The organism is Microbacterium sp. bgisy207, assembly GCF_965345035.1.
Lineage (GTDB): Bacteria > Actinomycetota > Actinomycetes > Actinomycetales > Microbacteriaceae > Microbacterium.
In genome coordinates this window covers 1-56,482 of the sequence record NZ_CBDRMG010000016.1, presented here as the reverse complement: position 1 = coordinate 56,482, position 56,482 = coordinate 1, and the positions used below count along the sequence as shown (strand labels likewise).

The window sequence follows — 56,482 nt, the reverse complement described above, 5'->3', positions numbered from 1 at the left end:
GGCACGTCCCTGTCGTGCACGAGCACAACGGCTGACTGTTCGGCGTCCGCAAGGTCGGCAACGAGATCGACAATGCGTTCGAATCCAATCGAGAAGCCAACCGCGGGCACCTCCTCACCCAGGAAGCGACCGATCATGCCGTCGTAGCGACCGCCGCCGCCCAGGGAGTAGGAGACCAGCGGGTGTGCGATCTCGAAGATCGTGCCGGTGTAATAGCCCATGCCGCGCACGAGGAAGGGATCGAACACGAGCGGCGCGGCGTCGCCGCGAGCACCGGCAACCGCCCCGCCGATCGCGGCCAGCGCATCAATCGCCTCGCTGTGCAGGCCCGCGGGAAGGGCGTCGCGGATCTGCTGCTCGCCGAACCCGCTGACCGACCCCTTCTCGCGCGAGAGGAACTCGGCGAACACGTCGACCGCGGCGGGCGTGGATGAGCGCTCGCGAAGCTCGGCTGTCACGCCGTCCGCCCCGATCTTGTCGAGCTTGTCGATCGTGATGAGGATGCCGGCTCGCTCGGCCTCGGGGAAGCCGAAGTGCTCGAGCATCGCATCCAGCAGGCGACGGTCGTTGATGCGCATCACGCCGCCCTCCAGCCCGAGCGCATCGAGAGTGTCCAGGGTCGCTGTGATCAACTCGGCCTCGGCGCGCGCCGACGCATCGCCGATGATGTCGATGTCGCACTGCACGAACTGCCGGTAGCGACCCTTCTGAGGGCGCTCGGCGCGCCAGACCGGCGCGATCTGCACGGCGCGAAACACCGCCGGCAGCTCAGATCGGTGGCTGGCGTAGAAGCGCGCGAGCGGCACGGTCAGGTCGTAGCGCAGGCCGAGGTCAGACAGCGCCGCGGGGTCATCCGCAGCGGCACGGATGCCGTCAGCGTCCAGCCCGCGGCGCAGAACGTTGTACGCGAGCTTCTCGTTGTCACCGCCGATCCCGGCATGCAGGCGTTCATAGTCCTCCACAACGGGCGTCTCGATCTCATCGAACCCGTGCGCGCGATAACGCTCGCGGATGATGGCGAGCACACGCTCGCGTCGGGCCTTGTCGGCGGGGAGGAAGTCGCGCATGCCGCGCGGCGGATTGACAGGAGGCACCGGCCTATTCTTCCAGGTCAGCAGGCGCCGTCTCGGCCTCTCGGATCTCGCGCTGGAGGGACCGCAGTCGCCCGCGCAGGGCACGTTCGGCATCCCACCCACGGGCCCTGGAGATCACGACCAGACGCAGCAGGGCCTCGCCGAGCTCTTCCTCGGAAGCCGGCGGAACGGTCCCGACTGTCTCCGCGTCGGTCGGCGTGCGCAACCCCACACTGTCGGCCTTGCCGAGCAGCTTCTGAGCGAGCGCGAGAGTCGGCATTCGTTCGCTCACGCCATCGAGGACGCTGGTGCGCGAGCGCTTCTCGGCGGCCTTCGCCGCATTCCAGAGCACAAGGACGTCCTCCGGCGTACGAGCAGTCTCCTCCCCGAACACGTGCGGATGCCGCCGCACCATCTTGTCGGTGAGGGTACGCGCGACGTCATCGATGTCGAACGGATCATCGGTGTCGCGAGAAGCGATCTCGGCGTGGAACAGCACCTGCCAGAGCAGGTCGCCGAGCTCCTCGCGCAGATCCGCTCGCGTCCCGACCTCGACGGCGTCGATGAGCTCGGCGCTCTCCTCGACGAGGTACGGCACAAGCGCCCGGTGGTCGATCTGCTGACTCCACACGCAGGTGTCGCGCACGGCCTTCATGGTGTCGGCGGCACGCCGAAGCGGGTCCGCAGCGACGGGTTCGGCGTGGTCGGTCATGACGCCGTAGCCTCGCCGGTCGCGCTGACGGCGCTTGCCCGGCCCCGATAGCGGCGCGCCCGCATCGACACCAGGACGCCCGCGATGACGACGGAGATGAGAGAGCCCGAGAGCACACCGAGGACGGCCTCGTCGGTGAGCAGATCGTTGCCCTCGAACGCGAGCTCGGACAGCAACAGCGAGACCGTGAAGCCGATGCCGCCGAGCGCACCGGCGGCGAGCAGATCGGCAAGGGGCAGTCGCGGCATCGCAGGATCGTGCGCGATGCGCTGCGAAATCCATCCGAACAGGGCGATGCCCACGATCTTGCCGACGGGAAGCGCGACGAGGATGCCGAAGAACGCGGGCGTGAGTTCGTCGAAGGACACCGCCGGGATGACCACGAGAGCGGAGGAGAACGCGAACAGGGGCAGCACGATGACATTGACCCACGGCTCCATCGCATGCCGTGCATGCAGCGCCGGCTGCTGGGCCATCGCGAGCCCCAGAGCAACGCCCGCGATCGTCGCGTGCACGCCCGACAGGTAGACAAGAACCCACGTCGTCAGTGCCAGCACGACGAGGATCGCGAGAATCGCGCCGCGCGCACGGCTGTCGAGCTTTCGACTCAGGTACCCGAACAACACGACGGCGACCGCGGCGGCCGCGAGCAGACCGATGTTGACACCGTCGGTGAACAGCACCGCGATGAAGATGATGCCGACGATGTCGTCGAGGATCGCGAGCGCGAGCAGGAAGATCCGCACCCCCGACGGCAGGCCGCGACCGAATACCGCGAGCACGCCCAGAGCGAAGGCGATGTCGGTCGCGGTCGGAATCGGCCATCCGTCAGCGGACGCGGTCCCCCACGCGAAGCCGAGATACACCGCGATCGGGACGATCACCCCGCCTGCCGCGGCGATGGCCGGCTGGAGGGCCTTGCGGGCAGAGTTGAGCTGCCCGTTCGTCAGCTCGAACTGCAGCTCGACGGCGACGACGAAGAAGAACAGCGCGAGGAGGCCGTCGGCGATCCAGTGCCCGACAGAGAGCTCGAAGACGCCGGGGATGCCGACGTAGGCGTGCTGGAGATCCTGCACACTGTGGCCGATCGGGGAGTTCGCGACGATGAGTCCCGCGGCCGCGGCCGCGAGGAGCATGATGGCGGGAAAACGCGCAGAACGAAGCAGCGACATGGAGTCCTTTCGGGGGATGCGGCAGCCGATGCCGACCAGACTTCCCGGCTCTCCAGACCCCCATCCTACCGGCCCGCCGCGACGACGCCCGGCGGGAAGGCGACCGCGCATGTCCTACCCCGCTGCGCGTGACCTCGACGAAACACCCTGGCGATACGGTGGAGTCCATGCACGAACTGACCCGGACCGAAGCCATCGATCTCGTCGGCCGATACGAGGCGGGTCAGGAAATCCCCGAGCAGATGCGTGGGGACGTGCGTCTGCTCGGCTCGCTTCTTGGCGAGGTCTTGCGCGAAAGCGGGTCCCCGGGCCTGTTCGAGGACGTCGAACGCCTGCGCCTTGCGACGATCCAGGCCTACACGGATGAGACGCCGGAGGCCTTCGCCCACGCGACCGAGGTGGCAGAGTCGTTCTCGATCGACCGCGCGCACGAAGTCGCGCGGGCATTCACCGCCTACTTCCACCTGGTGAACCTCGTGGAAGAGCACCAGCGGGTGCGGATCGTGAGGGAACGGGACGGACGCCCGGACAGCGAGGGCGCTGCCGACTCGATTGAAGCCGCGTATTCGAGGCTCGCCGACGAGATCGGTGAGGACGCGGCACTCAACCGCCTCCAGGCGCTGCGATTCCACCCGGTCTTCACGGCGCATCCGACCGAGGCCCGCCGCCGCGCGGTCTCCTCGAGCATCCGCCGACTCGCGGGCTTGCTCCAGGAGCACGACGACCGCTTGCGCGACGGCAACGACCCGACGAGCGTCGAACGGCGCATGGTGGAGGAGATCGACACCCTATGGCGAACGGCGCCCCTGCGTCCCGAGAAGCCCTCCCCGGTCGACGAGGTCCGCTCGGTCATGGCGATCTTCGACGAGACGCTCTACACGGTCGTCCCAGCCGTCTATCGCCGCGTGGATGACCTGCTCCAGGGCGAGCACGCGGGCGGCCGCGCGCCCCTGGTCACGCCGTTTGTGCGCGTCGGATCCTGGGTGGGCGGCGACCGCGACGGGAACCCGTTCGTGACGGCATCCGTGACCCGAAAGGCTGCCGGCATCGCGGCGGAGCACATTCTGCTCGGCCTGGAGCGCACGACCCAGCGCATCGGACGGACACTGACCCTGGATGCCGAGACCACTCCGCCGTCGGAGGCGCTGCTGACGCTGTGGAAGCGCCTCAAGGCCGCAGACGAGGACGCCGCCACCGAGATCGCGAAGCGGTCCCCGAACGAGCCGCACCGCCGCATCCTGCTGATGCTCGCCCGGAAGATCGACGCGACGCGGCTGCGCGACGCGGACCTGGCGTACCGGGAACCGAGCGAGTTCCTCGCGGACCTCCGCACGGTGCAGGACTCCCTCGTGGCGGCCGGCGCCGCACGCCAGGCCTACGGGCATCTGCAGCAACTGATCTGGCAGGTCGAGACGTACGGTTTCCATCTGGCCGAGCTCGAGGTGCGCCAGCACTCAGCCGTGCATGCGAAGGTCCTCGCCGAGCTGGACGCGGCAGCCGGCGCCGGATCACCCGGCGAACTGTCGGAACAGGCCGACGAAGTCCTCGAGGTCTTCCGCACGATCGCCTTCCTCCAGGAGCGCTACGGACCCAACGCTGCCGGGCGGTACATCGTCTCCTTCACGCAATCCGCCGATGATCTTGCCAACGTCCACCGCCTGGCTCGCTACGCGGTGGGCGACGGCGGGCGACTGCCGGTCCTCGACGTCATCCCGCTGTTCGAGACGTTCGCCGACCTGCAGGCGGCGCCGCGCATCCTCGCCGAGATCGTGCAGCATCCGGAGTTCGCCGAACGCCTGTCCCGCACCGGTCGCCGCCTCGAGGTCATGCTCGGGTACTCGGACTCCTCGAAGGACGTCGGTCCGGTGGCTGCGACCCTGGCGCTGTACGAAGCGCAGGCGGAGATCGCCGCGTGGGCGAAAGCGGAAGGGATCGAACTGACGCTCTTCCATGGCCGAGGCGGCGCTCTCGGGCGAGGAGGCGGCCCCGCGAACTCCGCCATCCTCGCTCAGCCGCCGCATTCGGTCGATGGCCGCTTCAAGCTCACGGAACAGGGCGAAGTGATCTTCGCGCGCTACGGCGACCCCGAGATCGCCATGCGCCACATCGATCAGGTGGCCGCCGCCGTGCTGCTGGCGTCCGCCCCCTCGATCGAACGGCGCAACAGCGGAGCGGCCCGCCGATTCGCCGAGGTCGCGGCAACTCTCGACACCGGCTCGCGCGAACGGTTCTTCGAACTGGTGAAAGCGCCCGGGTTCGCGCCGTGGTTCGCGCAGGTCACGCCCATGGAAGAGATCGGTCTTCTGGCGCTCGGCTCCCGGCCGGCCCGGCGCGGGCTCTCCGTCGAGTCGCTGGCGGATCTCCGGGCGATCCCCTGGGTGTTCGCCTGGGCCCAGGCGCGCATCAACCTCGCCGGATGGTTCGGGCTCGGCACCGCGCTGGACGCCGTGGGCGACGAGGATCTGCTGCGGGAGGCGTACGAGCAGTGGCCGCTGTTTCGCACGATGATCGACAACGTCGGCATGAGCCTTGCCAAGACGGATCCGCGGATCGCGCGACGCTACCTCGCCCTCGGCGACCGTGATGACCTCGCGGCACTCGTGCTCGACGAGATGGCGCTGACGCGTTCCTGGGTCATCCGTCTCACCGGCGGCGACGAGGTGCTCGCCAACAAGCCCGTGCTCCAGCGCGCCGTCAAGCTGCGCAGCCCCTACGTCGACGCGCTGTCGCTGCTGCAGCTGCGAGCGCTGCGGGCGCTCCGCGATGCCGCCGCGTCCGATACCCCCGCTGACCCCGATCAACAACGGCTTCTGCTGTTGTCGGTGAGCGGGGTCGCCGCCGGGCTGCAGAACACCGGCTGATCGACAGCGATCGCGCGTCGCTGCGCACCATGTCGGCAGCCCGGGCTAGCGTCGGGGCATGGCGATCACGACGAGCACCACATCCGTCTCGGTCAGCCGCGCCAAGGCGGTCGCCGGCACCGAGACCTGCCCGTTGTGCGGCACCGACGAGGTGCGTGTCGACGACGTGGCGTGGTTCGCGGTTGAGTTCGAGCGCCGCGCCGAGGTCGATGTGCAGGATGCCGTTGTCTTTCTCTGCCGCGAGTGCGGAGTGAACTGGGACTGAGCCAGCCACGAAGTCGCGCTGGCCAGACCCGGCGGTTGGCGTGCGGCACTACCGTGGAGGGGATGGCACTCTCCTCCCGAACGACCTCCCGCGCTCCCCGGCCGACGATCGAGCTCACCGTCCTCGATGCGACGTGGCTGAATAGCCAGCTCGTTCGGGTGCGCCTGGGCGGAGCAGGTTTCTCCCAGTTCCAGGACCGGCCCGAGACCGACAAGTACGTCAAGCTCAGGTTCCCTGCCCCCGAACCCGGCGCTGCGCCGGTCACGCGCACCTACACCGTTCGCCGTGTCGACCACGACGCACAGGCGATCGACATCGACTTCGTCATCCACGGCGACGAGGGCCTCGCCGGCCCGTGGGCGGCAAGCGTCCGACCGGGGGCGACGATAAGCCTCATGGGTCCCGGCGGCGGTTACTCCCCCGATCCGGGTGCTGAGTGGCATCTCTTTGCGGGCGACCTGTCAGCGGTGCCTGCCATCGGCGCGGCACTCGAGGCGCTCGCGCCCGACGCTCAGGGAACCGCCGTCATCGAGGTGGACGCCGAGGACGCGATCGTCGACCTCGCGCGCCCCGCCGGTGTCGAGCTCGCGTGGGTCACCAACCCGGATCACGCCACGTCGGTCCTGGCCGACGCCGTCCGGGGAATCGAGTGGCGCGAGGGGCGTGTGCATGTCTTCGCTCACGGGGAGCGCGAAGCCATGAAAGAGCTGCGGCGCGTGTTCTTCGAGGAGAAGGGCCTCGAGCGGGGGCAGGTGTCGCTGTCGGGGTATTGGGCTCGAGGGCGCACGGAGGACCGGTTCCAGGCCGAGAAGCGCGAGCCGATCGGCCAGATTCTGCCGCCGACGTCGTAGTCGCCGTCTCGCACACGCGGCGGGATCCGCACAGCGACGGGTCGATCGGCCCGAGCCATGCGTGGTTGTGCGGATTTCCGCGATTGTGGGCCGTTCAGGCCTCTGTCGCGTCAGGCACGGAGGCCTCGGTCGCGACCGGCTCGGGCCAGAGTTGGCCGAGCAGCGTGTCCACCCACGCGATGAGGTCGGCATCCGCCACCGGTTCCCCGTCAGCCTTCGGCAGGGGCACGACGACGGCCTCGCCGCCGGCCAGCAGCTTGGCCGCGGGATACAGGCGCTGCAGGCGCACGCGCATCGAGTCCTCGAGGCGTGCCGGCGCGATCCGCAGGTTCGGCCCCATCGCCACCACATCCGTGAGACCGGCGCGCGCCGCCCGGCGGCGCAGTCGCGCCATCGAGAGCAGTCCCGCGACATCTGCCGGCGGCTCACCGTAGCGGTCGGTGAGCTCCTCGATGACCGCGTCGATCGCATCATCCTTCGCCGTGGCCGTCGCAGCCGCCGACAGCTTCTGGTAGGCCTCCAGACGCAGTCGCTCGCTGTCGATGTAGTCCTCGGGGATCCGGGCCTGCACCGGCAGCTCGAGCCGCAGCTCGGCGGGACCTTCGACATCCTCGCCGCGGAAGGTCGCGACGGCCTCGCCGATCATCCGCAGGTACAGGTCGAAGCCGACGCCGGCGATGTGGCCGGCCTGCTCGGCACCGAGGAGGTTGCCGGCCCCGCGCAGTTCGAGGTCCTTCAGCGCGACGCGCATGCCGCTGCCCAGGTCGTTGTTGACGGCGATCGTCTCGAGCCGGTCGGCAGCCGTCTCGGACAGTGGCTTCGTGTCGTCGTAGAGGAAGTACGCGTACGCCCGCTCGCGGCCTCGACCCACGCGCCCTCGCAGCTGGTGCAGCTGAGAGAGGCCGTACTTGTCGGCACGGTCGATGATGATCGTGTTGGCGTTGGGGATGTCCAGGCCCGTCTCGACGATCGTCGTCGAGACCAGGACGTCGGCGCGCCGCTCCCAGAAGTCGTCGACGACCCGCTCGAGCTGGTGCTCGCCCATCTGGCCGTGCGCCACCGCGATCCGCGCTTCCGGCACGAGCTCGGCCAGCTCGCTCGCGACCCGCTGAATCGACTGCACGCGGTTGTGCACGTAGAACACCTGCCCCTCGCGCAGCAGCTCCCGGCGGATCGCCGCCGCGATCTGCTTGGGGTTGCGCGCACCGACGTAGGTGAGGATCGGATGCCGATCCTCCGGCGGGGTCTGCAGGGTCGACATCTCCCGGATGCCGGTCACCGCCATCTCGAGCGTGCGCGGGATCGGCGTGGCGCTCATCGCCAGGATGTCGACGCCGGTCTTGAGCTTCTTGAGCGCATCCTTGTGCTCGACACCGAATCGCTGCTCCTCGTCCACGATGAGAAGTCCCAGATCCTTGAAGACCACCTTCTCGGTGAGGATACGGTGGGTGCCGATCACCATGTCGACCGACCCGTCCGTGAGCCCGTCGAGGGTCTCCCGGGCCTCCTTGTCGGTCTGGAAACGCGACAGTGGCTTCACCGTGACCGGGAACCCGGCGAACCGTTCCGTGAACGTCTCAAGGTGCTGCTTGACCAGCAACGTCGTCGGCACGAGCATCGCGACCTGCTTGCCGTCCTGGATCGCCTTGAAGGCCGCGCGCACGGCGACCTCGGTCTTGCCGAAGCCGACATCGCCCGACAGCAGCCGGTCCATCGGGATCGGCCGCTCCATGTCGGCTTTGATCTCGTCGATCGTCTGCAGCTGGTCCGGCGTCTCCGCGAACGGGAACGCCTCCTCGAGTTCGCGCTGCCAGGGCGTGTCGGGACCGAACGCGTGACCCTTGGCCGCCATCCGCGCCGAATACAGCTTCACGAGCTCGACGGCGATGTCGCGCACCGCCTTGCGCGCACGCCCCTTGGCCTGCGCCCAGTCGCTGCCGCCCATTTTCGACAGCGTCGGGGTCTCTCCCCCGACATACCGCGAGAGCAGATCGAGCTGATCTGTGGGCACCATGAGCTTGTCGCCCGGGTACCCGCGCTTGGCCGGCGCGTACTCGAGCACGACGTACTCGCGGACGCTCTTGACCGGAGTGCGTCCGCCCGACGAGACCTCGCGCTTGGCGAGCTCGACGAACCTGCCGATGCCGTGCGTGGCGTGCACGACGTGGTCACCGGGCGTGAGCTGCAGCGGATCGACGACGTTGCGTCGCTTCGAGGCGAGTTTCTTGACGACGCGGGTGTCGCCACCGATGGTGCGCCCATAGAACTCCGACTCGGTGAGCACCGCCAGCCGGATGTCATCGAGCTCGAACCCTCGCTCGAGCTGCGCAAGCACGAGCGAGGCCCGGCCCGGCTCGGGAATGGCATCCGGATCGTCGAGGATCGCGGCGGGGATCTCGCGGTCGGCGAGCACATCGCGGGCACGCTCGACCAGGCCCACCCCGGATGCGGTGATCACGACCGTCCACCCGGAGGTGACTCGGTCGGCGACATACCCGGTCGCGCCCTCGACGTTGCCCTGGAACGAGGGGACGGGACGGGCCGGCACGCGCACCGGGGCCTCGTCGCCGCTCTCGGCATCCGACGGCGTCAGCAGGCCTTCCGCGGCGGCATCCCCGGCGCCGGAGTCGAAGGGGCTGAGGCTCCACCACACGCCGGAGCGCTCGTGGACTGCCTCGCGCAGGCGCGCGAGAGTGAGGAAGTCTCCGGCACCGAGGTCGACGGGGCTGTGTGCGCCGGCGGTGGCCGCGTTCCAGGCGGCCTCGAGGAACTCGTGATTGGTCTCCGCGAGCGTGCGAGCACGGGTGCGGGAGCGCTCGGGATCGACGAGCGCGACAGCCGAACGCTCCGGAAGATAGTCGACGAGCGTTGCCATCTGCGGCGCCAGGGCCGGCGTGAGCGACTCCATCCCCTCAGCCGGTATTCCCTCGGCGACCTTCTCGAGCATGCCCTGCAGCGCCGGCAGCTGCGCCCCGAGCGCCCGTGCCCGAGTCCGGACGTCGGCGGTCAGCAGCAGCTCGCGCCCGGGCAGCAACTCGACGGCGTCGATGTCGCCGGGCAACGACCGCTGGTCGGCGACGGAGAACGCGCGGATCTGGTCGACCTCGTCGCCGAAGAACTCCACTCGATAGGGATGGTCGGCCACCGTCGGGAAGACGTCGAGGATGCCGCCGCGCACCGCGAACTCGCCCCGGCGGGAGACCATGTCGACGCGGTGGTAAGCCAGTTCCACGAGGCGCTCGACGATCCGTGCGAGATCATTCCCCCGGCCGCCGGCACGCAACCGCACCGGCTCGATGTCGGTGAGCCCGGCAGCGAGAGGCTGGAGCGCGGCGCGCACGGATGCCACCACGATCGTCGGTGACACGGATGCCTCGCCTGCGCCACCTGCCAGCAGGGACAGCGTCTGAAGCCGGCGCCCGACGGTCTCCGGACTGGGGCTCAGCCGCTCGTGCGGCAAGGTCTCCCACGCGGGAAAGGGCAACACGCGCGCGTCCGGCGCGACAGCCTGCAGCGCGGGGATGAGGGATTCCACCCGCCTGCCGGTCGGCGCGATCACCAGCAGCGCGGGAGCGTTGCCGGCGTCGATCCGGCGGCGCAGCACCGCCGTCAGCAGCGGCGCGTCAAGGCCGTCGACGACCGAGACATCGGCATCCGTGACCGCAGCGGCCACAGCATCCCGGAAGTGTTCGGACCGATCGAGGGCGCGCGAGATCCCGGGAAATGTCACCGGATGATTCTAGGCGCCCCAGCGGCCCGCGGCGTCCCAGCCGCTAGCTGCGCCTACTCAGGGACGGGGAGCGTGGTGCACCTGCTGCGCCGCGAGCAGACCGTCCGACACGAGCCTTTCGACCGCGTCCGCCGCGTCCGAGACGGCGAGCGCCAGTTCTTCGCGCGCTGCGGCGGGGAAGGGCTGCAGCACCCAGTCCGCCGCGTCCTGCCGACCCGGCGGACGGCCGATGCCGACCCGGACGCGGGGAAAGTCCGGCGTGCCCAGAGCCTTCGCGACATCCCGTACGCCGTTGTGTCCCCCGTGACCGCCGCCGACCTTGAGGCGCACGGCGTCGAAGGGGATGTCGAGCTCGTCGTGGACGATCACGACACGCTCGGGAGGGATGCCGTAGAACTGTGCGAGTCCGGCGACGGGCCCGCCCGATACGTTCATGAACGAGTTCGGCTTTGCCAGCACGAGCTTGGCGGCACCCGGGCGCAGCCAAGTCTCGGCGACGCGCGCGTTCGCCTTGTGCGCGCGAAACGCCTCGCTACGCCGTGCGGCCAGCTCATCGATGACGAGCTGGCCGACGTTGTGACGCGTGCGTTCGTACTGCGGACCGGGGTTGCCGAGCCCGACGATGAGCCAGGCATCGCTCACGACTCGACGCTCCCTCGCCCGGACCGGCCGTCAGCTCACTCGGCTTCGGCGGCCTCGGCGGCCTCGGCAGCGGTCGCCTCAGCGGCGTCGGACTCCGCCTCGGCGTCGCCGGCACTCGCGGCAGCCGGCACCGAGATCGCGACGATGAGCACCTCGGGGTCGGTGACCAGCGTGGAGCCCTTGGGCAGCGCGAGATCGGCAGCCGTGATGTGCGTGCCCTCCTCGAGGCCCTCGACATCGACCTCGACGTGCTCGGGGATGTGGGTGGCCTCGGCGGTCAGCGACACGGTCGTCGCGTCGAGGTTGACGATGGTGCCGGGGAAGGACTCGCCGACCACGACGACGGGAACGTCGACCTGGACCTTCTCACCCTTCTTCACGACCACGAGGTCGATGTGCTCGATGATCTGGTGCACGGGGTCCTTCTGGACATCCTTGACCAGCGCGAGCTGGGACGTGCCGGCGATGTCGAGTTCGACGAGCGCGTTCGCGCGGCGCACGAGCAGCAGCATCTGGTGACCGGGAAGCGCCACGTGCACGGGGTCGGTGCCGTGCCCGTAAAGGACGGCGGGGATCTTGCCGGCGGCACGCAGGCGGCGGGCGAAGCCCTTTCCGAAGTTCTCGCGAAGCTCGGCGTGGACAGTGGTGTCTTCGGACATGTGCATTCTCCTTGGGCAGAGACCGGGTTCTGTTCTCAGCCCGGACGTGGTGGGGATTCGACTCAACCGCGAGCGAGAGCGCGTGAGGAAACCGTGAGGCCGCACACCCTCGTCGATAACGGATGCTCGACGCGGCGTGTCCTGCGCGCGCGAGCATCCCTCGCCGAAGTTCAGTCCGCAAGTCTACCAGCGAGGCCGGTATCATCGTGACGGGCCCCGACGGGCCCGCTTCCCGAGAGCAAGGACGGATGATGGACGCCCAGGTCACCTCGAACATTCTCGTCGCCGTGATCGGCATCCTCACGCTCGGAACGCTTGTCGGTGTCGTCGCCGCGTTCTGGTCGATGGGACGACAGGCCTACCGCAAGGACTGAGCTGGAGCGTTCCCCTAGGCTGACTGCGGCGATCACCCGCCGATCGACGACCAGGGAGTGAACGTGACGGAACAGGCAGCGACCAGCAGCGCGACAGCGAACATCGGGGTCATCGGACTTGCAGTGATGGGTTCGAACCTCGCTCGCAACCTCGCCAGCCGCGAGGGAAACACCGTCGCGATCTTCAATCGCAGCCCCGAGAAGACCGAGCACCTCGTGGCCGAGCACCCCGAGGCGGGGTTTGTCGCGACGTTCTCGTATGAGCAATTCGCCGCATCCTTGACCGTGCCTCGCACGGCGATCGTCATGGTCAAGGCGGGCGCGGGCACGGATGCCGTCATCGACGAGCTCGTGCGCGTCTTCGAGCCCGGCGACATCATCGTCGACGGCGGCAACGCCCTGTTCACCGACACGATCCGCCGCGAGAAGGCAGTGCGTGAGACGGGCATCAACTTCGTCGGCATGGGCGTCTCGGGCGGTGAGGAGGGCGCGCTGCTGGGCCCGTCCCTCATGCCCGGCGGATCGGACGAGTCCTGGGTGACGCTCGGCCCGATCCTCAAGACCATCGCCGCCGTCGCCGAGGGCGAGCCGTGCGTGACGCACATCGGCCACGACGGCGCGGGGCACTTCGTCAAGATGGTGCACAACGGCATCGAGTACGCCGACATGCAGGTGATCGCCGAGGCGTATGACCTCATCCGCCGCGCGACCGGCTACTCCCCCGCCCAGATCGCCGACGTGTTCGCCGAGTGGAACCGCGGCGAACTGGAGTCCTACCTCATCGAGATCACCGCCGAGGTGCTGCGCCAGACGGATGCCCTCACCGGCGCGCCGCTCGTGGATGTCGTGCTCGACCAGGCCGGCGCGAAGGGCACCGGCGGTTGGACGGCGCAGACCGCGATCGACCTGGGCGTTCCGGCATCCGGGATCGCCGAGGCGGTGTTCGCGCGGTCGCTGTCGTCCCACCCCGAGCAGCGCTCCACCGCGGGGGTGCTGCCCGGCCCCGACGCTGATGCGCAGACCGAGCGGGTCTCGGACCCCGAACAGTTCATCGAGCAGGTCCGCCGCGCCCTGTACGCGTCGAAGATCGTCGCGTATTCGCAGGGGTTCGACATCATCCGCGCCGGCGCCGCCCACTACGGCTGGAACATCGATCTCGGCAAGGTCGCGGCGATCTGGCGCGGCGGCTGCATCATCCGTGCCCGGTTCCTCAACCGGATCACCGAGGCCTACGCCGACGCCGCCGACCTGCCCGTGCTGATGACCGCGCCGTTCTTCGTCGACGCTCTCGCCGGCGCCCAGGACGCCTGGCGGGCTATCGTCGCCCATTCGGCAGCCTCCGGGATCCCCGCGCCCGTCTTCTCGTCGTCCCTCGCCTACTACGACGGTCTGCGCGCGGGGCGCCTGCCCGCGGCCCTCATCCAGGGACAGCGGGACTTCTTCGGCGCCCACACCTACAAGCGCATCGACCGCGAGGGCACCTTCCACACGCTCTGGTCGGGCGACCGCACCGAGATCGCCGCGGTCGACACCCACTGATCCCACGACAGGGGCCGCGGCCAGGCGATACGGGATCGCCGGCCGCGGCCCCTGCGCGTCGGGATGCTGCGGCTCAGAGTTCGCGCACGCTGCCCTTCTCGAGCCGGAGCCGCCGGTGTGCGCGCCGCGCGACCGCGGAGTCGTGGGTCACCACGATGAGGGTGAGCCCGTCGCGGTTGAGGCCCTCGAGCAGGGTCAGGATCTCGTCGCGCATGTGCTCGTCGAGATTGCCCGTCGGTTCATCGGCCAGCAGCACCCGGGGACGCTTGGCGATTGCCCGCGCGATGGCCACGCGTTGCTGCTGCCCGCCTGACAGCTCGCCCGGGCGGTGGTCGGCACGGTCGGCCAGCCCCACCTGGGCGAGCGCCTCGGTGACCTTCTCCCGCCGCTGGGCGGCAGTGAGCCCGAGAGGCTCGAGGCCCATGTCGACGTTCTCGTAAGCGGTGAGCGTCGGGATGAGGTTGAACCCCTGGAACACGAAGCCCACCTCCCTCGCGCGCACGAGCCCGAGTTGGGTGTTCGTGGCCGTGGCCAGGTCGGTCTCGCCCAGCTTCACGACCCCAGAGGTGGGGCGGTCCAGCGCTCCGAGAAGCTGGAGCAGCGTGGACTTGCCGCCGCCGGTCGGCCCCTGAATCGTGACGAAGTCCCCCTCGCGGATCTCGACGTCCACCCCGCCCAGAGCCTGGATCCTGCGGTTCTTCTGCGGGTAGACGCGCGTCACCTTCTCGAGCCGGTAGATGGCGGCGGGCAGCTGTTCGCGGATGCTGGTGCCCGCAGTCGTGGTCATGCTCATGGTCGTGGTCCTTTCCTTCGTGGCGGGGGTTGCGTTGCTCATCCGACCGACCGCAGCGCTTCGGCAGGGCTGAGGCGGGCAGCGCGCCAGCCGCCGAAGGCCCCGGCGAGCAGTCCGCCGGCGACGGCGATCCCGACCGCGGCGACGAGCACGGAGAGCGTGATCGGGGCATGCAGCACGACATCGGCCGCGGACTGGGTCATCCCGACGAAACCGCCCATACCGCCCTGCGCGGGGCCGCCCTGACCGGGTCCGCCCTGCACGCCCGAACTCGTGGCAGAGATCGTCGGCGAGACGAGATTGACCACCCAGATCCCCAGGAGCCCCATCGCGAGCCCGATCGCCCCGCCGATCAGGCCCTGCACGAGCGACTCGCCGGCGACCTGCCCGACCACGCGCCCGTTCGACCAGCCGATCGCCTTGAGGGTGCCGAACTCCCGGGTTCGGCGGGTCACCCCCGAGATCGTGAAGAGCACGGCGAGCGCGAGTGCGACAGCCAGCACGAGGATCGAGAGCCAGGTCCCGAGGTTCGAGATGAGCGCGGATGCGCTCGACAGCGAGGACGAGACCGTCGCGGCCAGGTCGGACTGCGAGCTGACGGTGACGTCGGCGACACTGGACTCGATCTCGATCTGAACGGCCTCGATCTGGTCTGCCGAGCCGGCCTGGACGTAGACGGTCGAGACGACGTCCTCGAGGCCCGCGAGAGTCTGGGCGACATCGAGCGGGATGTACACGTTCGCGGCGGTATCGGCGTCGCTCGAGGTCGAGGCGACGATGCCGACGACCTCGACGTCGGTGCCGCCGACATCGATCGCCTCCCCCACCGCGATCTCGTTCGTCGACGCGTACGTGGCGTCGACGACGGCGACGTGCGAACCGGCGTCATCCGCCGTCAGGGCGCGGCCCTCGGTCACCTCGACGGCGGAGAGCGGACCGACCGCGGTGTCTGCGGGGTCGATGCCGAGCACGGTGAACGAGTCCAGATCGAAGGCGCTGCCGCCGGCCCCGTCCGGACCGCCGGCGGGCGGCTGACCGCCGCCCTGTCCGCCCTCGCCGCCCTGCGGCATCTGGGTGACATCGGGCATCTCGCCCGAGAACGTGATGTTCGTCAGCGACAGGGCACCCGATGCCGCCGCGACGCCGTCGAGCGAGGCGACGGTGTCGATCGTCGATGCGTCCAGGGTGCCGCGCATGAAGTCGGCGGTCAGCCGCGACTGCGACACCGAGGTGGTGCCATCGGCGGTCTCACCCTCACCGCTGCCGAACTCGAAGCGCTGCGGCCCACCCTGGCCGGGCTCGGCTGCCACGCCCGTGACGGTCAGATCCGTCCCGACGCCGTACACCGACTCGAGCGCCTGCGCCTGCGCGTCCCGCACGCCCGCGGACAGGGAGTTGACGACGATGACCAGGGCGATGGCGATCGCCAGACCCGCCGCCACGATGATCGTCTGCTTCGTGCGGCCCGCCAGTTCGCGCCGCAGGTAGGTCCAGTACATGAGTCTCCTTCCGCCGGCGCAGAGCCGGCCGTCGGGATGACGGTAGGGACGGGCGTGATGAGCAATCCCAGCGCTCGCTATGAGCCGGTTATGCCTCCTGGCGACGCGACGGACACTCGCGCGCGCACGGATTCACAGACAGCCCATAGTTCGCTCCATAGGAAACACATAGCGGGCGCCGCAGAATGGTGACATGACCTCCCCCGCCCCGTCTCTGCGCCGCCCGGACGGCGCCGCCCTGCGCATCCTCGTCGTCGATGACGAGCAGATGCTCACCGACCTGCTGTCGATGGCCCTGCGCATGGAGGGCTGGGACGTCCGTACGGCGGGGTCGGGCTTCGAGGCCCTCCAGGCCGTGCGGGATTTCGAACCCGACGCCATGGTGCTCGACATCATGATGCCCGACCTCGACGGCATGGCCGTTCTCCACCGCTTGCGGCAGTCGGGCAACGACGTCCCCGTGCTCTTCCTGACCGCAAAGGATGCCGTCGCCGACCGGGTCGCGGGCCTTACTGCGGGCGGAGACGACTATGTCACCAAGCCGTTCAGTCTTGAGGAGGTCGTCGCCCGGCTCCGGGGCCTCATGCGCCGCGCCGGCACAGCGACCAACAGCGAGGAGGAGCCGATCCTGCGGGTAGGCGATCTCTCACTCAACGAGGACAGCCACGAGGTGGAGCGGGGCGGAGACGCGATCGAGCTGACCGCGACCGAGTTCGAGTTGCTGCGCTACCTGATGCGCAACCAACGCCGGGTCGTGTCGAAAGCCCAGATCCTCGACCGCGTATGGAACTACGATTTCGGTGGCCGCTCGAGCGTCGTGGAGCTGTACATCTCGTACCTGCGTAAAAAGATCGATCAGGGCAAGGAACCGCTGATCCACACCGTCCGCGGCGTCGGCTACATGATCAAGGCGCCCACGTCGTGACACCGGCACGCGAAGGCGATGCCCCGGCCGCGCCGCCACGCGAGGACGTCCCGGCCGCGGTCCCTGTTCGGGACTGGCGGCATCGCTGGAGCCTGCAAGCACGCCTGATCGTCGCGATCGTCGGGATCGTCTCACTCATCCTCATCCTCATCGGAGTGGCAACCAGCACGCTGCTGCGCAGCATCCTGGAAGACAACCTGGACGCGAGCCTTCGTGATGCCGTCCAAAGCGTGCAGCTGGTCCCCGGGGCAAGTGCCGAGCAGATCTTGGATGCCGGGCGCCAGCCACCGGGATTCCTGTGGGTCATGAGCACCGGTGACGGCATCACGGGAGCCTATGTCACGGCCGATGAGGACGTCCGCGCGCTCACCGGCACCCAGATCCAGCAGTTGGTGACCTCGTCCACGACGGACTGGGGCACTGTCACCATCGATGGCCTCGGCACCTATCGGGTCGCTTTCGCGGGCCAGCCGGGAAGCCTGTTCGGAATCGCGGGGCTGCCGATCTCGGAAGTGACCGACACTGTCGCGCAGATTCTCACGACGGTGGCGCTCGTGACGGCGGGCGGCCTCGTGCTCCTGGGACTTGCCGTCACGGTCATCGTCCGCGCGAGCCTGCGTCCGCTACGGCTGGTCGCCGACACCGCGGAGCGGGTGGCGAGCGTACCGATGTCCGAGGGCGCCGTCTCGATCGCCGACCGGGTCCCGGCCGAAGAGACCGACGAACACACCGAGATCGGACGGGTGGGGCACGCGTTGAACACGCTGCTCGACCACGTGGATGCGTCGCTGGATGCCCGGCAACGCAACGAGGAACGGATGCGGCGCTTCGTCGCCGATGCGAGCCACGAACTGCGCACCCCGCTGGCGTCGATCCGCGGATACTCCGAACTGTCGCTGCGCGATCCCTCCTTAAGTGACACGACAGAGTCGGCGCTGACGCGGATCCAGGCGCAGTCGCTGCGCATGACGAGCCTTGTCGAAGACCTGCTGCTGCTGGCACGCCTGGACGAAGGTCAGGAGCTCGTCTACGGGTCGGTCGACCTCACGCGCATGGCCGTGGAGGCGCTCGGGGATGCCCAGGTGGCCGGGCCAGACCACCTCTGGCGACTCGAGGTCGACGAGGAGCCTGTGACGCTGCCCGGCGACGCCTCACGCCTCCAACAGGTCGTTGCCAACATCCTCGCCAACGCCCGCACCCACACGCCCGCCGGCACCGAGGTCACCCTCACGGTCGAGCGCGACGGCGAGGACGCGGTCGTCCACGTGCACGACAACGGCCCGGGCATCGATCCGACGATCGCCGACGAACTGTTCGAGCGCTTCTCGCGGGCTGACAGGTCGCGAGCCCGCCAGACCGGAGGAACCGGTCTGGGGTTGTCGATCGCCCGTGCGATCGTTCACGCACACCACGGTGAGATCTCGGTGCGTAGCAGCCCGGGCGACACGACGTTCACCGTCCGCCTGCCCATCAGGGTCGAGGCGGCCCCGATCAGTAGCCGCTGAACGCGTCCGTCGTCACCGACTTCGCCCGCTCCAGCGCCGGCGCAAGGTCGGCGATCAGCCGTGGCGGCCCTGAAATTGCCGCGTGACGGGTGTGCAGATCGGGGACGACCTCCAGCAGTCCCGCAGCATCCAACCGCACCCCACGCGCCCACTGCCAGTTATCGGGCAACGGGCCGGGATCATCGCGGGTGAACACCACGACGGGGACGCCGGACTGCGCGATGTCGTCACGGAAGGCGAGTTCCGCGGCCTCGGAGGCCACATAGACCAGGACGATGTCGCGCTGTTGACCGCTCGCGTGAAGGTGGCGCAGCTGCGACACGAACGGCGTGATGCCGATGCCGGCCGCCACCATGAGCAGCGGGGTCTCGACGCGGGACGGCAACACGAAGTCGCCCCAGATTCCGGTGACGGCCAGCGAAGCCCCGTCGCCGACCTCGGCAAGGGCGCGCTTGTACGAGCTGGGAGCGGGTCCGGTGCCGGCCGGGTATTCCCGGAACGCGATCCGGATGGTGGGCAGGTCCTCGGGAGCCGACGCGATGCTGAACTCCCGTCGGGTTCCCCGGGCATCGGGCCGGTGATGCGGGACGTCGAGTTCGAGGTACTGCCCGGGAAGGAAGTGAACGCGCCGCTTGGCGTTGAAGGTCAGCATCCGCACCGTCGGGGTGATCATCTGCCGGGACTGGAGGGTCAAGCGAACGGCGGCGCGCACCGAGAACGCGAACGCGACGAGGTTTCCCACCAGCAACGCGCGCTCCTGGCCGAGGGTGACCTCGCCGAGTGAGATCGGCCAGCCGGCGAGGACTCCGACGACACCGGCGACCAGGAACTGCTGCCAGCGGCGAGGAGGCAGCGTCAGGGGCTCCGAGAGCATGAAGATGCCGAGGAACAGGAACGGCGATGACCACAGCAGGGACCAGAACACCGTCCCCGGGTCGACAGCAAGCCCGGCCGACTGGTACTGGATCGTCGTCCGCACGAAACCGACGGCCACCGCGACCAGCAGGAACAGCGCAACGACACGGACCTTTTCGGTGCGCCAGAGCACGGCGAGTCCGAACAGCAGAACGGGGGCCGCGAGCACGGGCGTTCCCACCCACCACGCCGAGGCACCGAGCGCTGGCACCCAGATGCTCACGATCGTGAGAACTGCGGCTCCGACGGCCGCGGGGTTGAAGATGTGACGCCCCCGCCACGCGAGGACGTACTTGGATGCAGCCGCCACGGCGCCGGCCAGAGCGACACCGACCAGGGCCAGCGGGTCCAGAGACGGCCGAAGGATGAACAGCAGAATGAACGCCGTGATGACGGAGGACTCCAGGCGCAGCGACTGCCCGATGATCCGGTGGGCCACGATGTCGACGACGCCGCACGCGAGCGCGAGCACGACGAGCGTCGCCAACAGCTCGAGCGGTGTCGGCGCCACAAGCCCGAAGAACGAGACCCCGAACGCGACGACGGTCAGCGCGACCAACGCGAGGAACACCATGCGGTACATCGAGAACGTCCCGAGCACCGCGAAGACTCGATTCCACCCGGCCGTGAGAATTCCGATCATGTGAACAACTCTGCCTTACACCTCTGGGTCCCGAAGCCGGCCGACCACTCCACCCGACCAGCCGTCGTCATGCGCACCCACTCGACTCCCCACCGGTGAGCGAGTTCAGCGCCGCCCTCGAAGAACAGGGCGGTCGCGACGGCATCCGCCACCATCGCGCTCGCCGCGATCGCCCACGTGGCCGCGATCGTGCGCACCGGGGTGCCTGTCCGGGCGTCGAGGACGTGGTGCAGCCCCTCGCCCCAGGCACGCCGGTTGGTCGCTGACGCGCACAGCGCGGCGTCCGCGAGCTCGACGACGCCCACGATTCGCCGCGGATCATACGGATGCTCGAGGCCGACCCGCTCGGGTGCTGCGGAGGCACGGATATCGCCGCCCGCGTCGACAGTCAGACGTCCCGGTTTGCGCGACGCGAGCTCCTCGTACACGCGGTCCAAGAGTCGCCCCTTGCCGACCGCGCCGATGTCGATGAGGGCGGGCTCGGCGAGCTGGAGCAGCCCGTCACGGATGGACACCGTGCGACGCCAATCCCGCGGTGCGCTCACGACTCCGCGCGAGCGCAGCGAGTACGACCGGTCGTACCCGAGGGCTTCCAGGGATGCGCCCACCAGCGGGCTCACCGCGCCGGAGGTCGCGTCGTCGAGGTCCGCGTAGACGGCGAACATCGCCTCGGCGTCTACGGGAAGCGGCCGCGAACCCCCGAGTGCGGACAGCGCGGTCACCGTCGAGTCCTCCCGGAACCGAGACCACTCCCGATCGAAGGCGTCGATGAGCGCCGACACCGCGGCGCGATCGCTGTCGGTCAGTGCATCGACGGTATCGACGGTCCACTGGGTTCCGATCGCCTCGAAGCGCCACGCCGCGACATCATCTCTGTCGCCGCGCGCTCCGCCACTCATCGGGCCGGCACCCTCAGGACGCCGCTTCAGCCTTGATGAGCTCGAGAGCCTGCATGAAGCCGCCGCTGGTCAGCGAGGACCCCGCCACGCGGGTCACCGAGACCTCGTCGAGACTCTTTCCGACCACCTCATTGCTGATGCCGCCGATGAACTGCGACTGATACTGCTCCGATTCCCGCGCCTGCGGGTCTCCGGTGACCTCGACGTCGGTGACGACCTCATCGGCGATCGTGAGCGTCACCACGACGGTTTCGACCGACTCGGGCGTCGCGTACGACCCCTCGGCCGTGTAGGTCCCGTCGGCGTACCCGCCGGTCGCGGCGGAGCTCTCGTCGGTCGTTGCGGCATCCGACGTCGTCGCGGCATCCGGCTGCGACGCATCGGCCTCGGCCACCGCGTCGGTCGCCCCACACCCGGCGAGGGTGAGCGCTCCAGCGACTCCGACGAGGGCGACTCCCATGCGGATGGGGCGGGAGGGTGTGCGAGTCATGAGCGTTCCTTCCTGAGGGTCGTCACCGTCATCCTTGCGTCCATGCCTATGCATACGCTTTGAGCAGGCGCAGGTCGCGCGGGGGTGCCCAGGGGCTCAGGCCGCTCCGTCGAACATGCTCGTGACCGAACCGTCCTCGAAGACTTCGCGGATCGCCCGCGCCAGCAGGGGCGCGATCGGAAGAACCGTCAACGACTCCCAGCGCTTCCGGTCAGGGATCGGGATGGTGTCGGTCACGACCACCTCGTCGATCGAGGCATCCTGCAGCCGTTCGCTGGCCGGATCGCTGAAGACCGCGTGCGTGGCCGCCACGATGACGCGCTCGGCGCCGCTCTTCTTGAGCGCCTGGGCCGCCTTGACGATCGTCCCGCCGGTGTCGATCATGTCGTCGACGAGCAGACATACCCGCCCCGCGACTTCACCGACGATCTCGTTGACGGTGACCTGGTTGGCCACGTTCGGATCGCGCCGCTTGTGGATGATCGCCAGCGGCGCTCCCAGGCTGTCGGACCACGTGTCGGCAACCCGCACCCGGCCGGTGTCGGGCGACACGACGGTGAGCTTCGCACGGTCCTCGGGGGAGAGGTTCTGTTCGAAGTACTCCAGCAGCACCGGCTTGGCGAAGAGGTGATCGACCGGGCCGTCGAAGAACCCCTGGATCTGCGCGGCGTGCAGGTCGACGCTCATGACGCGGTCGGCACCGGCCGTCTTCAGGAGGTCGGCGACCAGGCGGGCGCTGATCGGCTCTCGGCCGCGACCCTTCTTGTCCTGCCGGGAGTAGGGGAAGTACGGGGCGACGACGGTGATGCGCTTCGCGGATGCCCGCTTTGCGGCATCCAGCATGATCAGCAGCTCCATGATCCACTCGTTGACCGGCGGACCGAACGACTGGATGAGGAACAGATCGCACCCGCGGATGGACACCTCGAAACGGGTCAGGATCTCCCCGGACGCGAAAGTCCGGTACTCCGTGGGGACCAGATCCGTGCCGAGGGCCGTCGCGACATCGTCCGCGAGACTCGGGTGGGAGCGACCGGACGCGACGACGAGGCGCTTCTTGGTCTTGGCGACAAGGCCAGGAGCGATGCCGCTTTCTCTGTCGAGATCAACCGTCTTGTTCTTGCTCGCCATCGTCCGCTTCCTGTGCGGACCGGGCCCGCGCGGCGACCTCGGCGGCGGCTGTTCCCGGTCTGTTGTTCTCGACCCACCCCTCGATGTTGCGCTGAGGGGCCACGCTCAGAGCCAGAGCGCCCGGGGGGACATCCTTGCGGATGACGGCACCGGCGCCGGTCTTCGCACCGTCTCCGATCCTAACGGGCGCGACGAAGACGTTGTGCGACCCGGAGTGGACCTCGTCACCGATCTCGGTGCGGTGTTTGGCGAGATCGTCGTAGTTCGCGGTGATCGCCCCCGCCCCGAGATTCACGCCGCGCCCGATCGTCGTGTCCCCGATGTAGGACAGGTGGGGGACCTTGCTGCGCTCGCCGATCGTGGAGTTCTTGACCTCCACGAAGGTTCCGACCTTGCTCTGCGCGGCCAGGGTCGCGCCGGGGCGGAGATAGGCGAAGGGTCCGACCGCGGCTCCCCGTCCGATCACGGCGAGCGTCGCATCCGTGCGGGTGACCGTCGCGTTCTCCCCCACCTCGCAGTCCACGAGTGACGTGTCAGGACCGATCGTTGCGCCGCGCTCGACCGTCGTCGCCCGAAGGATGTGGGTGTTGGGCAACACCGTGACGTCGGGCGCCAGAGTCGCCGTGACGTCGATCCAGGTCGTAGCGGGGTCGAGGATCGTGGCGCCCTCGAGCTGCCACCGGCGCACCGTCCGTGCGTTCAGGGCCCGCGCCGCCTCGGACAGCTGAACACGGTCGTTCACACCGAGCGCGTCCTGCGCCGCCGGAGCGTCGGAGGCCGCGACGGTCTGACCGGCAGCGCGGAGGATGCCGATCACATCCGTGAGGTACTTCTCCCCCTGCGCGTTCGCCGTGCCCACGGCGGCAAGGCTCGTGCGTAGTTCGGCGGCGCGGAAGACGTAGATCCCGGTGTTGATCTCGCGGACAGACAGCTCGTCGGCGGTGGCATCCTTCTGCTCCACGATGCGCTCGACGGCGCCGTCTGCGCCGCGGATGACGCGGCCATACCCGGTCGCGTCATCCAGCGTCGCGCACAGCAGTGTCGCGCACGCGGCGGCGGCGCGGTGGCTGGCCAGGAGGGATTCGACGACTCCGGCCTCGACCAACGGGACATCCCCGCTGAGCACGAGCACGTCGCCGTCGAATCCGTCCAGAGCGCCCAGGGCGAGCTCGACGGCGCGCCCGGTTCCCGGAATCTCGTCCTGGTCGACGATCTCGACGCCGGGAAGCAGGCCGCTCACGGCATCCGCGACGAGATCGCGCTCGTGTCGCACGACCACGACGGCCCGTGCCGGGGCCAGAGCCGACGCGGTGCGCAGCACATGACCGATGAGCGGAAGTCCACCGATCTGGTGCAAAACCTTGGGGGTCGCGGACTTCATCCGCGTGCCCTGTCCTGCCGCGAGGATCACGACGGCGATCGGTGTGGTGTGCTCAGCCATGCTCCGCCGCCAGGACTCGAACCTAGACCTCACAGCTCCAAAGGCTGTCGTGCTGCCATTACACCACGGCGGACCGGCGCGTACGCGGCCGCGCTCCAGTCTGCCAGAGGACGCGTCAGCCGGGATAACGGCCCGGCCTACCGGGATAATGGCGGAGTGCCTGCTGAATCCGACGAGGTCGACCGCATCGTCGAAGCGTGGACTGCGCAGCGTCCCGACCTGGACTTCTCCCCGCTCGAGGTCCTCTCGCGCGTCGATCGCCTCTCCCGCCATCTGGACCGGGCGCGTCGCGAAGCCTTCCGTCGCTCCGAACTCGAACCGTGGGAGTGGGATGTCCTGTCGGCGCTTCGGCGCGCGGGAGACCCGTTCCAACTCAGCCCGAAGCAGTTGCTGCAGCAGACGCTCGTCTCGTCCGGCACGATGACCAACCGCATCGACCGGCTCGTGGGTCGCCGACTCGTGCGGCGCGAGTCCGACCCGGGCGATGGACGGGGCATCCTCGTGACGCTCACCGCAGACGGCCGGACGCGCGTGGATGCCGCTATCACGCGCCTGGTGGATGCTGAGTCCGTCTTGCTCGAAAGCCTTTCCCGCGCTGACCGCGACCGCCTCGCAGCACTGCTGCGCAAACTCTCCCTGGGGTTCGATGTCTGAGACACAAGACCGATCCGGCCGCTGGCACGAGTGGTTCGACGTGCGCTTTCGCACGCCGGCCGCCGTGTACGGCCTCATCGTGTACTCGGCACTGCTGATGATCACCTCCGACCACTACAGCGATGTGACGGAGGTGGTGGTCGCGTCGGTCTCGACGCTCGTCGTGTTCTTCATCGCCCACGTCTTCGCGTACACCCTCGCCGACCACGGCGTGCACCCGCTGGGTCGTGCGACGCGCTACGCCATCACCCACTCCGCGGGGATGCTGTGGGCTGCCCTTCCACCCACCCTCGCGATGATCATCGCCGGCGTGGCGGGCTTGGATGCGGACGACGCGTCCAGCTACGCCCTGTGGGCGACGATGGCAGTGCTCGCCTTCCTCGGGTACGTCGCGTACTCGCGAACGGGAGCGGGTATCGCACTCCGAATCTTCGGCGCGATCGGAACGGCGCTGCTCGGGGCATTCGTGGCGATCCTCGAGTACGCCTTCCACTGAGCTGCCGAGGCCCGCTCCCCCGCGGCGCCGGCATGCCATGTCGTCTGCCCCGCGTAGCGTAGAGACATGATGAGCGACAGCCCACAGAGCTTCCACGACGCGCCACTGGACGCCGTGATGTCGGAGTCTCTCGCGCAGCAGGGCCTTTCCGTCAGCCGCGTCGACGACACGACGCGCATCCAGACCGATGCTTGGCTCTCCGCCGTCTCGCGCGGCTTCCTCGACGAGGACCCCGGCGAGACCCGGCGTCACGCGTTCTTCGAGCGCGCCGCGTACCGTCGCAAACTCGGCGTCTACGACGCCGCCGCGGCGCAGCCAGAGGTCCCCGTCGCCACCTTCGCGTCGTGGTCCACCGAGCTCACCGTCCCCGGCGGCACGGTCCCCGCCAGTGCGATCAGCTCGGTGACGGTCGCACCCACGCATCGTCGTCGCGGCATCCTGCGCTCCCTGATGGCCGGCGAGCTGCGCACCGCGGCCGCTCTCGGACTGCCCGTGGCGGTTCTCACCGTCAGCGAATCGACGATCTACCGGCGGTTCGGGTTCGGTGCCGCAGCGGCATCGGCGCATTGGGATCTCCGGGTGCGACGTGCCGCATGGAACGGGCCGCATGCTGCCGGTCGGGTGGACTTCGTGTCCCGTGAGCAGGCTCGCGATACCGCCGCGGTGCTCCACGAGCGCGTCCGCCTCGACTGCCCCGGCGAGATCGCCTTTCCTGGCGGTCACCTCGAGCGCGTCTTCGGCACCAGCGCGGATGCCGAGAAGCCCGAGCGCCTGCGCGCCGTGCAGTACCGCTCGCCGTCGGGAGAGACCGAAGGTGTCGCCGTCTACACCGTGACCGAGAACGTCGAGAGCTTCTCGGACTCCACCGTCGATGTCTCTCTGCTGCTGGCCGCCACCGACGACGCGTACGCGGGCCTGTGGCGTTTCTTCCTGGAAATGGACCTCATCGGGCGCCTGCGTGCGTCGGAGCTGGCCGTCGACGAACCGCTGTGGTGGATGATCGCCGACCAGCGGGCCGCCACGATCACCGTGTCGGATCATCAATACGTTCGCATCCTCGACGTTCCCGCCACGCTCGCGAGCCGCCGCTACGACATCGCCGATACGATCGCGCTCGAGGTGAGCGATCCGCTCGAGCTCGCCGGGGGCACGGTCGTGCTGGCGACGGATGCCGAGGGCGTCGCATCCGTCGAGAGGGTCGATGCCCCACCGGCAGGCGTGCCGCTCGTAAGGCTCGGCGTGGCCGATCTGTCTTCCCTGCTCCTGGGCGGGGTGTCGGCGGTGACGCTGGCGCGAGCTGGCCGGATCGAGACCGATCACCCCGCGCGCATCGCGCGGGTGTTCCAGACCGCTCACGCTCCGCGGCTGAGCTTCTGGTACTGACGCGCAGCTGCACCCCGCACGGCGCCTAGCCTGGAGGGGATGGCACATCTCCTGGGCGCCGAAGCGCTGCATCTTGAGTTCCCCACGAAAGTGGTCTTCGACTCCGTGACTCTCGGCATCGCCGAGGGCGACCGGATCGGCATCGTCGGTCGCAACGGCGACGGCAAGTCGAGCCTGCTCGCTATGATCGCCGGGCGCCTCGAACCCGACGCCGGGAAGGTGACCGTGCGTGGTGGAGTCCGGATCGGAGTCGTCGACCAGCAGGACACTCTCGATGACGACCAGACGGTGGGGCGGGCGATCGTCGGAGACCTCGACGAGCACGAGTGGGCCGGCGACGCCCGCATCCGTGATGTGCTCGCGGGCCTGGTGACAGACCTCGACTGGGACGCTCCGCTCTCGACACTGTCCGGGGGCCAGCGCCGCCGCGTCGCCCTCGCGGCAGTGCTGATCGGAGACTGGGACATCCTCATCCTCGACGAGCCCACCAACCACCTGGATGTCGAGGCGATCGCGTGGCTCGCGGGCCACCTCACGAAGCGGTGGGCCGCCAACGCCGGGGCGCTGCTGGTCGTCACGCACGACCGGTGGTTCCTCGACGAGGTGTGCACCCTGACCTGGGAGGTGCACGACCGGATCGTCGAACCGTTCGAGGGCGGCTACGCCGCCTACATCCTGCAGCGCGTCGAACGTGACCGCCAGGCGGCAGCCATCGAGGCCCGGCGCCAGAACCTCGCGCGCAAAGAGTTGGCGTGGCTGCGTCGCGGCGCGCCAGCCCGGACCTCGAAGCCGAAGTTCCGCATCGATGCCGCCAACGAACTCATCGCTGATGTCCCCGAGATCCGCGACCGCATCGCGCTCCAGTCGCTGGCCGTCACACGGCTGGGCAAGGACGTGGTCGATCTGCTCGATGTCTCCGTCGGCTTCGACGGCCGTGAGGTCCTCCGCGACATCGAATGGCGCATCGCGCCGGGCGAGAGGACGGGCATCCTCGGTGTCAACGGTGCGGGCAAGTCCACGCTCCTCGGACTGATCGACGGGAGCGTCTTGCCCAGCGGCGGCCGGGTCAAGCGCGGGAAGACGGTGCGGGTGGCGACCCTCACGCAGCGGCTCGACGAGCTGGAGGAGCACCTGGACGACCCCGTGCGTGTCGTGATCGGTCGACTGCGCACGAGCTACACGATCGGTGCGGGTTCCAAGGCGCAGGAGCTGACGCCCGGTCAACTGCTCGAGCGGCTCGGGTTCTCTTCCGCGCAGCTCTCGACACCGGTGCGCGACCTCTCAGGGGGTCAGAAGCGCCGTCTTCAGCTGCTGCTCATCCTGCTCGACCAGCCGAACGTGCTCATCCTCGATGAGCCGACGAACGACCTCGACACCGACATGCTCGCAGCGATGGAGGATCTGCTCGACTCGTGGCCGGGGACGCTCCTGGTCGTCTCGCACGACCGTTACTTTCTGGAGCGGGTCACGGATCAGCAATACGCCATCGTGCCGGGGACCGACGGCGCAGGACGGCTGCGTCATCTGCCCGGGGGCGTCGACGAGTACCTTCGGCTGCGCGAGGGCAGCAGACACTCGGACTCGCGAGCCGGCCAGGTGCGCGCCGAGCCGGCCCGACAGAACGACGATGCCGCACCTGCCCTCTCGGGCGCAGACCTGCGGGCAGCCCAGAAAGAGGTGAGCGCGATCGAGCGCAAGCTCGAGCGACTCACGCAGCGCACGGCGCAGATCCACGAGCGGATGGCCCTCCACGATCACAGCGACTACGACGGACTTGCTCGCCTGGGTGAGGAGCTCCGCGAGGTCGAAGCCGAGACCGCGGCCCTCGAGGAACGCTGGTTCGAGCTCACCGAACTATCGACCTGAGCCAGAACGGACGGGCACGCTCGTTCCTGACGTCCTTCCGGGTCGGATGCGCATTTGGCCCCGGTATACCCCAGGGGGTATAGTTACGGAAGCTTCTCCCCTCCGAAAGCTCTCCCTCCGAAAGCTCTCTCCTACGAAAGTGAGTGCCCATGCGCATCGTCATTGTGGGCGGCGTCGCCGCCGGCATGAGCGCCGCAGCCCGCGCCCGCCGTCACGACGAGTCCGCCGAGATCATCGTGCTCGAGCGCGGACCCGAGGTCTCGTTCGCCAACTGCGGCCTGCCGTACCACGTCGGCGGCGAGATCCCCCACGAGTCCTCTCTCCTGCTCCACACTCCCGAGACCCTGCGGGCCGCGCTCAACCTCGATGTGCGCACCGGTCACGACGTCACGGCGATCGACACGGCAACAAAGACCGTGACCGTCGCCTCGGCATCCGGTGTCGAGGACATGACCTACGACGCCCTCATCCTCGCTCCTGGCGCTGCCGCGATCCGTCCCCCGCTGCCGGGGTTGGACTCGCCCCGCGTACGGACGCTGCGCACCGTCTCGGATGCCGTCACGATCAAGAGCTGGGTCGACGAGGGCGCTCGGCGCGGCGTCGTGCTCGGCGCCGGCTTCATCGGACTCGAAGCCGCCGAAGCACTCCGCCACCGCGGCCTCGAGGTCGACGTCGTCGAACTCGCCCCGCATGTGCTGCCGCCGCTGGAGCGCGAGCTCGCAAGCGTCGTCACGACGCAGCTGACCAATCTCGGCATCCGTGTCCACGACGGTGTCGCCGCAGAGCGCGTCGACCATGGCGCCGATGAGGACGTGGTCGTGCTCGGCGACGGCACCCGCATCCCCGCCGATCTGATCGTGCTCTCGGTCGGCGTGCGCCCCGACACCGCCTTCGTCGAGGCCGCGGGGATCGAGACCGTGCGGGGTGCGATCGTCGTGGACGCGCACGGCCGCACGTCCGCACCGGATGTCTGGGCTGCCGGCGACGCCGCCATGAGCACGGATGCCGTCACCGGCGTCCAGCGCCCCGTGCCGCTTGCCGGACCCGCCAACCGCGCCGGGCGTCTGATCGCCGACGACATCTTCGGCATGACCGGAGCCCGCGCGATCCCCGAGCCGGTCGGCACGGCGATCGTGCGGGTGGGCGAGATCACGGCAGCCATGACCGGCGCCAACCGCGCCGCCCTGGATGCCGCGGGCATCGCATACACGACCCTTCACCTTCACCCGATGCAGCACGCCGGCTACTTCCCGGGGGCTGCCACGGTGCACCTGATCGTCCACGTCGCGGACGACGACGGCCGAGTGCTGGGCGCGCAGGCCGTCGGATACGAGGGCATCGACAAGCGCATCGACGTGCTGGCCACGGCCATCCGCGCCGGGCTGCCTGCGACCGATCTCATGGACCTCGACCTCGCCTACTCGCCGCCGTATGGCCAGGCCAAGGACCCGGTGAACCTCGTGGGCATGGTCGCCGAGAACGTGCAGAACGGACGCTTGAAGCTCTGGTACGCCGACGAGCTCGACCGGATGCGCGAGAACGCGCTGATCCTCGATGTCCGCACACCGCGCGAGTTCGCGTCCGGACACATCGAGGGCTCCCTCAACATCCCGCACACCGAGCTGCGCGAGCGGATCGACGAGGTCCGTGAGGCGGCCCAGGGCCGGCCGGTGGCGGCACTGTGCGCGGCGGGAGTCCGCTCGAACATCGCTTACCGCATCCTGGTCGGCAACGGATTCGACGCCGCATCCCTGTCGGGCGGGATCCAGACCCTCCGCCAGTGGTGGGGCACAGAAGCCGCCGACATCCTTGTCAGAGAGAAGGTCACCGCATGATGATCACCGGCACCCCCGAAGAGCAGGCAGCTGTCCGTAAGCGCATCACCAACCGCCTCAAGCGCGCGCAGGGGCAGCTGAACGCCGTGATCGCCTCGGTCGAGGCCGGCGACACCTGCCGCGACATCGTGACGCAGCTCTCCGCCGTCACCAGCGCCCTCGACCGGGCGGGCTTCGCGATCATCTCTGCCGCAATGCGGGACTGCCTCGCCGACCCCGAGGGAGCCGCGGAGGCCGAGGGGCTGACCCAGGAGGAGCTCGAGAAGCTCTTCCTGTCGCTGGCCTGAGCCGCCACCGCTCCCCACCCCTTGTTCGGTCCGCGCGCTGCCCGGGCCGCTGATCGGCGCGCCCGCGAACGGGTTACCGCCAGAGAAGGAGATACCGATGTGCTACCAGACGACCTGCCGAAAGTGCGGCAAAGTCACGTGGGGCGGATGCGGCCAGCACGTGCAGCAGGCCCTCGCCGGCGTCCCGAAGTCCCAGCGTTGCGCGGGCCACGAGAACGAACCGTCGAAGGGTTTCTTCGCGAGCCTGTTCGGCCGCTGATCGCAGTCACGCGCAGCGCCCTCCGTCGGATCCTCTGACGAAGGGCGCTGCGCGTTGTCGGGGCGTCAGGCGAGGCCGTTCTCCTGCAGCCACTGCGACGCGATATCGGCGGGCGACATCTGATCGACCGTGCTCTGCACGTTCAGCGCCACCAGGCCCTCGGGAGTCAGGGCGGCACTGACGGCGTTGATGACGTCGGCGATCTCGTCGGCGACGTCCGCGTTCACGACCGGGACGACGTTCGAGGCGAGGAAGAGACCCTCGGGGTCCTCGAGCACGACCAGGCCCGCCGTCTGGATGCGCGGGTCGGCGGTGTAGATGTTCGCGAGGTTGATCGTTCCCGCTTCGAGGTCCTCGAACGTGGTGTCACCGGTCGCCGAGAATCCGACGTCGATGCCGTACACCTCGGCGAGGCCGGTCGGCCCGTAGGGGCGCTCGGCGAGCTCGGGCGGGCCGCCGAGCGTGAGCGGCACCGTCACATCTGCCAGATCGGCGATCGAGACCAGGCCGTATTCATCGGCAAAGGCGGAGGTCACGGTGTACGAGTCCTGGTCGGTCGCGGTGGACTGATCGAGCACGACAAGACCCTCGGGAAGGGCGTCCGGCAATGCCGCGTAGACCTGGTCAGCCGTGCGAGCGGTCGTCTCAGGGTCGAAGTACTGCAGAAGGTTGCCGGTGTACTCGGGGAAGAGCGTGACCTCGCCGCTCTCCAGCGCGGGAATGTAGGCGTCCCGCTGCCCGATGTTGAACTGACGCTCGACGTCGAAACCGGCGTTCTCGAGTGCCTGTGCGTAGATCTCGGCGATGATCTCGTTGGAGTAATACGCCTGCGAACCGACGACGATCGTGTCGGGCGCGGCGTCGCCGCTGCCGTCGGTGGGCTCATCGAGCGGGTTGCCCGACGCGCAGCCGGCCAACAGCAGCGCGGCGGCGCCGGCGAGCGCGGCGGCGCGGAGGGTGCGTGTGGTGGTCATGGTGCCTCTTTCTCTTTCTGGTGGTGCGGGCTCTGTGTGCGGGATCGGATCGGTGTGGTGGATCGGTGTGGTGGATCAGCTTGATGCGGCGAGGGACAGGTCGGCACGGCGGGAGCGGGATCGGCGTGGAACCGGGGGCGGGCGCACGCCGCGCGGCACGACGCCGCGCTGCGCGAGGGCCAGCAGCCCATCAAGAATCAGGGCGAGCGCGGCGACCAGGACCGCGCCGGCGAGGACCTGGTCGAATCGGCCCAGCGGGATGCCCTGAATGATCGGCCAGCCCAGGCCGCCGAGGTTCACGTAAGCGGCGATCGTCACGGTCGCGACGACCTGGAGGGTGGCGGTGCGAAACCCCCCCATCAGAAGCGGCAGGCCGAGGGGGACCTCGACACGCCACAGCACCTGCCAGCGGGTCATCCCGACGGCACGGGCCGCATCGATCGTCGCGCGGTCGATCGCCTGGATGCCGGTATATGCGCCCGCCAAGAGGGAAGGGATCGCCAGCAGGACGAACGTGATGATCGCCGCCTCAGGGCGGCGCGTGACGCCCAGAACCAGAACGAGAAGGATGAGGAGACCGAACGAGGGAATCGCTCGCGCCGCGCCCGAGATCGCCACTGCGATCTCCCTACCCTTCCCGGTGTGTCCGATCGCCCACCCGAGAGGGACGGCGATGAGCGTCGCGATGCCGACCGAGGCGAAGGTGTAGCCCAGCTGCTGGACGAAGAGGATCGGGAGACTGTAGGGGCCGGTCCACTGCTCTGGCGCAACGATCCAGAGCCACGCATCGATGATGAGATTCATGCGCTCGCTCCTACCGACACCGCCGGCGCGGCAGCGCGCGACTGGATGCGGCTCCGGCGAGTCCACGGCATGAGCATCCGTCCCGCGACGACGAGGACGAGGTCGATCAGGAGCGCGAGGATGACCACAGCGATGATCCCCGCGAGCACCTCAGGGATGATGCGCCGCTGCAGACCGTTCGTGAACAGGTAGCCGAGATTCGTGACGCCGACGAGGATGCCGACGGTGGCCAGCGAGATCGTGCTGACGGAGGTCACGCGAAGTCCGGCGAGGATGACGGGTCCGGCCAGCGGGAGTTCGACCCGGAAGAACCGGCCCGCCCCGGAGAAGCCCATCGCCGTCGATGCCCCGCGCACGCCCTCGTCGACCGAGTCGAGGCCATCGACGACCGAGCGCACGAGGATCGCGATCGCATAGAGGGTGAGCGCGATGATGAGGTTCGCGTCGCTGAGTGCGCTGTACCCGAACACGGTCGGGAGAAGGATCAGGAGGGCAAGCGACGGGATGGTGTACAGCATCCCCGTGACCGTGATCACCCAGCCCCGCAGCAGCCCGAAGCGCCACGCGAGGTAACCCAGCGGAATCGACAGGACGAACCCCAGCACGATCGCAATGACGCACTGACGCAGATGCTCCACCGAGAGTTGAGCGATCAGCCCGAGGTTGTCGAGGATCCAACTCACGGCGAGCTGCCCCCCGCTAGCCGAGCCACTCCGCCGTCCGCCTCGCCTCCGGGAGGCTGCACGGGCTCGTCGAGCATGCCCTGGGTCCGGCCCGTGCCATCGATCACCGCCGTGCCGGTCGCGGTCTTCTTCAGGTGCAGCGACCGTTTGCCGTGGTCGACTCCCACGAACGAGGCGACGAACTCGGATGCCGGGTTCTCGAGGATCTCGCTGGGAGAACCGACCTGCGCGATGTGCGCGCCCTTCTCGAGGATGACGACCTGGTCTCCGAGCAGGAAGGCCTCATCGATGTCGTGCGTGACGAAGACGATCGTCTTGTCGACCTCGTCCTGCAGACGCAGCAGTTCCTGCTGAAGTTCCGCGCGCACGATCGGGTCCACCGCGCCGAAGGGCTCATCCATCAGCAGGATGTTGGGGTCTGCCGCCAGCCCTCGCGCCACCCCGACACGCTGCTGTTGACCGCCCGAGAGCTGGCTGGGATAGCGCTTGGCGAAGGATCGGTCAAGCCCCACGGTGTCCATGAGCTCGAGGCCTCGTGCGCGTGCCGCAGCACGCGAGACGCCCTGCAGCACCGGCACCGTGGCGATGTTGTCGATCACGGTGTAGTGCGGCAGAAGCCCGGAGTTCTGCATGACGTACCCGATGCCACGGCGAAGCTTCACGGGGTCAGCGTCGGCGATGTCCTCGCCGTCGATCGTCACGGCACCGGCCGACGGCTCCACCATCCGGTTGATCATGCGCAACAGAGTCGTCTTGCCGCATCCTGACGAACCGACGAAGACCGTCGTCTTGTGCGCGGGCAGCGTGAGACTGAACCCGTCGACGGCCCGGGTTCCGTCGGGAAACTGTTTCGTGACGTCGTCGAAGATGATCACGGCGCACCGGGTCAGTCGATGACCGACACGTCCTTCCCGAAGGCGACGTAGCCCGAGAAGTCGGTACCCACGCGCTCGAACGCGCTCGGGTAGGGAGTCGGGTATGCCCATGCCCCGTCCGAGTGCGTGACGCCGTCCGCGACGATGTCGTAGTACTGGCACACGCCCTTCCACGGGCAGGTGTAGGGAGTGGGGCTCTCGACGAGCGCACCGTCAACGATGCTGCTCGGCGGAAAGTACCAGTTCCCCTCGATCGAGACGAGCTCATCGCGAGACGCTTCCGCGATGACGACATTGTCGATGACAGCCTTCATGGTTCTCCGTTCGTCGGGGACGGCCGATGCGGCTTCGAATCACGCTACCGGAGGCCGGGGACACTGCGGGCGGTTATGACCGACGCAGAGGCCGTCAGCGTCGGCGACTGCGCACACGGCGCATCAGATCAGCCGCGCGCCGGGCACGGGACCGTGGACGTGGAGAGCCGTATAGCCTGCAGCCGAGAGCGTCACCTGCAGTTCCAGGGCGGACTCGAGATCCTCCGACAAGAACGCGACGGTCGGACCCGACCCCGACACGAGCCCGGCCAGCGCGCCCGAACGATCGCCGAGATCGAGCACTCCGCGCAGATCGGGCCGGAGCGAGAGCGCCGCCTCCTGGAGGTCGTTGTGCAGGTGGCCCGCCAGGGCGTGCGCATCGCCGGCACGAAGGGCGTGCAGCACACCGGGAGCGACCAGCGGATCGGCGTCATCCTGGCTCCTCCCCGTACGCCCGGACAGCCGGATGGCCCCGGTGGACGGGTGGCCGCTCATCGCCGCGCCGGAGCGGAGCCGGTCGAGCTCCCGGTACACGGCAGGAGTCGACAGGCCCCCGTTCGAAAGGACGATGACCCACTCGAAACGGCCGGTGGCCAGCGCCGGACTCAGCCGGTCGCCACGCCCGAGTCCCACGGCCGTTCCGCCCATCAAAGCGAAAGGGACATCGGCGCCCAGGCGAGCGGCGAGCCGGTGCAACTCCGCAGAGCCGACCTCCGTGCCCCACAGCGCGTCACAGGCGACCAGCACGGCCGCAGCGTCCGCAGAGCCACCGCCCATTCCCCCCGCGACCGGAACGTGTTTGTCGACCGTGAGGTGAACGCCGCCGTCGAACCCCGTGTGCTGAGCGAGGATACGGGCAGCCCGCAGCGCGAGGTTTCGATCGTCGACCGGGACTGCTGACACGTCCACGGATCCGGTCACGTCGAGCCGGAAGTCGTCGGCTGCCACCGCCCAGACGTCTTCGAACAGCGAGACCGCCTGGTAGGCGGATGCGACGGCATGGTAGCCGTCGTCCAAGAGCGGACCGACTTCGAAGAAGACGTTGAGCTTTCCCGGCGCCCGCACCCGGACGCCGTCGGAGCGAAGCGGTGCGGTCACGATGCCGAGGCATCCGCCCAGATCAGACCCGACGGCGACAGGTCGATGCCGTCGGTGAGAGTGTCGATCTGCTCGATCTCCTCGGTGTCGAACGCGGGACCCTCGAGCGCGGCGAGGTTCTCGTCGAGTTGGGCCGGGCGCGAGGCGCCGATGAGGGCGGAGGTGACCACCGGGTCACGCAACACCCACTGGATCGCCATCTGGGCAAGGCTCTGGCCGCGCTGACGCGCGATCTCGTTCAGACCCGCCAGAATCGTGCGACCCCGGTCGGACACCCTGTCCGCGGGAACCGAGTTGCGGTTCTGTGCGCGATCGGCCGCGCCGCCGTGGAGATACTTGTCGGTGAGCAGGCCCTGCGCGAGAGGCGTGAAGGCGATCGCGCCGAGTCCCTCCTGACGCAGCACACCGGTCAGGCCGTCTTCGACCCAGCGGTTGAGCATCGAGTACGACGGCTGGTGGATCACGAGCGGGGTGCCGAGGCTGCGGGCCACGGCGACGGCGACGGCCGTCTGCTCCGCCGAGTACGAGGAGATCCCCACGTACAGGGCCTTGCCCTGGCGGACGAGGGTGTCCAGGGCGCCGATGGTCTCCTCGACCGGGGTGACCGGATCCATCCGGTGCGAGTAGAAGATGTCGACGTACTCGAGGCCCATCCGCTGCAGGGACTGCTCCGCGCTCGCGAGGATGTACTTGCGCGACGCGTAATCACCGTAGGGACCGGGCCACATGTCGTACCCGGCCTTGGACGAGATGATCAGCTCATCCCGGTACCGTCCGAAGTCCTCCCGCATCATCCGGCCGAAGTTCGTCTCGGCCGAGCCATAGGGCGGCCCGTAGTTGTTCGCGAGATCGAAGTGGGTGATCCCGGAGTCGAACGCGTGTCGCAGCAGCGCGCGCTGGTTGTCGAACGGGATGTTGTCGCCGAAGTTCCACCAGAGCCCGAGCGAGACCGGAGGGAGGTAGAGCCCCGAGGTGCCGACTTGCCGGTACTCTGTGGCGCCGTAGCGGCTCTCGGATGCCGAATAGGGTCGATGAAGGTCGTATCGGCTGCGCGAGAATCGCTGCTCGTCGGTCATGCTTCGAGGCTAGCGCGGCTCCGGGGAGTGTGCTCTGGCGATGCGAAGGAACTCCGCAGCCGTCAACTCCTCCCCCCGCGCCGTCGGGGCGATCCCGGCTCGCTCCAGCGCGGCGGATGCCTGGGCAGCCGACCCGCCGAGAACGCCAGCGAGCGCCTGGCGCAGCATCTTGCGCCGTTGCTGAAAGGCCGCGTCGATGATGCGGAAGGTGAGCGCGCGCTCGGTCTCCGACCCGAGCGGGTCGGTCCGCTGGAAGCCGACGAGGACGCTGTCGACGTTCGGAACCGGCCAGAACACCTGGCGCGACACAGTCCCTGCCAGTCGCCACGTGCCCCACCACGCTGCTTTCGCGCTCGGCGCTCCGTACACCTTGGACCCGGGTAGGGCCGCCAACCGCTCACCCACCTCCGCCTGCACCATCACGACACCCCGAACGATCGAACGGAACGTTTCGAGGAAGTGCAGGAGCACCGGCACGGAGACGTTGTAGGGCAGGTTGGCCACGAGCACCTCGGGCTCACCCGGAAGCTGTACCACCCGAAGCGCGTCCTCGTCGATGACCCGCAGCGCGCCCTGGGGAACCCCATGAGCGGATGCCGTGGCAGGAAGCCGCTCTGCGAGCCTGTGGTCGATTTCGACGGCCGTCACCTCGGCTCCGGTCTCGAGGATCGCCAGAGTCAGGGAGCCAAGGCCCGGGCCGACTTCCACGACGTGCTCGCCGGCCTGCACGCCGGCGAGGTGCACGATCTTGCGCACCGTGTTGGCGTCGACGACAAAGTTCTGTCCGAGCTTCTTGGTCGGGGTCACGCCGAGGTCGGCAGCCAGCGCCCGCACTTCCGCGGCGCCCAGGAGGGTGACGGGCATGCGTTCACTGTAGTTGGCCGGCGCAACGACGTCGCGAAACCCGACCGAGCGAATCCGTCACGCGACGCCATCGCGGGAGTACGGTGAGTCGCGTGACATCCTCTTCTGACGCGCTCCCCACGGGGACGTTCTCCCTCAACAGCACCTATGGCCGCCGCGCCATCGGCCTGTCCATCGCCGCTGCCGTCGGTGGATTCCTGTTCGGCTTCGACTCGTCGGTGGTCAATGGCGCCGTCGAGTCGATCCAGGCCGATTTCGCCCTGAACGACTTCGTGACCGGCTTCATCGTCGCCGTCGCCCTGCTGGGGTGCGCCGTCGGCGCGCTCACCGCGGGCAACCTCGCGGACAGATGGGGCCGCCTGAAGGTCATGTTCCTCGGCGCGGTGATGTTCTTCGTCAGCGCGATCGGTACCGGCCTCGCCTTCTCGGTGTGGGACCTCGGTCTGTGGCGCATCGTCGGCGGCATCGGCATCGGCATCGCCTCGGTGGTCGCCCCCGCCTACATCGCCGAAGTGGCACCCCGGCAGATCCGCGGCGGGCTCGCCTCCCTGCAGCAACTCGCGATCACGATCGGTATCTTCGCGGCGCTCCTGTCGGATGCTCTGCTCGAAGGCATCGCCGGCGGTGCCGACAACGTGCTCTGGCTCGGCCTGGAGGCGTGGCGCTGGATGTTCCTGGTGGCGGTGGTTCCCGCGGCGGTGTACGGCATCCTGTCGTTCACGGTGCCGGAGTCACCGCGCTACCTGATCAGCAAGGGGCGCAACGATGAGGCCCGTGCGATCTTCGCCCGCCTGGTCCCGCCCGTCGATCTCGACAAGACGATGAACGAGCTCATCACGGCGATCGAGACCGACAAGAAGAACGCCGGGGTGTCGATCCGGGGCAGGGCGCTGGGTCTGCAGCCGATCGTCTGGATCGGCATCATCCTGTCGGTGTTCCAACAGTTCGTCGGCATCAACGTGATCTTCTACTACTCGACGAGCCTGTGGAACTCGGTCGGCATGACCAACGCGCCACTGATCAGCGTCTTCACCAGCGTCACGAACGTGCTCGTCACATTGATCGCGATCTTCCTGGTCGACCGGGTCGGCCGAAAGCCCATCCTCTTGACGGGTTCCGTGCTCATGGCACTGTCACTCGGCACGATGGCACTGGCCTTCTCGTTCGCCACCGGTACCGGTAAAGACGTTCACCTCGACGGCGCGTGGGGCCCCATCGCTTTGGTCGCGGCAAACCTCTTCGTCATCGGATTCGGCGCCTCGTGGGGACCGCTGGTGTGGGTGCTTCTGGGCGAGATCTTCCCGAGCCGCATCCGCGGCAAGGCCCTCGGTGTCGCGGCCGGAGCGCAGTGGATCGCGAACTTCCTCATCACCATGACCTTCCCGGTGATGTCGACGTGGTCGCTCCCGCTGACGTACGGGATGTATGCCACGTTCGCCGCGCTGTCGTTCTTCTTCGTCTGGCTGCGCATTCCCGAGACCAAGGGCATGGAGCTCGAACAGACCGAGACGCTCTTCACCCGCCCGAAGGCCAAGGCCAAGGCCTGACCACCCCGGCCCGACGCCACACCGCGAAGCAGCCCGTTTTCGTTCAGACAGCCCGCATTGCGGGCTGGTTCGGCGGGAACGGGCTGCTTCGCGGAAGAGGCAGGACTGGTGTGCGGGGTCAGGCGCGGGGTCAGGCGCGGGCGGATGCGGCGGCGCGCGCCGCGGCGGGAAGGGCCGCCGCGATCCGCTCCAGCGCAGTATCGTCGTGCGCGGCGGTGAGGAACCACGCCTCGAACGCGGATGGGGGCAGCGACACCCCCGCCTCGAGCATCGCGTGGAAGAACGCGCGGTACCGGAAGGTCTCCTGCCGCACCGCGGTCTCGTAGTCGTCGACGCCGCCCGCAACCTCCTGGCCCCAGAAGACGCTGAAGAGGTTGCCCGCGCGCTGGATCACGTGCGCAACACCGGCCCCCGTGAGGGCGTCGGAAACCGCTGCGGACAGCTGGGCTGACGCACGGTCGAGCCTGGCATAGACCTCGGCATCCGCGCGGCGCAGCGTCTCCAGGCCCGCAGCGACCGCGACGGGGTTCCCCGAGAGCGTCCCGGCCTGATAGACGGGGCCAAGCGGCGCGAGCAGGTCCATGACGTCTGCGCGGCCAGCGACGGCAGCGACCGGAAGGCCTCCACCGACGACCTTGCCGAAGGTGAACAGGTCGGGTGTGTAGCGCTCCCCCGCGGCATCCTGCAGACCCCAGAATCCCGCTGGTCCCACGCGAAAGCCCGTGAGGACCTCGTCGACGATCAGCAACGCGCCCTGCTCACGGCAGGTCTGCGCGAGCAGGGCGTTGAACCCCGGATGCGGAGAAACGACACCCATGTTCGCCGCAGCAGCCTCGGTGATGACAGCCGCGATCTGCCCCGGGTGCTGCGCGAACACCTCGGCCAGCGCGCCCGGATCGTTGTAGGGAATCACCACGGTGTGCGCGGCGATCGAGGCAGGAACACCCGCGGACCCGGGCAGCGCGAGAGTCGCCAGCCCCGAACCTGCCTGCGCGAGAAGCCCGTCGGAGTGACCATGGTAGTGACCCGAGAACTTCACGACGAGGTCACGCCCGGTGTACCCGCGTGCCAGGCGAACCGCCGTCATCGTCGCCTCGGTCCCGGTCGAGACCAGCCGCACACGCTCCACCGCCCCCACGCGGGCTGCGATCAGCTCCGCGAGGTCGGTTTCTGCGGGGGTGCTGGCACCGAACGAGAGTCCTCGGGCTGCCGCTGCCTGCACGGCCTCGACGACGGCCGGGTGAGCATGGCCGAGAATGGCAGGCCCCCAGCTGGCGACGAGATCCACGTACTCGCGACCGTCGGCATCCGTGACCATCGGGCCGCGCGCGCTGACGAAGAACCGCGGGGTTCCCCCGACGGACCCGAAGGCGCGTACCGGGGAGTTCACGCCGCCGGGCATGGCGTGACGGGCACGGGCGAACAGCGCCTCGTTGTTCGAGGACATCGCGGTCTCGCTCATGCCTGAACCTCCGTTCCGAGAGCGCGTGCGCCCTCTCGCAGACGTGCGGCGATCTCGAGGGCCCAGTAGGTGAGGATCGCGGCGGCTCCCGCGCGACGGATGCCGAGCACCGACTCCATGATCGCGCGGTCCCGATCGATCGCTCCGGCGGCGGCAGCGGCCTCGATCATGGCGTACTCCCCCGAGACCTGGTAGGCCCAGACGGGGACCGGCGAGCGCTGCGCGACCGCGGCGAGGACGTCGAGATAGGGACCCGCGGGTTTGACCATGACGATGTCTGCGCCCTCTCGGATGTCGAGGTCCGCTTCCAGGACGCCCTCGCGGGCGTTCGCGGGATCGAGCTGATACGTCGTCCGGTCGCCGACGAGCGTCGACTCGACCGCGTCGCGGAAAGGCCCGTAGAAGGCGGATGCGTACTTCGCCGAGTAGGCCAGAAGAACGACGTCCGTGCGACCTGCAGCATCCAGTGCGCCGCGGACGGCAGCGACCTGGCCGTCCATCATGCCCGACAGTCCGAGGATCTGGGCGCCCGCATCGGCCTGCGCGATGGCCATCGCCGCGTACCGTTCGAGCGTCGCGTCATTGTCGACAGCGCCCCGGCCGTCGAGCACGCCGCAGTGCCCGTGGTCGGTGAACTCGTCCAGGCATAGGTCGGCCTGGACGGTGAGCCGTCCGGCTGACGCGTCGGCGGCGACCCGGATCGCACGGTTGAGGATGCCGTCGGGTCTTGTTGCACCGGATCCGACGGCATCCCGGTGCAGCGGGACGCCGAACAGCATGATGCCGCCGATCCCGGCATCCGCGGCGGCCTGCACCACGGCGGGGAGCGTCGCAAGCGTCTCCTGCCGCACCCCGGGTATCGACGCGATCTGCTGGGGCTCGTCGCGCTCGGTCACGAAGACCGGAAGCACGAGAGCGGATGCGGACAGCGTGTGCTCCGCGACGAGCCGGCGCATCGCGGGACTCTGCCGCAGTCGGCGCGGGCGGTGGGTGGGGAACGTGCTCATGAAGGCAACTCCGTGGTCGGTTCGACGGCAGGGATCACGTCGGCGGAAGGGCATGGATGAGGGACTCGATGCTCTGATCGGGGGCGGTCACGGTGACCGGCAGTCCACGACGCTCGGCATCCCGCGTTGTTCCGGGGCCGAGTGAGGCAAGCACGGTACCCGCGGGGAGCGCGCCGACCTGCTCGGCGAGTTCGCGGGCGACGCTCGTGGAGGTCACAAGGACCGTGTCGATGTCGCCCACGCGCACCGCATGCAGCACGTCAGGGGCCAGGTCGACACCGACGGTGCGGTAGGCGATGCACACCTCGAGGTCGTATCCGCGCACCTCGAGTTCGTCGCTGACGACGGCCATCGCAAGATCCGAGCGCAGCACGAGACAGCGGCCCACCCGGTCGGGATCGTGGAGCGCGCACCACTGGCGGATCATCGTCGAGGCCGACGAGCGCCCCGCCGGCACGAAGTCCACGTCGTATCCGGCCTCGGTTACGGCGCGCGCCGTCGCCCGGCCGACCGCAGCGATATGCGTTCCGGCGGGCACCTTCACGCCGGCGGCGACGAGTTGTTCGACGCTGGCCGCGCTCGTGAGGAACACCCAGTCGTAGGCGCCGTCCGCGAGAGCGGCGAAGACCCGGTCTCGCGCCGCCACGTCCCGCGGCTCGCGGGTCTGGATCAGCGGCGCGATCACGGGCGCAGCTCCCCGTTCACGCAGCAGGCGGGCCACGCGCTCACCCCATGCCCCACCGCGAGGAACGAGCACGCGCCGCCCCGCCAATGGCCCGGGGGCGGTGTCTGTGCTCACGACGGCATCCCGCCCTCCGTCGGCGTGTGGGCGTCTCCCGCGGACTCGGGATCGGTGATCGCGCGATTCTCGGCATCCAGATCGTCGACACCGCGCGCGCGCAACTCGGCGACCACGCGTGCGGCGATGCCCTTGCGGCCCGCCGGCTCGGAAACGAGCGCCACCGGCACCGTCTGCTCGACACGGATGCTACGCCCCCCGTCGCTCCGGTACACCTGTGCGATCAGGGCAAGCGTGTCACCGTCTTCCCGAGCGGAGATGCCGACGGGCGCCGCGCACCCGGCCTCGAGTTCGGCGAGGACTGCTCGTTCGACCAGCGCGGTCAGTTCTGCGCGCGGGTCGTTCAGGGAGCGCAGCTGAGCGCCGAGATCCGTGCCGACATCGGCCGTGCGCATCTCCACGGCAAGGGCTCCCTGGCCGGCCGAGGTCGGCCACTGGTCGAGGTCGAAGGCCTCACGGATCTCGGCGTCCCGGGAGATCCGCCGAAGACCGGCCTCGGCCAGCACGATCGCGTCGTACTCGCCCTCCGCGACCTTGCGCAGCCGCGTATCGACGTTCCCGCGTATGTCGGCCACGACGAGGTCGGGACGTCGGCTGAGGACCTGCGCGGCGCGGCGGGGCGAACCCGTTCCCACGCGCGCTCCCGGTGCGAGCGCGTCGAGCCCGACCGCTTCCCGCGTGCACAGCGCGTCGCGAGCGCTCTCTCGCCCCGGAACGGCGATCAGGGTGATCGCGGGGTAGGGCGCGTTCGGCAGGTCCTTGAGCGAATGGACGACGATGTCGCACTCCCCCGCCAGCAGCGCCTCGCGCAGCGCGGTGGCGAACACACCGGTGCCACCGAGCGAGACCAGGGACCCGGTCGCCGTGTCACCGTGGGTCGTGACGGGCACGAGCTCGACGGGCGTCCCCGTGGCGGCGGTCAGCATGCGCGCCACCGTGCCGGACTGGGTCATCGCGAGGGTGCTGCCGCGGGTTCCCAACCGTACCGACGCCGTCACGGCTGCAGCCCCGCGAGCGCAGGCCGGAAGCCGAGGCGGGCATTCTCGCAGCATCCGGGGCGGCACACGTCGAACCAGGGGCCGAGGGAGGTCGCGCGCACGCGCTCGAAGGCCGGTGTCCCCTCGAGGCGCTCGCGGACCAGATCGACCAGTCCGGCGACGTAGATCGGCGAGATCCCCGGCGTCGCCGTGCGGACGGGGACGAGCCCGACCTCGCGCGCAGTCTCGACCGCTTCGGTGTCGAGATCCCACATGACCTCCATGTGGTCGCTCAAGAACCCGAGGGGCACGATGAGCACGGCCCGTCGGCCCTTCGCGGGCAGCTCGCGGATCGCATCGTTGACGTCGGGTTCGAGCCACGGCACCGAGGGCGGTCCCGACCGGCTCTGATAGACCAGCTGCCACGAACTGTCGATGCCGAGTCGGCGCACGATCTCCTCGGCGACGGCGGTGTGCTGCGCGGCGTACGCGCCGCCCTCTCCGAAGTCACGGTCCCGGGGGCCGGAGCGGTCGGCGTCGGCGACGGGGATGGAGTGGGTGGAGAACAGAATCTCGATGTCGGAGGCGTCCTCTATCCCCTGTGCGCGCAGGTGGCCGAGTCCGTCGCGGATCCCGTCGACGAAGGAATCCACGAACCCGGGGTGATCGAAGAACTGGCCGACCTTGTCGATCTGGAGCTGCTCACCCAGCCCCGTCGCCTCGAGGGCATCCGCGAGATCCTCGCGGTACTGGCGGCACGATGAATACGAGCTGTACGCGCTGGTCGCCAGCGCGAGAACGCGGCGATGTCCGTCGGCGTGCAACTGCTGCACCGCATCGGCCACGTACGGCATCCAGTTGCGGTTGCCCCAGTACACCGGCAGATCGATGTCGCGGCGCGCGAGTTCGGCCTCCAGAGCCGCCACGAGCGCCCGGTTCTGCGCGTTGATCGGTGAGACACCACCGAAGTGGCGGTAGTGGTGGGCGACCTCTTCGAGGCGCTCGTCAGGGATGCCGCGACCGGCGGTCACGTTGCGCAGGAACGGGATGACATCCTCCTGGCCTTCGGGTCCGCCGAACCCGAGCAACAGCAGCGCGTCGTACGCGACAGGCTCCTCGACGTGGGCGGGACCGCTCGCCGCGGCCGGCGTCGCGCCGCACACCGACGCGCCGGGCGCACAATAGGCTCCGGTCGCGCGGGGCGGCTTGGGTCGGAACGTGCTCTCCGTCACGACAGCACCTCGACGAGCTCCTCGATCTCGACCCGACGCCCGGTGTAGAAGGGCACCTCCTCACGGACGTGCCGGCGCGCATCCGTCGCACGCAGGTCCCGCATCATGTCCACCAGGCTGATCAGGTTGTCACTCTCGAGAGGCAGCAGCCACTCGTAGTCGCTGAGCGCGAAGGTCGACACGGTGTTGGCGACGACATCCTGGAAGGCACTGCCCTTGCGACCGTGCTCAGCGAGCATCGCCGAACGCTCTTGCTCGGGCAGGAGGTACCACTCGTAGCTGCGGACGAACGGGTACAGGCAGAGCCAGGCCCGCGGGCTCTCGCCGCGCAGATATCCGGGGATGTGGCGCTTGTTGAACTCGGCCTCGCGGTGTACGCCCATCGCACTCCACACCGGTGTGGCATCCCACAGCGGTTCGGTACGTCGCAGCTGTCGCAGACCCGCCTGAAGAGCCGCCGGATCTTCGCCGTGCAGCCACACCATGAGGTCAGCATCGCCCCGCATGCCGGTGACGTCGTAGAGACCGCGCAGCGTCACGCCCGTCGCGGGGAGGGCATCCACGGCTGCCGCGAGCTCGGAGACGTCGCGGCGCTGCAGGCGAGGAACGGCGAGCACGGCGAACAGCGTGTAGCTGGGTCGGGGATCGGAAGCGGTCACGGATGCTCCTATCGAATCGGTCGTGGGTTCGAAGATGTCGGGGGATGGACCAGGAGGTCCGCGGCCAGGGCCTGGGCGTGCGGAATGACCGCGGCAAGCCCCGTCCCGGCCACGGCGGCGCCGGCGAGGTGGATGCCCGGAGGCGGGGGCGGCGCGGCACCTGACGAGACCGACGCGGACTGAGCATCCCAGCGGCAGACCCGGAGCTCTCGGATCGCCGATGGCCGCACGGCGACGCCAGTGATCCGCGTCACCGCTTCGCTGATGCTCTCCGCGTCGAACCGGGCCGTCTCGGCATCCCGGGCTGACAGCCTCACCACGTGCTCATGAGGAGTCAGCTCGTCTCGCAGCCACTCCCACTTGGCACTCGCGTGGGTGAGGGCCTTGACCTGCCCCGCAACGGTCTCGGCCACCAGCGCACCGGTGCCGATCGGGTGCCCGTCGAGGGCGGGCGCGTGAATCCGGGCGATCGCGAGGAGAACGGGGGAGCCCGCCGCACCGTCCGGACGACCCAGGAGCCGGTCGATCTCGGCGCGGCCGGTGGCCAGCACGAGCGATCGCGCGCGCACGCCTCCGCGGTTCGTACGCACGTCGACCCCGTCGGGGCCACTGTCGAGGTGCGTCACGCGGGTGTCCGTTCGGATGGCCACTCCCGCAGCCTCCGCGCGGGCGGCGAGCGCGTCGGCAAGGCGCCACAGTCCCCCACGGATGCCGGCGACCGCGCTTCCCGGACGCTCGCCGGTGGTCGTGAGATCGGACACCGCCGCTGTCAGGGAGCCGGTCTGCTGCACCCTCGCCCACAGCTGCGGGTGGACGCGTGAGAGCCGCAGGCGCGAGGCGGGCGCGGAATAGACACCGCGACAGACGGTGTCGACGATCGTGGTCGCGAGCGCCTCGCCCAGGCGCGACGCGACGAGCTCGTGCAGGGACGGCTCGGATGCGGGCAGCGGCTGCAGCCTCTCGCGGACCGGATCGACGAGCGCCACGACATCGTCGGATTCCGGGTCCGCGGGGATCCCGAGGATGCTGTGCCGCGGCAGCGGGGCCCGGCGCACCCCGGCGCCGGAGTCGTCGGGGACGACAAGCCACGCCCCCGCCGGGTCCGGGGCAACGATCTCCACGGGCAGAGACCAGCGTTCGATCAGGCGCGCAACGACGTCCGCGCGGGTTGCGAAGGACTCCGCGCCACCGTCGACGAGCAGCCCGTCGCCGACCGAGACGGGCGCCAGCATTCCGCCGACGCGCTCTCCCGCCTCGAGCAGGACCGTGCGAAGCCCCGCGGCACCGGCTTCCACGGCCAACACGAGACCGGCGATGCCGCCGCCGACAATGCACACGTCGGGATCGGACGACGAGTGTGTCCCCACGCTGCTCACGCGGCATCCGGTCGCTCATGGACGCGGCGCACAAGCCGGGTCAGGACATCCGGATCCGTCTCGGGCGGTACGCCGTGGCCGAGGTTGACGATGTGCGCACGGGCAGCCCGGCCCTCGGCCAGGATCCGGTCCAGCGCCGCGTCCAGGACGTGTGGTGGTGCGAACAGCAGGGCAGGATCGAGGTTCCCCTGCACCGTGACAGCGGTGGCAAGTCGCGCAACGGCCTCGTCCAGGCTGACACGGTGGTCGATCCCGACGACGTCGAGATCGAGCGTCGCGATATCGGCGAGCAGGTCGCCCGTGCCGACACCGAAGTGCGCCAGCGGGACGTGGGACATACCCGCCCCGGTCGGGAGCCGGAGGGCGCGGACGTACTCGAGAGCGGCGCGCGAGGCCGGCAACGCGGCCGATCGGTAGACCGCGGGCGCCAGCGACCCCGCCCACGAGTCGAACAACTGGACGCTGCTGGCACCGGCCGCCACCTGGACCTGGAGGAACACGCCGCTGACTGCTGCGAGCCAGCCAGTGAGGGCCTCCCAGGCGGCGGGGTCCTCGTGGATAAGGCGGCGGGCTCGGAGGTGATCCTTGGAGGGGCCGCCTTCGACGAGGTACGCGGCGAGGGTGAACGGGGCGCCGGCGAACCCGATGAGGGGAATCGGCTCGCCACGAGTCGCGCTCTCGTCGGCCAACAGCAGAGTGGTTCGGGTCACGGCGTCAGCGATCGGCTCAGCCCGCTCGCGGACGAGTTCTGGATCGATCGCCGTGACGCGCGCGACATCTCTGGCGGTGCGCACCGGCTCCGCGAACACGGGTCCGCGGCCCGCCTCGATCTGGACATCGAGCCCTGCGAGCACGAGCGGCACGACGATGTCGCTGAAGAAGATCGCGGCATCCACCCCGTGCCGCCGCACCGGCTGCAGCGTGATCTCGCTGACCAGGGCCGGATCGCGGCACGCGTCGAGCATCGACTGCGTCGCACGAAGCGCCCGGTACTCCGGCAGCGAGCGGCCGGCCTGACGCATAAACCACACCGGGGTGAGGTCGGGTCGCTCGCCGAGGCTCGCGCGGATGAGACGAGAGTCGCGGGTCGCATGCGCAACGAGCGGATGCTGATCAGTCAGTTGCATGGATCCTTCACCGGCCGGAGTTAATCGATATACTAACTCCTCGTCACGACCGACGAGACGCACGGGAAGAGGAGAGCGAGTGCTGGTCTGCCTTTCGGCGAATCATCGGGCAACACCGTTCGACGCGCTCGAGCGTCTCGCATCCGTCGGCGACGAACTGCGCGCGGGCGTTCCCCTGGCCCACGACGCGATCGGCGGCGCGGTCGTGCTCGCAACCTGCAACCGATTCGAGGCGTACCTCGACGTCGACCTGGACGATGAGCCGTCGCCCGAGTCCGCGGTCGACGCGGCACTGACCGAGATCTCCCGCGCGTCGGGGATCGGCTTTCGCCAATTGCACGAGTCGATCGACATCACCGTGGGCAACCGCGTCGCCCACCACCTCTTCGCCGTCGCCTCGGGCCTGGAGTCGGTTGTCGTGGGCGAAGACGAGATCGCGGGGCAAGTGCGTCGCGCCTACGATGACGCCCGATCGGCGGGGATGACGACCCGATCGCTCGAGCACCTGTTCGACCGCGCCAGCGAGACATCACGAGCGGTCAAGAACTCCACCCGGCTGGGCGAGTCCGGCCGTTCGCTGGTGCGCCTCGCCCTCGAGCTCGCGTCCTCACGCATCGTGGATTGGACCGGCGTCCGGGTCCTGTTGGTCGGCACGGGGCGCTATGCCGCCGCAGCGCTCGCGGCGCTACGGGCGCGCGGCGCCGGCGACATCCGCGTCCTGTCGGGATCCGGTCGGGCCGCGAGTTTCGCCGCCCGGCATGGGCTGGTCGCCGTCGACCCCGACACACCCGCGGCCGAGCTCGCACGGGCAGAGGTCATCGTCACGTGCACGACGCGGGAGGCTCTCGACGCGCAGAAGCTGGCGGCGGCACGGAAGCAGACGGCAACGCCGAACTCACACGTCCTGATCATCGATCTCGGGATGCCCCGCAACGTCGCGCCCGATGTGCAGCAGCTTCCCGGTGTGGAACTCCTGGATCTGGACACGATCCGGATCCACGCCCCGATCGACGAGATCGCGTCGCTCGCGGATGCCCGCGCGATCGTCAGCGCTGCCGCAGCCCGACACGCGAGCGTGCGCCGCGTGCATGATGTCGCACCCGCGGTCCTCGCGGCACGAGGGTGGGTTCAGCGCCTGCTGGATGCCGAAATCTCCCGACTCCCCGCCCGCGACAGTGCACCGCCGCAGGATACCGAGCGGGCTCTGCGTCACTTCGCGGGCGTGGTCATGCATCACCTGGTCGCGCGCGGCCATACACTAGCCGCGTCCGGCGAGGGCGACCGGTGGGTCCAGGCGATCGCCACCGTCTTCCCCGATCCCGCCCGCGACCTTCAGGCCGCGCCCACTGCAGACTGCGCCTGACCCCCGGGAGGGACCATGCCTCGGCACCGCGACGACGCCTCCCCGCCCGTCGCGCGCCTGCGCCCCACCCTCAAGGACGTCGCCGCAGCAGCGGGGGTGTCGACGGCAGCCGTCAGCCAGGCACTCAACGATCGCGGCGCGCTGCGGCCCGAGACGCGTCGACGGATCCTCGAGGTCGCGGCGACGCTCGGCTACACCCCGGATCGCTATGCGGCAGCCCTGCGCCGGGGGCGCACGATGTCGATCGGGTATGTCGCCAGCGCACCGCCCGCGTCCGAGCGCGAGGCAGCGCAGGCCCAGTACGCCATGCGTCAGCTCACAGCCCTGTGCGAAGCGGCAGCCGCGCACGGGTTCACCGTGACGGTTCTTCCCACCTCACATCCGGAACTGCTGCGCAGCGCGCGGGTGGATGCCGTGTACGCTCCCGACGCGCGCGAGAGCGACGCCGTCATGAGCCTCGCCGCTGCCGCGCACATCCCCCTCATCACGAACGACCTGCCTCTGCCCCGCAGCGTCGGACTGTGGATTCGGACCGGATACGAGGAGGCGACTCGCGCCGCCCTCGACCTGCTGGCCGCGGGAGGCGCGGCGCGCGTCGGGCTGCTGACCGAAGGTCCCGGCGTGCGACGACGAGAGATCGGCGAGGCCGTCTATCGGACGTGGTGCGCCCAGCGGCGTCAGGACACCGCCATCGTGTACCTGGAGCCCGATCGCCGCGAGCTTGCCGGGAGCGTGCGCGAGCTGCTGCGCCAGGGAGCGGATGCCGTGTTCTCCTACGCGCAGGAGGGTCCGACGCTGTTCGTCGAGCTGTCCGAACTCGGGATCGTCTTGCCCCGCGATCTGCAGCTTGTCGCGCTCTGTCTGCACGACTGCGACATCAACGCCCGGCTGGGTGTCACACACGTGTGTGTGCATCCCGAGGCCGCGCCCCGCCTGCTGCTGCCGCAGTTGGTCACCACGATCGAGAGCAACGCGGTGGACGACGAGGAGGGCACAGCACCCCCGGTCGTGCTGCCCTGGAGCATCGTCGGCGGCTCGACGACGCTTGCCACCCCCGCGGCGCTGCCCTACGCGAAGGCGCCGTAGACCTCGCGAGTGTTGGCTGCGATCTGGGCGCTGAGATCCGCCACGGGGATCCCCAGGTGTGCGGCCATGAACCGCACCGTGATCGGTACGAGGTAGGGAGCGTTGGGGCGCCCACGGTGGGGAACCGGCGTGAGGAAGGGCGCATCCGTCTCGACGAGGATCCGATCCCGCGGCGTCACCGCGAGCGCGTCGCGAAGGTTCTGCGCGTTCTTGAAGGTGATGTTGCCCGCGAACGAGAGGTAGTACCCGAGGTCGGCGGCCGTGCGGGCCATGTCGGCGTCGCCCGAGAAGCAGTGGAACACGGTCCTGTCGGGCGCACCTTCACGATCGAGCACGCTGAACACCTCGTCGTGGGCGTCGCGGTCGTGGATCTGCATCGCGACACCGTGCTTCTTGGCCAGGGCGATGTGCGCCTCGAAGGAGCGGTATTGCGCGGGCAGGCCCTCGGCATCCGTGCGGAAGAAGTCGAGCCCCGTCTCGCCGATTGCGCGCACCCGCGGGTGGGCGGCGAGTTCGTCGATCACTGCGATGGCCTCATCGAGACGCCCTGCCTCCGCGTAGGCGGGGGCTTCGTTCGGATGGATGGCCACGGCGGCGAGCACCCGGGGGTCGTGCTCGGCGGCCCACACCGCCCAGCGCGAGGACTCCACGTCACCGGATGCCTGCACGACGCCGGCGATGCCGACAGCTTCCGCGCGGGCGAGCTGTTCGTCGAGGGAGAGCGGATCATCGCCGTCCACGATCTCGAGATGGCAGTGGTTGTCGTACACTGCCACGTCCAGCCGTTCGGGCGGGTCAGGATAGGTCAGATCCCGCCGGCCGGAGGCCGACCGTTCCCGCACGTAGGCGCTCGGGTCTTCTGTCATGTCGTTTCGTCTCCTCGCTGCGCTCGTCGCTCAACGAACGACCCTCGCCCCGGTCGTTGAGCGAGCGAAGCGAGTCGAAACGCCTCGATCGTCGCTCACGCCGGCTGCTCGACGCGGGGGAACAGAGGGGCCAGGCCGTTGACGGACGTTCCGGGACGCAGCCGACCCCAGGTTCCTGCCTCGCGCAGCGGCTGGTCCTGCAGACGGCCCAGGGTCTCGGCCGCGCCGAGGGCGATCCACAGCTTCTCGGTCGAGATCGGCATCACCGGCGAGAGCAGCTGCGCGAGAGCGCGCAGTCCCTCCGCAGCGGTGTAGAGCACCGTCCCGAGCCGTTCACGCTTCGCATCGTCCTTCGCAAGTGTCCAGGGCTCGTTCTCGGTGATGTAGCCGTTGAGCTCGTCGACGATGGTCCAGATCGCCGTGATCGCCTCGTCGATACGGAAGCGCTCGATCGCGGCGTCCGCGTTCGCCGCAGCATCCGCAACGGTCCGCTGGATGCCGAGATCCGCATCCGTGTACTCCGCCGGCGGCGGGACGATGCCCTCGAAATACCGCTCGATCATCGCGACCGTGCGCGAGGCCAGATTGCCGAATCCGTTCGCGAGTTCGGCCTGGTAGCGAGCGGAGAGGTCCTCCCACGAGAACGACCCGTCCTGGCCGAACGCGATCGCCGACAGGAAGTAGAAGCGGTACGCGTCGGAGCCGAAGACATCGGTGATCTCGGTCGGCGCGATGCCGGTGAGCTTGGACTTCGACATCTTCTCGCCGCCCACCAGCAGCCAGCCGTGGGCGAAGACGCCGCGCGGCACCTCGACGCCGGCAGCCATGAGCATCGCGGGCCAGATCACCGCGTGGAAGCGGAGGATGTCTTTCCCCACGACGTGATAGGCCGGCCAGCGGCGCGCGAACTGCTCGGGATCGGATCCGTAGCCGACCGCTGTCGCGTAGTTCAGGAGCGCGTCGACCCACACATAGATGACGTGCGAGGGATCCCACGGCACCTTGATGCCCCAGTCGAACGTCGACCGCGAGATCGACAGGTCCTTCAGTCCGCTGCGCACGAACGAGGCGACCTCGTTGCGCGCCGACTCGGGCCGCACGAAGTCGGGGACGCTCTTGTAGAGCTCGAGCAGACGGTCCTGGAACTCGCTGAGCTTGAAGAAATAGTTCTTCTCCTGCAACAGCTCCAGTGGCTTCGAGTGGATCGCGCAGACCTTGAGGCCCTCGAACGCCCCGGTGCCGTCCATGATCTCGGCCTCGGTCTTGAACTCCTCGCACCCGACGCAGTACAGCGCCTCGAACTCGCCCGCGTAGATGTAGCCGTTGTCGTAGATCGCCTGCACGAACTGCGTCACGCGCTCCTCGTGGCGGGCCTGCGTCGTGCGGATGAAGTCGTCGTTGGCGACATCCAGGGTCCGAAGCAGCGGGAACCACGACTCGCCGACAAGCCGGTCGACCCACTCCTGCGGGGTCGCACCGTTGGCTGCTGCCGCGCGCAGCATCTTCTGTCCGTGCTCGTCGGTGCCCGTCAGCATCCAGGTGTCGTCACCGGACTGCCGGTGCCAACGCGCGAGCGTGTCGACGGCGACCGTCGTGTACCCGTGGCCGATGTGCGGAACATCGCTCGGGTAGTAGATCGGCGTCGTGATGTAGAAGGAACTGCCGGAACTCACCCGAGAAGTCTAGTTCGGGCAGACCTCACCTCGCGGCGTGTGACAAGGACCGCGGGAGCGTCACCCGCGACCGGCGGATCGTTCCAGACTCGCGTTGTACAGCTCGCGTGACGAGTACCCGGATGCCGTCGCGACGTCAGCACACGCATCCTTGAGCCACTTGCCCTGGGCAAGCAGGTCCGAGACGTAGTCAACCGCATCCTCGAACGCCATCTGGGCGCTACCGGCTCCCCCGACGACGATGACGATCTCCCCCCTCACACCCTCGGCTGCCCATGCCGCAAGGTCGGTGAGGGTTCCTCGGCGCACCTCCTCGTGGAGCTTGGTGAGCTCCCGACACACGACTGCCCGACGCTCGGCGCCGAACGCCTGCGCCATGTCGGACAGCGAGACGGCCAGACGCCCGGGCGCATCGAAGAACACCATCGTGCGCTGCTCGCTCGCAAGCGACTCGAGGAGGCGGCGCCGGTCACCTGACTTTCGCGGCAGGAACCCCTCGAACGTGAAGCGATCCGTCGGCAGCCCGGAGACGGCGAGCGCCGCCAGCACCGCGCTCGGCCCCGGGAGGACCGTCACCGTGACACCGGCTTCGCTCGCAGCAGCCACCACACCGAAGCCGGGGTCGCTGATCGTCGGCATCCCGGCATCCGACAACAGCAGCACGTCGTCGTCCCGGGCCAGCTCGACCAGTTCGGCCGCGCGCGTCTTCTCATTGTGGTCGTGCAGCGCGATCAGACGCGGACGGTTCTGGATCGCCAGCGCCGCGAACAACCGCTGTGTCGTGCGAGTGTCCTCGGCGGCGACGATCGTCGCGGCCTCCAGCGCCTCCACAAGACGCCGAGACGCGTCGCCGAGATTCCCGATCGGCGTGGCGGCAAGGATGATCACCGCCCCAGCCTAGGCCGGGAAATCCGCGACGACGCGTCTCGCGGGAGAACGGACTCAGCTGTTTCCGGAGCGCCGCTTGTTGTAGACGTCGAAGGCGACAGCCAACAGCAGCACGAGCCCCTTGACCGCCTGCTGCCATTCGATCCCGATACCCATGATCGACATGCCGTTGTTGAGGACGCCGATGATGAGGCCACCGATGATGGCGCCACCGATCGTTCCGACGCCGCCCTGGACGGCGGCGCCGCCGATGAAGGCCGCCGAGATCGCTTCGAGTTCGAACCCGTCACCGGCCTTGGGACCGGCCAGGTTCAGGCGCGCGGTGAAGATGAGGCCGGCGAGGGCTGCGAGGAAGCCCATGTTCACGAACAGCAGGAAGTCCACGCGCCGGGTCTTGATCCCCGACAGCTCCGCGGCGTGACGGTTGCCGCCGATGGCGTACACGTGGCGACCGAAGACCGACCGGTTCATGATCGTGCCGTAGAAGAGCACGAGCACCGCCAGGATGATGAGCGTCACCGGGATGCCCTTGTACGAGGCCAGCGAGAACATGAAGAAGACGATCGCCGCCGACACCAGCAGCAGCTTGACGACGAACCAGACGATCGGGTCGACGTCCTGGCCGTACTTGAGCCGGGCAGCCCGCGAGCGCACCTGGTTCAAGACGAGGAGCACGATCGCGGCGGCTCCCACGAGCAGCGTGAACAGGTCGGGCGTGCCCTCGCCGAAGACGCCGGTGACGAAGCCGTTGCCGAGTGCGCGGTATTCCTCGGGGAAGGAGCCGATGTTGGCGTTGCCGAGCACGACCAGCGCCAGTCCACGGAAGATGAGCATGCCCGCGAGCGTCACGATGAAGGCGGGGATGCCGACGAAGGCGACCCAGAATCCTTGCCAGGCTCCCACGAGCGCACCGATCATCAGCGACAACGTGATGGCAAGCCACCACGGCAGACCCCACTGGACGGCGAAGACGCCCGAGACCGCACCGATGAATGCCGCCACCGAGCCCACCGACAGGTCGATGTGGCCGGCGATGATGACCATCACCATGCCGATCGCGAGGACGAGGATGTACCCGTTCTGGACGATCAGGTTGGAGATGTTCTGCGGGCGCAACAGGATGCCATCCGTGGTGATGGTGAAGAAGACCACCACCGCGATCAGAGCGATGAAGATACCGTTCTTGCCCAGGTCAGCGAGGATGTTGCTGAACCAGCGGGTGAATCTGTTGTCGGGCGGGTTGATGAGCGCGCCCGCGGCCGTGGACTCGGTGTTCGGGGTGTCGTTGGACATGGTGTGTTCTCCTGCGGGGCCCGTCAGCGGGCCTTCTCCATGGTCATGAGTTTGAGGACCGACTCCGGCGTGGCCTCCTCGACGGGAAGCTCTCCCGTGATGCGTCCCTCCGAGATCGCGTAGACACGATCGGAGATGCCGAGCAGCTCGGGAAGTTCGGACGAGATGACGATGATCCCCTTGCCCGCTGCGGCGAGCTTGTTGATGATCGTGTAGATCTCGTACTTCGCGCCGACGTCGATACCCCGGGTCGGTTCGTCGAGGATCAGCACGTCGGGGTCGGAGTAGATCCACTTCGACAGCACGACCTTCTGCTGATTGCCACCGGAGAGCTTGCCCGTCTTGACGAGAACGTTCGGGGCCTTGATGTTGAGGTCGCGCCGATACTCGTTGGCCACGGCGTACTCTTTGTTGTCGTTGACCAGCCCGAGACGCTCGAGCTTGTTCAGCGATGCCATCGAGATGTTGCGCTTGATGTCCTCGATGAGGTTGAGGCCATAGGTCTTACGATCCTCGGTTGCGTATGCCAGCCCGTTCTCGATGGCTTCGGCGACGGTTCGGGTCTTGATCTCGCGGCCCCGCATGAAGACTTTGCCGCTGATCTTGCTCCCATAGCTGTGGCCGAACAGGCTCATTGCGAACTCGGTGCGTCCGGCGCCCATGAGGCCCGCGATTCCGACGATCTCGCCGGCGCGGACGGTCAGCGAGACGTTGTCCACGACGACCCGCGAGGGGTCCTGCGGGTGATGGGCCGTCCAGTTCTCGACGCGCAGCAACTCCTCGCCGATCTGCGGGTCATGGTCGGGATAGCGATGCTCGAGATCGCGGCCGACCATGTCCTTGATGATGCGGTCCTCGGTGACGTCGTCGCGGGCGATGGTTTCGATGGTCTTCCCGTCACGGATGACGGTCACGGTGTCGGAGATCTTCTTGATCTCGTTGAGCTTGTGACTGATGATGATCGACGTGATCCCCTGCTCCTTGAGCTGGAGGATCAGGTCGAGCAGATGGTCCGAGTCCTCGTCGTTGAGGGCGGCGGTGGGCTCGTCGAGGATCAGGAGCTTCACCTCTTTCGAGAGCGCCTTCGCGATCTCGACGAGTTGCTGTTTGCCGACACCGATCTGCTTGATGGGGGTGCGGGGATTGTCGCGCAGACCGACCCGAGCCAGCAGCTCGGCGGCCTGGAAGTTCGTGCGGTTCCAGTCGATCAGGCCGAGGGCGCCGCGCTGCTCGTTGTTGAGGAAGATGTTCTCCGCGATCGACAGATGCGGGCTCAGGGCGAGTTCCTGGTGGATGATGACGATGCCCTTGGCTTCGCTGTCGCCGAGGCTTCGGAACGCGACCTCCTCGCCCTCGAAGACGATCGTGCCGTCGTACGAGCCATGCGGGTAGACGCCCGAGAGCACCTTCATCAGGGTGGACTTGCCGGCACCGTTTTCCCCGCAGATCGCGTGGATCTCACCGCGCTCGACCTCGAGAGTGACGCCCGAGAGCGCCTTGACCCCCGGGAAGGTCTTGGTGATGCCGCGCATCTCCAGGA

At 68.9% G+C, this 56,482-nt stretch carries 51 protein-coding genes and 1 tRNA gene (1 of these 52 cut by a window edge); 17 read left to right on the top strand and 35 right to left on the bottom strand.

What is annotated here, in order from left to right:
- The 3 genes in view from hisS to ACSGC5_RS13655 are tightly spaced (at most 31 nt apart) and all read right to left on the bottom strand, a layout consistent with a single transcriptional unit that may run on beyond the window.
- Window positions 1–1,067, bottom strand: the 5' portion of a protein-coding gene (hisS, locus tag ACSGC5_RS13665; RefSeq protein WP_434971166.1) for a histidine--tRNA ligase. It extends 184 nt beyond the left edge of the window; the window shows 1,067 of its 1,251 coding nt (coding positions 1–1,067); its start codon is at window positions 1,065–1,067; its stop codon lies beyond the left edge, outside the window.
- A 31-nt stretch (window positions 1,068–1,098) separates the two neighbouring features.
- Window positions 1,099–1,785, bottom strand: a complete 687-nt coding sequence (locus ACSGC5_RS13660; protein ID WP_434971151.1) for a MazG family protein — start codon at window positions 1,783–1,785, stop codon at window positions 1,099–1,101.
- On the bottom strand, window positions 1,782–2,957 hold the full coding sequence (locus ACSGC5_RS13655) for a Na+/H+ antiporter NhaA (RefSeq protein ID WP_434971150.1): 1,176 nt from the start codon (window positions 2,955–2,957) through the stop codon (window positions 1,782–1,784). The genes ACSGC5_RS13660 and ACSGC5_RS13655 overlap by 4 nt, the downstream gene beginning before the upstream one ends.
- Window positions 2,958–3,124: 167 nt before the next feature.
- Between ACSGC5_RS13655 and ACSGC5_RS13650 the strand changes: the two genes are divergently transcribed.
- The 3 genes from ACSGC5_RS13650 to ACSGC5_RS13640 all read left to right on the top strand — a co-directional run bounded on the left by ACSGC5_RS13650 (window position 3,125) and on the right by ACSGC5_RS13640 (window position 6,934).
- On the top strand, window positions 3,125–5,818 hold the full coding sequence (locus ACSGC5_RS13650; protein WP_434971149.1) for a phosphoenolpyruvate carboxylase: 2,694 nt from the start codon (window positions 3,125–3,127) through the stop codon (window positions 5,816–5,818).
- Between the two features lie 58 nt (window positions 5,819–5,876).
- Complete coding sequence (locus ACSGC5_RS13645) at window positions 5,877–6,083, top strand: hypothetical protein (RefSeq protein ID WP_434971148.1); 207 nt, start codon at window positions 5,877–5,879, stop codon at window positions 6,081–6,083.
- A 62-nt stretch (window positions 6,084–6,145) separates the two neighbouring features.
- Window positions 6,146–6,934, top strand: a complete 789-nt coding sequence (locus ACSGC5_RS13640; protein ID WP_434971147.1) for a siderophore-interacting protein — start codon at window positions 6,146–6,148, stop codon at window positions 6,932–6,934.
- 94 nt (window positions 6,935–7,028) lie between these two features.
- Here ACSGC5_RS13640 and mfd read toward each other — a convergent pair whose 3' ends face one another.
- From mfd to ACSGC5_RS13625, 3 genes are read right to left on the bottom strand one after another with little or no spacing between them, the layout of a single operon-like run.
- Window positions 7,029–10,664 carry a transcription-repair coupling factor gene (gene mfd / locus ACSGC5_RS13635; protein ID WP_434971146.1) on the bottom strand — a complete coding sequence of 1,212 codons (3,636 nt, stop codon included), beginning with the start codon at window positions 10,662–10,664 and terminating at the stop codon, window positions 7,029–7,031.
- 57 nt (window positions 10,665–10,721) lie between these two features.
- Window positions 10,722–11,306, bottom strand: a complete 585-nt coding sequence (gene pth, locus ACSGC5_RS13630; RefSeq protein WP_434971145.1) for an aminoacyl-tRNA hydrolase — start codon at window positions 11,304–11,306, stop codon at window positions 10,722–10,724.
- Window positions 11,307–11,341: 35 nt separating this feature from the next.
- Window positions 11,342–11,965, bottom strand: a complete 624-nt coding sequence (locus ACSGC5_RS13625) for a 50S ribosomal protein L25/general stress protein Ctc (RefSeq protein WP_434971144.1) — start codon at window positions 11,963–11,965, stop codon at window positions 11,342–11,344.
- Between the two features lie 248 nt (window positions 11,966–12,213).
- Between ACSGC5_RS13625 and ACSGC5_RS13620 the strand changes: the two genes are divergently transcribed.
- The gene (locus ACSGC5_RS13620; protein ID WP_434971143.1) at window positions 12,214–12,339 is read left to right on the top strand and encodes a hypothetical protein; all 126 of its coding nucleotides are present in this window, start codon (window positions 12,214–12,216) and stop codon (window positions 12,337–12,339) included.
- 63 nt (window positions 12,340–12,402) lie between these two features.
- The gene (gene gndA / locus ACSGC5_RS13615; protein WP_434971142.1) at window positions 12,403–13,878 is read left to right on the top strand and encodes an NADP-dependent phosphogluconate dehydrogenase; all 1,476 of its coding nucleotides are present in this window, start codon (window positions 12,403–12,405) and stop codon (window positions 13,876–13,878) included.
- 73 nt (window positions 13,879–13,951) lie between these two features.
- Here gndA and ACSGC5_RS13610 read toward each other — a convergent pair whose 3' ends face one another.
- Both ACSGC5_RS13610 and ACSGC5_RS13605 read right to left on the bottom strand, forming a co-directional pair.
- The gene (locus ACSGC5_RS13610) at window positions 13,952–14,671 is read right to left on the bottom strand and encodes an ABC transporter ATP-binding protein (RefSeq protein WP_434971141.1); all 720 of its coding nucleotides are present in this window, start codon (window positions 14,669–14,671) and stop codon (window positions 13,952–13,954) included.
- Between the two features lie 38 nt (window positions 14,672–14,709).
- Window positions 14,710–16,170: an ABC transporter permease gene (locus ACSGC5_RS13605; protein ID WP_434971140.1), complete on the bottom strand. Its 1,461-nt coding sequence runs from the start codon at window positions 16,168–16,170 to the stop codon at window positions 14,710–14,712.
- Window positions 16,171–16,363: 193 nt separating this feature from the next.
- Between ACSGC5_RS13605 and ACSGC5_RS13600 the strand changes: the two genes are divergently transcribed.
- Together ACSGC5_RS13600 and ACSGC5_RS13595 are read left to right on the top strand one after the other, a co-directional pair.
- Window positions 16,364–17,095 carry a response regulator transcription factor gene (locus ACSGC5_RS13600; RefSeq protein WP_434971139.1) on the top strand — a complete coding sequence of 244 codons (732 nt, stop codon included), beginning with the start codon at window positions 16,364–16,366 and terminating at the stop codon, window positions 17,093–17,095.
- Window positions 17,092–18,600: a sensor histidine kinase gene (locus ACSGC5_RS13595; protein WP_434971138.1), complete on the top strand. Its 1,509-nt coding sequence runs from the start codon at window positions 17,092–17,094 to the stop codon at window positions 18,598–18,600. The genes ACSGC5_RS13600 and ACSGC5_RS13595 overlap by 4 nt, the downstream gene beginning before the upstream one ends.
- On the opposite strand, the gene ACSGC5_RS13590 is transcribed toward ACSGC5_RS13595, so the two are convergent.
- The 6 genes from ACSGC5_RS13590 to ACSGC5_RS13565 all read right to left on the bottom strand — a co-directional run bounded on the left by ACSGC5_RS13590 (window position 18,587) and on the right by ACSGC5_RS13565 (window position 24,192).
- Window positions 18,587–20,158 carry an FAD-dependent oxidoreductase gene (locus tag ACSGC5_RS13590; RefSeq protein WP_434971137.1) on the bottom strand — a complete coding sequence of 524 codons (1,572 nt, stop codon included), beginning with the start codon at window positions 20,156–20,158 and terminating at the stop codon, window positions 18,587–18,589. The genes ACSGC5_RS13595 and ACSGC5_RS13590 overlap by 14 nt on opposite strands.
- A complete protein-coding gene (locus ACSGC5_RS13585) occupies window positions 20,155–21,057 on the bottom strand; it encodes an FAD:protein FMN transferase (RefSeq protein WP_434971136.1) in 903 nt (300 codons plus the stop codon). Before ACSGC5_RS13585 ends, ACSGC5_RS13590 begins: the two co-directional genes overlap by 4 nt.
- 13 nt (window positions 21,058–21,070) lie before the next feature.
- A complete protein-coding gene (locus ACSGC5_RS13580) occupies window positions 21,071–21,547 on the bottom strand; it encodes an FMN-binding protein (RefSeq protein WP_434971135.1) in 477 nt (158 codons plus the stop codon).
- 96 nt (window positions 21,548–21,643) lie between these two features.
- A complete protein-coding gene (locus tag ACSGC5_RS13575; RefSeq protein WP_434971134.1) occupies window positions 21,644–22,678 on the bottom strand; it encodes a ribose-phosphate diphosphokinase in 1,035 nt (344 codons plus the stop codon).
- Window positions 22,653–24,119 carry a bifunctional UDP-N-acetylglucosamine diphosphorylase/glucosamine-1-phosphate N-acetyltransferase GlmU gene (gene glmU, locus ACSGC5_RS13570; protein ID WP_434971133.1) on the bottom strand — a complete coding sequence of 489 codons (1,467 nt, stop codon included), beginning with the start codon at window positions 24,117–24,119 and terminating at the stop codon, window positions 22,653–22,655. Before glmU ends, ACSGC5_RS13575 begins: the two co-directional genes overlap by 26 nt.
- Before the next feature lies 1 nt (window position 24,120).
- Window positions 24,121–24,192: transfer RNA gene (locus tag ACSGC5_RS13565), tRNA-Gln, on the bottom strand.
- Window positions 24,193–24,275: 83 nt separating this feature from the next.
- Between ACSGC5_RS13565 and ACSGC5_RS13560 the strand changes: the two genes are divergently transcribed.
- The 7 genes from ACSGC5_RS13560 to ACSGC5_RS13530 all read left to right on the top strand — a co-directional run bounded on the left by ACSGC5_RS13560 (window position 24,276) and on the right by ACSGC5_RS13530 (window position 30,899).
- Window positions 24,276–24,773 carry a MarR family winged helix-turn-helix transcriptional regulator gene (locus tag ACSGC5_RS13560; RefSeq protein WP_434971132.1) on the top strand — a complete coding sequence of 166 codons (498 nt, stop codon included), beginning with the start codon at window positions 24,276–24,278 and terminating at the stop codon, window positions 24,771–24,773.
- Window positions 24,766–25,269 carry a hypothetical protein gene (locus ACSGC5_RS13555; RefSeq protein WP_434971131.1) on the top strand — a complete coding sequence of 168 codons (504 nt, stop codon included), beginning with the start codon at window positions 24,766–24,768 and terminating at the stop codon, window positions 25,267–25,269. The genes ACSGC5_RS13560 and ACSGC5_RS13555 overlap by 8 nt, the downstream gene beginning before the upstream one ends.
- A gap of 66 nt (window positions 25,270–25,335) precedes the next feature.
- Window positions 25,336–26,652 (top strand): GNAT family N-acetyltransferase, encoded by a 1,317-nt coding sequence (locus ACSGC5_RS13550; RefSeq protein WP_434971130.1) that lies wholly within the window; start codon window positions 25,336–25,338, stop codon window positions 26,650–26,652.
- Between the two features lie 39 nt (window positions 26,653–26,691).
- On the top strand, window positions 26,692–28,518 hold the full coding sequence (locus ACSGC5_RS13545; protein WP_434971129.1) for an ABC-F family ATP-binding cassette domain-containing protein: 1,827 nt from the start codon (window positions 26,692–26,694) through the stop codon (window positions 28,516–28,518).
- A gap of 149 nt (window positions 28,519–28,667) precedes the next feature.
- Window positions 28,668–30,353, top strand: a complete 1,686-nt coding sequence (locus ACSGC5_RS13540) for an FAD-dependent oxidoreductase (RefSeq protein ID WP_434971128.1) — start codon at window positions 28,668–28,670, stop codon at window positions 30,351–30,353.
- Window positions 30,353–30,640 carry a metal-sensitive transcriptional regulator gene (locus tag ACSGC5_RS13535; RefSeq protein ID WP_434971165.1) on the top strand — a complete coding sequence of 96 codons (288 nt, stop codon included), beginning with the start codon at window positions 30,353–30,355 and terminating at the stop codon, window positions 30,638–30,640. Before ACSGC5_RS13540 ends, ACSGC5_RS13535 begins: the two co-directional genes overlap by 1 nt.
- A gap of 97 nt (window positions 30,641–30,737) precedes the next feature.
- Window positions 30,738–30,899 carry a hypothetical protein gene (locus ACSGC5_RS13530; protein ID WP_434971127.1) on the top strand — a complete coding sequence of 54 codons (162 nt, stop codon included), beginning with the start codon at window positions 30,738–30,740 and terminating at the stop codon, window positions 30,897–30,899.
- 65 nt (window positions 30,900–30,964) lie between these two features.
- Here the strand turns inward: ACSGC5_RS13530 and ACSGC5_RS13525 are convergent, their stop codons facing one another.
- From ACSGC5_RS13525 to rsmA, 8 genes are all read right to left on the bottom strand, one after another.
- Window positions 30,965–31,873 (bottom strand): ABC transporter substrate-binding protein, encoded by a 909-nt coding sequence (locus ACSGC5_RS13525; protein ID WP_434971126.1) that lies wholly within the window; start codon window positions 31,871–31,873, stop codon window positions 30,965–30,967.
- Between the two features lie 75 nt (window positions 31,874–31,948).
- Window positions 31,949–32,677, bottom strand: a complete 729-nt coding sequence (locus ACSGC5_RS13520) for an ABC transporter permease (RefSeq protein ID WP_434971125.1) — start codon at window positions 32,675–32,677, stop codon at window positions 31,949–31,951.
- The gene (locus ACSGC5_RS13515; RefSeq protein WP_434971124.1) at window positions 32,674–33,360 is read right to left on the bottom strand and encodes an ABC transporter permease; all 687 of its coding nucleotides are present in this window, start codon (window positions 33,358–33,360) and stop codon (window positions 32,674–32,676) included. Before ACSGC5_RS13515 ends, ACSGC5_RS13520 begins: the two co-directional genes overlap by 4 nt.
- Window positions 33,357–34,235 (bottom strand): ABC transporter ATP-binding protein, encoded by an 879-nt coding sequence (locus tag ACSGC5_RS13510; protein WP_434971123.1) that lies wholly within the window; start codon window positions 34,233–34,235, stop codon window positions 33,357–33,359. The genes ACSGC5_RS13515 and ACSGC5_RS13510 overlap by 4 nt, the downstream gene beginning before the upstream one ends.
- Window positions 34,236–34,246: 11 nt before the next feature.
- Window positions 34,247–34,549, bottom strand: a complete 303-nt coding sequence (locus ACSGC5_RS13505) for a DUF427 domain-containing protein (protein WP_434971122.1) — start codon at window positions 34,547–34,549, stop codon at window positions 34,247–34,249.
- A 123-nt stretch (window positions 34,550–34,672) separates the two neighbouring features.
- Window positions 34,673–35,650, bottom strand: coding sequence for a 4-(cytidine 5'-diphospho)-2-C-methyl-D-erythritol kinase (locus ACSGC5_RS13500; RefSeq protein ID WP_434971164.1), 978 nt, complete (start codon window positions 35,648–35,650; stop codon window positions 34,673–34,675).
- A complete protein-coding gene (locus ACSGC5_RS13495; protein WP_434971121.1) occupies window positions 35,644–36,723 on the bottom strand; it encodes an aldo/keto reductase in 1,080 nt (359 codons plus the stop codon). Before ACSGC5_RS13495 ends, ACSGC5_RS13500 begins: the two co-directional genes overlap by 7 nt.
- A 9-nt stretch (window positions 36,724–36,732) precedes the next feature.
- Entirely contained in the window at window positions 36,733–37,587 is an 855-nt protein-coding gene (gene rsmA, locus ACSGC5_RS13490; protein WP_434971120.1) for a 16S rRNA (adenine(1518)-N(6)/adenine(1519)-N(6))-dimethyltransferase RsmA, read from the bottom strand.
- A gap of 92 nt (window positions 37,588–37,679) precedes the next feature.
- Between rsmA and ACSGC5_RS13485 the strand changes: the two genes are divergently transcribed.
- Entirely contained in the window at window positions 37,680–39,134 is a 1,455-nt protein-coding gene (locus tag ACSGC5_RS13485) for a sugar porter family MFS transporter (RefSeq protein WP_434971119.1), read from the top strand.
- A 130-nt stretch (window positions 39,135–39,264) separates the two neighbouring features.
- Here ACSGC5_RS13485 and hemL read toward each other — a convergent pair whose 3' ends face one another.
- Genes hemL through hemE form a run of 8 tightly spaced genes read right to left on the bottom strand, consistent with a single transcriptional unit; the run spans window position 39,265 to window position 47,773 of the window.
- Window positions 39,265–40,596, bottom strand: a complete 1,332-nt coding sequence (gene hemL / locus ACSGC5_RS13480; protein ID WP_434971118.1) for a glutamate-1-semialdehyde 2,1-aminomutase — start codon at window positions 40,594–40,596, stop codon at window positions 39,265–39,267.
- On the bottom strand, window positions 40,593–41,603 hold the full coding sequence (gene hemB, locus ACSGC5_RS13475; RefSeq protein WP_434971117.1) for a porphobilinogen synthase: 1,011 nt from the start codon (window positions 41,601–41,603) through the stop codon (window positions 40,593–40,595). Before hemB ends, hemL begins: the two co-directional genes overlap by 4 nt.
- A gap of 34 nt (window positions 41,604–41,637) precedes the next feature.
- Complete coding sequence (locus tag ACSGC5_RS13470; RefSeq protein ID WP_434971116.1) at window positions 41,638–42,402, bottom strand: uroporphyrinogen-III synthase; 765 nt, start codon at window positions 42,400–42,402, stop codon at window positions 41,638–41,640.
- On the bottom strand, window positions 42,399–43,454 hold the full coding sequence (gene hemC, locus ACSGC5_RS13465; RefSeq protein ID WP_434971115.1) for a hydroxymethylbilane synthase: 1,056 nt from the start codon (window positions 43,452–43,454) through the stop codon (window positions 42,399–42,401). The genes ACSGC5_RS13470 and hemC overlap by 4 nt, the downstream gene beginning before the upstream one ends.
- On the bottom strand, window positions 43,397–44,611 hold the full coding sequence (locus ACSGC5_RS13460; protein ID WP_434971114.1) for a ferrochelatase: 1,215 nt from the start codon (window positions 44,609–44,611) through the stop codon (window positions 43,397–43,399). The genes hemC and ACSGC5_RS13460 overlap by 58 nt, the downstream gene beginning before the upstream one ends.
- Entirely contained in the window at window positions 44,608–45,270 is a 663-nt protein-coding gene (gene hemQ / locus ACSGC5_RS13455; protein ID WP_434971113.1) for a hydrogen peroxide-dependent heme synthase, read from the bottom strand. The genes ACSGC5_RS13460 and hemQ overlap by 4 nt, the downstream gene beginning before the upstream one ends.
- Window positions 45,271–45,278: 8 nt before the next feature.
- The gene (locus tag ACSGC5_RS13450; RefSeq protein ID WP_434971112.1) at window positions 45,279–46,607 is read right to left on the bottom strand and encodes a protoporphyrinogen/coproporphyrinogen oxidase; all 1,329 of its coding nucleotides are present in this window, start codon (window positions 46,605–46,607) and stop codon (window positions 45,279–45,281) included.
- A 35-nt stretch (window positions 46,608–46,642) separates the two neighbouring features.
- Window positions 46,643–47,773 (bottom strand): uroporphyrinogen decarboxylase, encoded by a 1,131-nt coding sequence (gene hemE, locus ACSGC5_RS13445; RefSeq protein WP_434971111.1) that lies wholly within the window; start codon window positions 47,771–47,773, stop codon window positions 46,643–46,645.
- 79 nt (window positions 47,774–47,852) lie between these two features.
- Between hemE and ACSGC5_RS13440 the strand changes: the two genes are divergently transcribed.
- Entirely contained in the window at window positions 47,853–49,136 is a 1,284-nt protein-coding gene (locus tag ACSGC5_RS13440; protein ID WP_434971110.1) for a glutamyl-tRNA reductase, read from the top strand.
- 15 nt (window positions 49,137–49,151) lie between these two features.
- Complete coding sequence (locus ACSGC5_RS13435) at window positions 49,152–50,222, top strand: LacI family DNA-binding transcriptional regulator (RefSeq protein WP_434971109.1); 1,071 nt, start codon at window positions 49,152–49,154, stop codon at window positions 50,220–50,222.
- Here the strand turns inward: ACSGC5_RS13435 and ACSGC5_RS13430 are convergent.
- The 5 genes from ACSGC5_RS13430 to mmsA all read right to left on the bottom strand — a co-directional run bounded on the left by ACSGC5_RS13430 (window position 50,204) and on the right by mmsA (window position 56,480).
- Entirely contained in the window at window positions 50,204–51,088 is an 885-nt protein-coding gene (locus tag ACSGC5_RS13430; protein ID WP_434971108.1) for a TatD family hydrolase, read from the bottom strand. The genes ACSGC5_RS13435 and ACSGC5_RS13430 overlap by 19 nt on opposite strands.
- 95 nt (window positions 51,089–51,183) lie before the next feature.
- Window positions 51,184–52,761, bottom strand: coding sequence for a methionine--tRNA ligase (metG, locus tag ACSGC5_RS13425; RefSeq protein ID WP_434971107.1), 1,578 nt, complete (start codon window positions 52,759–52,761; stop codon window positions 51,184–51,186).
- A 60-nt stretch (window positions 52,762–52,821) separates the two neighbouring features.
- Complete coding sequence (rsmI, locus tag ACSGC5_RS13420) at window positions 52,822–53,649, bottom strand: 16S rRNA (cytidine(1402)-2'-O)-methyltransferase (protein ID WP_434971106.1); 828 nt, start codon at window positions 53,647–53,649, stop codon at window positions 52,822–52,824.
- A gap of 54 nt (window positions 53,650–53,703) precedes the next feature.
- The gene (gene mmsB, locus ACSGC5_RS13415; protein WP_434971105.1) at window positions 53,704–54,942 is read right to left on the bottom strand and encodes a multiple monosaccharide ABC transporter permease; all 1,239 of its coding nucleotides are present in this window, start codon (window positions 54,940–54,942) and stop codon (window positions 53,704–53,706) included.
- Between the two features lie 23 nt (window positions 54,943–54,965).
- Window positions 54,966–56,480, bottom strand: coding sequence for a multiple monosaccharide ABC transporter ATP-binding protein (gene mmsA, locus ACSGC5_RS13410; protein ID WP_434971104.1), 1,515 nt, complete (start codon window positions 56,478–56,480; stop codon window positions 54,966–54,968).
- Window positions 56,481–56,482 lie beyond the last annotated feature (2 nt).

What these genes read in the sequence shown, in the direction of transcription:
- ACSGC5_RS13660 (WP_434971151.1), bottom strand. Translation starts at nt 1,785, where the DNA reads ATGACCGACCACGCCGAACCCGTCGCTGCGGACCCGCTTCGGCGTGCC.
- ACSGC5_RS13655 (WP_434971150.1), bottom strand. Translation starts at nt 2,957, where the DNA reads ATGTCGCTGCTTCGTTCTGCGCGTTTTCCCGCCATCATGCTCCTCGCG.
- ACSGC5_RS13650 (WP_434971149.1), top strand. Translation starts at nt 3,125, where the DNA reads ATGCACGAACTGACCCGGACCGAAGCCATCGATCTCGTCGGCCGATAC.
- ACSGC5_RS13645 (WP_434971148.1), top strand. Translation starts at nt 5,877, where the DNA reads ATGGCGATCACGACGAGCACCACATCCGTCTCGGTCAGCCGCGCCAAG.
- ACSGC5_RS13640 (WP_434971147.1), top strand. Translation starts at nt 6,146, where the DNA reads ATGGCACTCTCCTCCCGAACGACCTCCCGCGCTCCCCGGCCGACGATC.
- ACSGC5_RS13625 (WP_434971144.1), bottom strand. Translation starts at nt 11,965, where the DNA reads ATGTCCGAAGACACCACTGTCCACGCCGAGCTTCGCGAGAACTTCGGA.
- ACSGC5_RS13620 (WP_434971143.1), top strand. Translation starts at nt 12,214, where the DNA reads ATGATGGACGCCCAGGTCACCTCGAACATTCTCGTCGCCGTGATCGGC.
- ACSGC5_RS13610 (WP_434971141.1), bottom strand. Translation starts at nt 14,671, where the DNA reads ATGAGCATGACCACGACTGCGGGCACCAGCATCCGCGAACAGCTGCCC.
- ACSGC5_RS13605 (WP_434971140.1), bottom strand. Translation starts at nt 16,170, where the DNA reads ATGTACTGGACCTACCTGCGGCGCGAACTGGCGGGCCGCACGAAGCAG.
- ACSGC5_RS13600 (WP_434971139.1), top strand. Translation starts at nt 16,364, where the DNA reads ATGACCTCCCCCGCCCCGTCTCTGCGCCGCCCGGACGGCGCCGCCCTG.
- ACSGC5_RS13590 (WP_434971137.1), bottom strand. Translation starts at nt 20,158, where the DNA reads ATGATCGGAATTCTCACGGCCGGGTGGAATCGAGTCTTCGCGGTGCTC.
- ACSGC5_RS13585 (WP_434971136.1), bottom strand. Translation starts at nt 21,057, where the DNA reads ATGAGTGGCGGAGCGCGCGGCGACAGAGATGATGTCGCGGCGTGGCGC.
- ACSGC5_RS13580 (WP_434971135.1), bottom strand. Translation starts at nt 21,547, where the DNA reads ATGACTCGCACACCCTCCCGCCCCATCCGCATGGGAGTCGCCCTCGTC.
- ACSGC5_RS13575 (WP_434971134.1), bottom strand. Translation starts at nt 22,678, where the DNA reads ATGGCGAGCAAGAACAAGACGGTTGATCTCGACAGAGAAAGCGGCATC.
- glmU (WP_434971133.1), bottom strand. Translation starts at nt 24,119, where the DNA reads ATGGCTGAGCACACCACACCGATCGCCGTCGTGATCCTCGCGGCAGGA.
- ACSGC5_RS13555 (WP_434971131.1), top strand. Translation starts at nt 24,766, where the DNA reads ATGTCTGAGACACAAGACCGATCCGGCCGCTGGCACGAGTGGTTCGAC.
- ACSGC5_RS13550 (WP_434971130.1), top strand. Translation starts at nt 25,336, where the DNA reads ATGATGAGCGACAGCCCACAGAGCTTCCACGACGCGCCACTGGACGCC.
- ACSGC5_RS13545 (WP_434971129.1), top strand. Translation starts at nt 26,692, where the DNA reads ATGGCACATCTCCTGGGCGCCGAAGCGCTGCATCTTGAGTTCCCCACG.
- ACSGC5_RS13540 (WP_434971128.1), top strand. Translation starts at nt 28,668, where the DNA reads ATGCGCATCGTCATTGTGGGCGGCGTCGCCGCCGGCATGAGCGCCGCA.
- ACSGC5_RS13535 (WP_434971165.1), top strand. Translation starts at nt 30,353, where the DNA reads ATGATCACCGGCACCCCCGAAGAGCAGGCAGCTGTCCGTAAGCGCATC.
- ACSGC5_RS13530 (WP_434971127.1), top strand. Translation starts at nt 30,738, where the DNA reads ATGTGCTACCAGACGACCTGCCGAAAGTGCGGCAAAGTCACGTGGGGC.
- ACSGC5_RS13525 (WP_434971126.1), bottom strand. Translation starts at nt 31,873, where the DNA reads ATGACCACCACACGCACCCTCCGCGCCGCCGCGCTCGCCGGCGCCGCC.
- ACSGC5_RS13520 (WP_434971125.1), bottom strand. Translation starts at nt 32,677, where the DNA reads ATGAATCTCATCATCGATGCGTGGCTCTGGATCGTTGCGCCAGAGCAG.
- ACSGC5_RS13505 (WP_434971122.1), bottom strand. Translation starts at nt 34,549, where the DNA reads ATGAAGGCTGTCATCGACAATGTCGTCATCGCGGAAGCGTCTCGCGAT.
- ACSGC5_RS13495 (WP_434971121.1), bottom strand. Translation starts at nt 36,723, where the DNA reads ATGACCGACGAGCAGCGATTCTCGCGCAGCCGATACGACCTTCATCGA.
- rsmA (WP_434971120.1), bottom strand. Translation starts at nt 37,587, where the DNA reads ATGCCCGTCACCCTCCTGGGCGCCGCGGAAGTGCGGGCGCTGGCTGCC.
- hemL (WP_434971118.1), bottom strand. Translation starts at nt 40,596, where the DNA reads ATGAGCGAGACCGCGATGTCCTCGAACAACGAGGCGCTGTTCGCCCGT.
- hemB (WP_434971117.1), bottom strand. Translation starts at nt 41,603, where the DNA reads ATGAGCACGTTCCCCACCCACCGCCCGCGCCGACTGCGGCAGAGTCCC.
- hemC (WP_434971115.1), bottom strand. Translation starts at nt 43,454, where the DNA reads ATGCTGCGAGAATGCCCGCCTCGGCTTCCGGCCTGCGCTCGCGGGGCT.
- hemE (WP_434971111.1), bottom strand. Translation starts at nt 47,773, where the DNA reads ATGCAACTGACTGATCAGCATCCGCTCGTTGCGCATGCGACCCGCGAC.
- ACSGC5_RS13435 (WP_434971109.1), top strand. Translation starts at nt 49,152, where the DNA reads ATGCCTCGGCACCGCGACGACGCCTCCCCGCCCGTCGCGCGCCTGCGC.
- ACSGC5_RS13430 (WP_434971108.1), bottom strand. Translation starts at nt 51,088, where the DNA reads ATGACAGAAGACCCGAGCGCCTACGTGCGGGAACGGTCGGCCTCCGGC.
- mmsB (WP_434971105.1), bottom strand. Translation starts at nt 54,942, where the DNA reads ATGTCCAACGACACCCCGAACACCGAGTCCACGGCCGCGGGCGCGCTC.